The 57,671-nt window shown below is 45.9% G+C and carries 38 protein-coding genes (1 of these 38 only partly in view); 26 read left to right on the top strand and 12 right to left on the bottom strand.

Annotation, left to right across the window (positions count from 1 at the left end):
- Positions 1 to 239: 239 nt before the first annotated feature.
- The 7 genes from BUB19_RS21150 to pxpA form a co-directional block, all read right to left on the bottom strand.
- Complete coding sequence (locus BUB19_RS21150) at positions 240 to 1,643, bottom strand: aldehyde dehydrogenase family protein (RefSeq protein ID WP_073097545.1); 1,404 nt, start codon at positions 1,641 to 1,643, stop codon at positions 240 to 242.
- Positions 1,640 to 3,280, bottom strand: a complete 1,641-nt coding sequence (locus BUB19_RS21145; protein WP_073097544.1) for an acetolactate synthase large subunit — start codon at positions 3,278 to 3,280, stop codon at positions 1,640 to 1,642. Before BUB19_RS21145 ends, BUB19_RS21150 begins: the two co-directional genes overlap by 4 nt.
- A gap of 1,074 nt (positions 3,281 to 4,354) precedes the next feature.
- A complete protein-coding gene (locus tag BUB19_RS21135; RefSeq protein ID WP_084097525.1) occupies positions 4,355 to 6,856 on the bottom strand; it encodes a zinc-dependent metalloprotease in 2,502 nt (833 codons plus the stop codon).
- 290 nt (positions 6,857 to 7,146) lie between these two features.
- Positions 7,147 to 8,313 carry an FAD-dependent oxidoreductase gene (locus tag BUB19_RS21130; protein ID WP_073097541.1) on the bottom strand — a complete coding sequence of 389 codons (1,167 nt, stop codon included), beginning with the start codon at positions 8,311 to 8,313 and terminating at the stop codon, positions 7,147 to 7,149.
- Positions 8,314 to 8,824: 511 nt separating this feature from the next.
- Positions 8,825 to 9,646 carry a 5-oxoprolinase subunit C family protein gene (locus tag BUB19_RS21125; protein WP_178371543.1) on the bottom strand — a complete coding sequence of 274 codons (822 nt, stop codon included), beginning with the start codon at positions 9,644 to 9,646 and terminating at the stop codon, positions 8,825 to 8,827.
- Positions 9,647 to 9,671: 25 nt separating this feature from the next.
- Positions 9,672 to 10,391, bottom strand: coding sequence for a 5-oxoprolinase subunit B family protein (locus BUB19_RS21120; protein ID WP_073097537.1), 720 nt, complete (start codon positions 10,389 to 10,391; stop codon positions 9,672 to 9,674).
- A complete protein-coding gene (gene pxpA, locus BUB19_RS21115) occupies positions 10,388 to 11,122 on the bottom strand; it encodes a 5-oxoprolinase subunit PxpA (RefSeq protein ID WP_073097535.1) in 735 nt (244 codons plus the stop codon). The genes BUB19_RS21120 and pxpA overlap by 4 nt, the downstream gene beginning before the upstream one ends.
- Positions 11,123 to 11,262: 140 nt before the next feature.
- Here pxpA and BUB19_RS21110 point away from each other — a divergent pair, with 140 nt between their 5' ends.
- On the top strand, positions 11,263 to 11,823 hold the full coding sequence (locus BUB19_RS21110; RefSeq protein ID WP_073097533.1) for a DUF4136 domain-containing protein: 561 nt from the start codon (positions 11,263 to 11,265) through the stop codon (positions 11,821 to 11,823).
- A gap of 20 nt (positions 11,824 to 11,843) precedes the next feature.
- Here BUB19_RS21110 and BUB19_RS21105 read toward each other — a convergent pair whose 3' ends face one another.
- Complete coding sequence (locus BUB19_RS21105; RefSeq protein ID WP_073097531.1) at positions 11,844 to 12,431, bottom strand: Maf family nucleotide pyrophosphatase; 588 nt, start codon at positions 12,429 to 12,431, stop codon at positions 11,844 to 11,846.
- A gap of 394 nt (positions 12,432 to 12,825) precedes the next feature.
- Here BUB19_RS21105 and BUB19_RS21100 point away from each other — a divergent pair, with 394 nt between their 5' ends.
- The 12 genes from BUB19_RS21100 to BUB19_RS21040 all read left to right on the top strand — a co-directional run bounded on the left by BUB19_RS21100 (position 12,826) and on the right by BUB19_RS21040 (position 30,297).
- Positions 12,826 to 14,076 (top strand): aminotransferase class I/II-fold pyridoxal phosphate-dependent enzyme, encoded by a 1,251-nt coding sequence (locus BUB19_RS21100; protein ID WP_073097529.1) that lies wholly within the window; start codon positions 12,826 to 12,828, stop codon positions 14,074 to 14,076.
- 96 nt (positions 14,077 to 14,172) lie between these two features.
- Positions 14,173 to 14,346: a histone H1 gene (locus BUB19_RS21095; RefSeq protein WP_174238248.1), complete on the top strand. Its 174-nt coding sequence runs from the start codon at positions 14,173 to 14,175 to the stop codon at positions 14,344 to 14,346.
- 719 nt (positions 14,347 to 15,065) lie between these two features.
- A complete protein-coding gene (locus tag BUB19_RS21090) occupies positions 15,066 to 17,351 on the top strand; it encodes a response regulator (RefSeq protein ID WP_073097526.1) in 2,286 nt (761 codons plus the stop codon).
- Positions 17,352 to 17,808: 457 nt separating this feature from the next.
- Positions 17,809 to 18,840 carry a Gfo/Idh/MocA family protein gene (locus BUB19_RS21085; RefSeq protein ID WP_073097524.1) on the top strand — a complete coding sequence of 344 codons (1,032 nt, stop codon included), beginning with the start codon at positions 17,809 to 17,811 and terminating at the stop codon, positions 18,838 to 18,840.
- Between the two features lie 106 nt (positions 18,841 to 18,946).
- Entirely contained in the window at positions 18,947 to 20,290 is a 1,344-nt protein-coding gene (locus tag BUB19_RS21080) for a Gfo/Idh/MocA family protein (protein WP_084097523.1), read from the top strand.
- 73 nt (positions 20,291 to 20,363) lie between these two features.
- Entirely contained in the window at positions 20,364 to 21,830 is a 1,467-nt protein-coding gene (locus BUB19_RS21075; protein ID WP_073097520.1) for a sodium:solute symporter family protein, read from the top strand.
- A gap of 269 nt (positions 21,831 to 22,099) precedes the next feature.
- Positions 22,100 to 24,739, top strand: a complete 2,640-nt coding sequence (locus BUB19_RS21070; protein WP_073097519.1) for a DUF5686 and carboxypeptidase regulatory-like domain-containing protein — start codon at positions 22,100 to 22,102, stop codon at positions 24,737 to 24,739.
- 701 nt (positions 24,740 to 25,440) lie between these two features.
- Positions 25,441 to 26,190, top strand: a complete 750-nt coding sequence (locus BUB19_RS21065) for an alpha/beta hydrolase (RefSeq protein WP_218588584.1) — start codon at positions 25,441 to 25,443, stop codon at positions 26,188 to 26,190.
- Between the two features lie 811 nt (positions 26,191 to 27,001).
- The gene (locus BUB19_RS21055) at positions 27,002 to 28,183 is read left to right on the top strand and encodes a DUF4221 family protein (RefSeq protein ID WP_073097515.1); all 1,182 of its coding nucleotides are present in this window, start codon (positions 27,002 to 27,004) and stop codon (positions 28,181 to 28,183) included.
- Between the two features lie 255 nt (positions 28,184 to 28,438).
- Complete coding sequence (locus BUB19_RS21050; protein WP_073097513.1) at positions 28,439 to 28,693, top strand: hypothetical protein; 255 nt, start codon at positions 28,439 to 28,441, stop codon at positions 28,691 to 28,693.
- A 72-nt stretch (positions 28,694 to 28,765) separates the two neighbouring features.
- The gene (locus BUB19_RS21045) at positions 28,766 to 29,926 is read left to right on the top strand and encodes a DUF4221 family protein (protein ID WP_073097573.1); all 1,161 of its coding nucleotides are present in this window, start codon (positions 28,766 to 28,768) and stop codon (positions 29,924 to 29,926) included.
- Positions 29,923 to 30,297: a hypothetical protein gene (locus BUB19_RS21040; RefSeq protein ID WP_073097511.1), complete on the top strand. Its 375-nt coding sequence runs from the start codon at positions 29,923 to 29,925 to the stop codon at positions 30,295 to 30,297. The genes BUB19_RS21045 and BUB19_RS21040 overlap by 4 nt, the downstream gene beginning before the upstream one ends.
- A 306-nt stretch (positions 30,298 to 30,603) precedes the next feature.
- Here the strand turns inward: BUB19_RS21040 and BUB19_RS21035 are convergent, their stop codons facing one another.
- Both BUB19_RS21035 and BUB19_RS21030 read right to left on the bottom strand, forming a co-directional pair.
- Positions 30,604 to 30,819, bottom strand: a complete 216-nt coding sequence (locus BUB19_RS21035; protein ID WP_073097509.1) for a hypothetical protein — start codon at positions 30,817 to 30,819, stop codon at positions 30,604 to 30,606.
- A 120-nt stretch (positions 30,820 to 30,939) separates the two neighbouring features.
- Positions 30,940 to 31,776 carry a sugar phosphate isomerase/epimerase family protein gene (locus tag BUB19_RS21030; protein WP_073097508.1) on the bottom strand — a complete coding sequence of 279 codons (837 nt, stop codon included), beginning with the start codon at positions 31,774 to 31,776 and terminating at the stop codon, positions 30,940 to 30,942.
- 125 nt (positions 31,777 to 31,901) lie between these two features.
- Here BUB19_RS21030 and BUB19_RS21025 point away from each other — a divergent pair, with 125 nt between their 5' ends.
- Complete coding sequence (locus BUB19_RS21025) at positions 31,902 to 34,184, top strand: FAD-dependent oxidoreductase (protein ID WP_073097506.1); 2,283 nt, start codon at positions 31,902 to 31,904, stop codon at positions 34,182 to 34,184.
- Positions 34,185 to 35,704: 1,520 nt separating this feature from the next.
- Here BUB19_RS21025 and BUB19_RS21015 read toward each other — a convergent pair.
- Positions 35,705 to 36,718 (bottom strand): LacI family DNA-binding transcriptional regulator, encoded by a 1,014-nt coding sequence (locus tag BUB19_RS21015; protein ID WP_073097501.1) that lies wholly within the window; start codon positions 36,716 to 36,718, stop codon positions 35,705 to 35,707.
- 285 nt (positions 36,719 to 37,003) lie between these two features.
- Here BUB19_RS21015 and BUB19_RS21010 point away from each other — a divergent pair, with 285 nt between their 5' ends.
- From BUB19_RS21010 to BUB19_RS20955, 12 genes are all read left to right on the top strand, one after another.
- Positions 37,004 to 40,054 carry a SusC/RagA family TonB-linked outer membrane protein gene (locus BUB19_RS21010; RefSeq protein ID WP_073097499.1) on the top strand — a complete coding sequence of 1,017 codons (3,051 nt, stop codon included), beginning with the start codon at positions 37,004 to 37,006 and terminating at the stop codon, positions 40,052 to 40,054.
- Positions 40,055 to 40,067: 13 nt separating this feature from the next.
- On the top strand, positions 40,068 to 41,756 hold the full coding sequence (locus BUB19_RS21005; RefSeq protein WP_073097497.1) for a RagB/SusD family nutrient uptake outer membrane protein: 1,689 nt from the start codon (positions 40,068 to 40,070) through the stop codon (positions 41,754 to 41,756).
- 79 nt (positions 41,757 to 41,835) lie between these two features.
- Positions 41,836 to 44,316, top strand: a complete 2,481-nt coding sequence (locus BUB19_RS21000) for a hypothetical protein (RefSeq protein ID WP_073097572.1) — start codon at positions 41,836 to 41,838, stop codon at positions 44,314 to 44,316.
- Between the two features lie 26 nt (positions 44,317 to 44,342).
- Complete coding sequence (locus tag BUB19_RS20995) at positions 44,343 to 45,449, top strand: hypothetical protein (RefSeq protein ID WP_073097495.1); 1,107 nt, start codon at positions 44,343 to 44,345, stop codon at positions 45,447 to 45,449.
- Positions 45,450 to 45,471: 22 nt separating this feature from the next.
- Entirely contained in the window at positions 45,472 to 47,295 is a 1,824-nt protein-coding gene (locus tag BUB19_RS20990) for an FAD-dependent oxidoreductase (protein ID WP_073097493.1), read from the top strand.
- A gap of 4 nt (positions 47,296 to 47,299) precedes the next feature.
- Positions 47,300 to 49,003, top strand: a complete 1,704-nt coding sequence (locus BUB19_RS20985) for a sodium:solute symporter family protein (protein ID WP_073097491.1) — start codon at positions 47,300 to 47,302, stop codon at positions 49,001 to 49,003.
- Positions 48,996 to 51,278 (top strand): FAD-dependent oxidoreductase, encoded by a 2,283-nt coding sequence (locus BUB19_RS20980; protein WP_073097489.1) that lies wholly within the window; start codon positions 48,996 to 48,998, stop codon positions 51,276 to 51,278. Before BUB19_RS20985 ends, BUB19_RS20980 begins: the two co-directional genes overlap by 8 nt.
- An 11-nt stretch (positions 51,279 to 51,289) precedes the next feature.
- On the top strand, positions 51,290 to 53,587 hold the full coding sequence (locus BUB19_RS20975) for a discoidin domain-containing protein (protein ID WP_073097488.1): 2,298 nt from the start codon (positions 51,290 to 51,292) through the stop codon (positions 53,585 to 53,587).
- A 61-nt stretch (positions 53,588 to 53,648) separates the two neighbouring features.
- A complete protein-coding gene (locus tag BUB19_RS20970; RefSeq protein WP_073097486.1) occupies positions 53,649 to 54,257 on the top strand; it encodes a Uma2 family endonuclease in 609 nt (202 codons plus the stop codon).
- Between the two features lie 670 nt (positions 54,258 to 54,927).
- Entirely contained in the window at positions 54,928 to 55,539 is a 612-nt protein-coding gene (locus tag BUB19_RS20965) for a Uma2 family endonuclease (RefSeq protein WP_073097570.1), read from the top strand.
- A gap of 169 nt (positions 55,540 to 55,708) precedes the next feature.
- Positions 55,709 to 55,909 (top strand): hypothetical protein, encoded by a 201-nt coding sequence (locus tag BUB19_RS20960; protein WP_073097484.1) that lies wholly within the window; start codon positions 55,709 to 55,711, stop codon positions 55,907 to 55,909.
- Positions 55,910 to 56,261: 352 nt separating this feature from the next.
- The gene (locus BUB19_RS20955) at positions 56,262 to 57,512 is read left to right on the top strand and encodes an alginate lyase family protein (RefSeq protein WP_084097519.1); all 1,251 of its coding nucleotides are present in this window, start codon (positions 56,262 to 56,264) and stop codon (positions 57,510 to 57,512) included.
- Here the strand turns inward: BUB19_RS20955 and BUB19_RS20950 are convergent, their stop codons facing one another.
- A protein-coding gene (locus BUB19_RS20950) for a phosphoenolpyruvate carboxylase (RefSeq protein ID WP_073097482.1) crosses the window boundary here: on the bottom strand, positions 57,513 to 57,671 show its 3' portion. 2,520 nt of this gene lie beyond the right edge of the window; 159 of the gene's 2,679 nt are visible here — the last part of the coding sequence; the start codon falls outside the window, past its right edge; the stop codon is at positions 57,513 to 57,515.

The following is a 57,671-nucleotide window of genomic DNA, read 5'->3' as shown; positions in this document are numbered from 1 at the left end:
AAAGCCCGGATTGTAAAATTTTATCCATTGGAATGGGCTAAAGCCGCATTCCTATTGATCTGGACTTGGAATAGAATTCAATTGCCCACTGCTTTAGCTGTGGGCGACCTGGTATTTATGGACAATTGGCTTTAGCTAAAAATTTCAGCCCTAACCTCTCCTCTCAAAAATTGCTTTTATCATAAAAAAGGCCCTTCATCCGGTGATGAAAGTTCTTTTTAATCAAATTTGATTTTCAATCAGGGCAACATTTTGCTTCGGAAAACCATCAGCTTTTCCCGGGTCATGTCATGCATGGAGTGGGGGATGCCACCCAGACCTTCGCCGGAAGCATCCCTGCCTCCAAAGGGCATCCAGTCTGCCCTGAAGGCCGTGTGGTCATTTACCATCACAGCGGTGGCATTGAGCTTTTGTACGGTGTCCAGTGCCCGGTCAATGTCTTTGGTAAAAACAGCAGCCTGGAAATGATACTCAAGGCTGTTGGCCAATTCGATAGCCTTTGTCCGGTCTGAATAGGAATAAATACAAACCACCGGTCCGAAAATTTCTTCTTTGGATACCTTTGCTTCATGGGGAGGATTAAACAGAACCGTGGGTTCAAAGCAGGTGTCGCTGATGCGTTTGCCACCACAGAGCAGTTCGGCACCACCATCTACAGCCTCTTTCACCCATTCCTCGACCCGGTCCACCTCACTGGTGCGGATCAGGGGGCCTACTTCTGTATCTTCATCCAGCGGGTCGCCCACTTTTAGTTTTTTGGCGGCACTGGCCATATCCAGGGCCAGTTCCCTGGCGATCTCTTCCTGTGCAAAAACCTTCTGCACCGATACACAGACCTGTCCGGCATGGTAAAAGCCACCCTTTACCAAAAGGGGTAGCATGTCTTCCACATCTGCATCAGGTTCTACGATCACCGGGGCTGCCCCCCCATGTTCCAGGGCACAGCGGGTACCGGGGGCCAGTTTGGACTTCAGATACCAGCCAATCTTACCGGAGCCAATAAACGAAAGGAAATTAACCCTTTTGTCAGTTGCCAGCTTTTCGGTGAGTTCATTGGCGCATAGCACCATTTGCACCCAGCCTTCGGGTACGCCGGCCTCTTTTAAAATATCCACCAGCGCCAGGCAGGAAAGAGGTGTGGTGCTGGCGGGTTTGATGATCACCGGACAGCCGGCCGCAAATGCGGTGATGGTTTGGTGTACGATCAGGTTTAGCGGGTGGTTAAAGGCCGATATCGAGGCCACCACACCGATCGGCTCGCGAATGGTAAAAGCGAGCCGGTTTGAGGTGGCTGCGGTAAGCCCCATGGGCACTTGTTCTCCCCTGAGCCGGGAAATTTCCTCTGTGGCAATTTTTACCCCATTAATGGCGCGCAGTACTTCCACTTTAGAGTCTTTATAGGGTTTGCCGCCTTCTTCTGCTGCGGTTTTGGTAAGCGCTTCGATTTTGCCCTCCATGATTTCCCTGGCCTTCTCCAGGATTTCGATGCGCTTGTGGGCCGGTATCCAGCCAGACTGGTTCAGGAAAAGACCGTGTGCTTTTTGGATGGTTTTTTCTACTTCTGACTCATCCATCAGGGGCAATTCCCGGATCAAATGCTGGTCATAGGGAGAGGTGATTTTTAATTTTTTGGTATCTGTCATAATTTCGCTGTTTTTTCTTTTAACATTACATTTAATATGGGGTGATTGAGGGAATAATCCACCGGCAAATCAATCACATGCACTCCAGGGCTATTTAGGGATGTGTCCAGTATTTCCTGAAGCTGGCTGTCGCTCTCCGGACGGTAGCCATGGGCACCGTAACTGTTGGCATATTGGATAAAATCCGGATTGTTGAAGTCCAGACCGTAGTCTTTGAATCCCATATCTTCCTGCTTCCACTTGATCATCCCATAGGACTTGTCATTAAGGATGATGACCAGCAGATTCAGGCCTAAACGCACCGCCGTTTCCAGTTCCTGCGAATTCATCATAAATCCCCCATCACCGACTACAGCCACCACTTTTCGATCGGGGTGGAGCAGGTTCACTGTCATGGCCGAGGGCAATCCCGCACCCATGGAGGCCAGAGCATTGTCCAGGAGGAGGGTTTTGGGTTGGTAACAGGTATAGTTTCTGGCAAACCAAATCTTGTATACTCCGTTGTCCAGAGTGATCACATCCTTTTCTCCGAGTTTTTTGCGAAGCAGGTTTACCAGGCGCTGGGGTAGGGTGGGGAAGCGCTCGTCTTCAAAATATTTTGACAGGTGGCCTGCCACTTCATTTTTGACTTTTTTATAGTAGGAAAAATCCCAGTTTTGGGTTTTGCTGATTTTTTCTGTCAGCTTTTCTACAGAGTCGGTAATGTCCCCCACCACATTGAGCTGTGGGAAATAGACGGGATCCACCTCTGCCGGAGAGAAGTTGACATGAATGACTTTTTTACCACCATGCTTCATGAAAAAGGGCGGCTTTTCGATCACATCATGTCCTACGTTGATGATCAGGTCTGCAGCATCCAGGGCGGCATGCAAAAAGTCATTGCTTGAAAGTGCGGCAGTACCAAGGTAACGGGGGTGTCGCTCATCAATCACGCCCTTGCCCATCTGAGTGGTAAAGAAATATATGCCGGATTCATCTACAAATTTGGCCAGCGCCTGGCAGGTGATTTTTCTATTGGCTCCCGCACCAATCAGTAGCAGAGGCATTTTGGCCTTCTTGATCATGGATACGGCCTCGTCTATCGCTTTATCGTCTGGTTTCGGAATGATATGGCTGACGACATCAAATACGGTTTCATCTGTTTCTTCCTGGGCGATGTCCTCCGGCAACTCCAAATGTACCGCTCCGGGGCGCTCTTCTGTAGCCAGGCGGAAAGCCTCCCGGATATTCGAAGCAATCACATTGCTGTTGACGATCTGCTTGGTGTATTTGGTGATGGGGCGCATCATGTCGACCACATCGATGATCTGAAACCGGGCCTGCTTGCTTTTTTTTATGGGCTTCTGACCGGTGATCATCATCATGGGCATGGCGCCGAGTTGGGCATAAGCAGCAGGAGTTACCAGGTTGGTGGCTCCCGGACCAAGAGTAGCCAGGCACACGCCTGGTTTTCCGGTAAGTCGACCGTAGGTAGCTGCCATAAAGCCGGCACCTTGCTCGTGGCGGGTGAGGATCAATCTGATGCTTGATTTGCTCAATGACTGCAGGAGATCCAGGTTTTCTTCTCCGGGCACTCCGAAAATATATTCTACCCCTTCTTTTTCCAGGGCTTTGACAAATAAATCTGATGCTTTCATAGATAAAAATTGTAGAGTTTAATTCTGTGCAAATTTGATACTAATCTACCCTTTAAGAATTTAAATACCGAATTTTTTCACCATAAGGCCTGAATGCCTGTGATTTATTCTACATCTACCACCCTGGGTATGTAGGGAAAAATCCCTCATTCTGAGGTCTGACAAGTAGAAAATGTCCCAATTAGGATGACGATTGGTATTTTGCAATAAACGGGGATATAAGGTAATTGTTGGTTTTATCAGGATTAGACCTTAACATCATCTGGTAAACCTCTTATTCTCTGTACTTTTTCTCCCGATCCGCTGCCCTGCTCGGGACAGGCTTTGATGAAAAAGTACCAAAAAATCAAGACAAAAAAATCCTTCCTCCCACAAGCCTCCTGCGCCCTCCCGAAAAAAATCGGGACAGGCTCGGTTTTTTGTCGGGCCAACGCTCTTTGCGTAAAAAAATTTATCTCTTCTTTATTTAACAGATTTTTTAGGGTTTCTTCTTTACCAAAAATAGCTGATTCAATATCTTCACCGGTATGCTAAGCATTCAGAAAATACACCAATCAGGATGATAGTGTTCATTATTTAATACATTGATTTACAGATTTTTAATATACTGCTCATCGGTAGTTCTGCGAAGCAATCTGTATCGGAGCAGGAATATAACGAAAGCGAAGAGGGGACGGTATTAAAGGATTTGCGTACACGTATTTTTCAGACGGCCGCGGGTGCCTGGGTATTTTGGTCAATTCGAATGAAACCAGGTCTGCACCCTCGCAGTGACGATACCTACGGTCTTGGAGACGGTCCCTGAGCGGAGCCGGACGGCGGCAGGCTCAGCCTGAAAAGGGAGCAAGCTGAACTGGCGCGGGAACAGAAGGAAATTGAAGATGGCACCTTTCGATTCCCTTTAGCTAGCTTGGGGTCCTGCTTTTCCATTATCTCTAAAATTCCGGGCAAATGGGATACTGCCTGTTTAAGCCAATAATTTTGGCGTTAATCCAAAAAAAAAGGAGGAGGTAAAATACCCCCTCTTTTCCTTTCCAACTTATTAAAGATTAAAAAATTAACCCTAGTTAATGGTTAGTAGTGTTCTGTTCCACAAATAGGGGATATCCAATTTTCTTCCATCTGGCCTATTGGAGCTCCGTCCGGGGCGGGCAGGGGTTGCAGGAGCATCATCTCCTTATCTGGATTTTCTTTGAAATGGTTGATTTGATCCATGCAATACATGTAGTGCGCTTTTTGAGAAAAGTCAGCAGTATCCTGTGATTTTATCCAATCGTTTAACGCCGAGGCTTTCATCAAAGCAACAGCCCTTACCTGAGCCGCGGTGCCTGAGTTGCTTCCCAACTGCATCAAATGTTGCAGGACTAATTTTTCTACTGATCTCTTTATTTCAGCGGCATATCCGGATTGGGCCGGTGCCATCCAGGTAGCCTCCAATACCAGATCGATCATTTCATCCAGCCCGATTTGTCGGGGATCCATGGCTTTTTGGCTGATCAACCGAGAGGCTCTTTCTGGATGAAAGATGAGGGAAAGGCAATGGTGGGCCGCAATCTCCGCGGGGCTTAAAGGATCAAATACCAGACCGGTGGTTCTGTGGAAAGTTTCTCTTGGATTTGGATTGTAACCAAATGGTCTGGGGGGCAGCTGGTTCAGGATCTGGGTCGGTAGAGCCAGGTTTTCAGCCTGCAGGATTTCTAAAATCTGAGATAAAGCTTTCTCCTGTTCTTCTCTGGAAATGGTTTGGTGAATAGTGGTTTTATCACCTTTTATAGCATACCCATAATTCACTCCGCCCAGCAACTTGGCTGCGGCCTCTACCTGATACCGGTGGTACATGTAAACAGGAACCAGCAATTCTTCCAGTTTGGCAAGGGGAGTTCCGTCGGGAATCTTGTGGGCACCAAAATCATTCAGTACCAGTTTTCTGATAGCCAGTGTTTCCTTTAATTCGGTTACAGGGTCCGATCCATTGTCCCATAAATGGGTTTCGGGATGTGCTGAACCTGCCGGCCTTGCATCCTGGTCAGATAAAAAGTCAAGCCCATTTTCCTTATATTCAGCTATCCACTGGTTGAGCGCAGCTTGCTCCTCCATTCCTTCCGGCAGGGTTGAATAAGCCATTTTGATGGCAGCGATATCCCATTCACCAATTCCTTCCGCATAGGCATCAGACAGGTCTATCGCACCATCTTTTATCCTGACGGACGGATGCGGGTAATCCATGACCGAAGTTCTTCCCTTTGCACTTGCGATATAATTGTGCGGCAAACCAAGGGTGTGCCCGACCTCGTGGGCGGCCAGTTGTCGCATCCTGGCGAGTGCGAGGTCCATGATGGCTTGGTCATCGGGATTTTCGGCATCAAAGTTTCCTGCCAAAGCCTGGGCGATAAGGTAATCCTGCCTGACCCGCAGGGAGCCTAACGTAACTTTTCCCTTGATGATCTCGCCGGTGCGCGGATCGGTCACGCCTCCACCATAAGACCATCCTCTTGTAGAGCGATGTACCCACTGTACCAGGTGGTAGCGCACATCCATAGGGTCAGCATCCTCTGGCAACAATTTGACCTGAAATGCATTGATAAAGCCTGCTTTTTCAAAAGCCTCTGCCCACCAGCGGGTTCCTTCCGTAAGTGCCGTCCTTATAGGTTCGGGGGTTCCGGGATCTATGTAGTAAACGATGGGGTTTTCTACCTCGCTAGGTGCTGTCCCCGGGTTTTTCTTTACCAGCCGGTGCCTGCGGATGACCTGTTTTTCTATCGGTTCACTGATTGGAGTGGAATAGTCGTAGTAGCTGATGCCATTGACACCGGCCCTGGGGTCAAAACTTCTCATTTCAAAACCCGGCTCCGGTAAGCTCACAAACGAATGGTGCAATCTCAGGCTAATGGCCTTGGGTTCCGGCAGGATCTGACGGATGTAAGGGCCTGCCTGATCTCCGGTAAAGGTAATGGTAGCTTCTATCTCGGTATTTTTGGGAAAGCTTTTTGTTCTGGGTAGATAAAGCGCGGATCGGGATAAATCCACCTTGTAGTTGCCCTGTCCGTTTCTTTTGATGGTTTCCACTACGCCCAGAGCGTCCTGAAGGAAAAAATCAGTTGCATCTACAAGTATTTTCTGGTTTCCGCGGCCTGCAATTTTGAACCCCCAGAGAATGGAGGTGGCAAAAGACTCATCTACTGCTGCTTGTTCCGACGGGTTGCTGGACGAAACCCGATAAAGGTAGTTGTTGGCCTGGAGGAGCAATTTGTTGCCCACAGGTATAAAACTGACGATTTTTGCACCCGATATTCTTCCTCTGTCCAGTCCAATATCATTGGAGCCCAGACCAGCGGCCAGCGAGGGATAGTAAAGCGCTTCATTTTCGGTCTCCGGAATGGCCATCCATATTTTCCCACCTGCTTCGTCCCAATACAGGTCAATAAAGCCCTCCATTTTCTCCATTCCACGGGTGAGGGTAGCGATACTGGAGTCCCCATCCGATGTCGAAGAAGTATCCTGCCCCATCAAATCTATGCCATGTGCAAAAAATAGTAGCTTGCATACCAATATCAATCTCAATTTAAGCAAATCCATAAGCTGTTTTGTTCGGTTTCATTTACAAAAATAAAAAGGAATGCTTCAACTATCTATTTTGTAGATAGAAACCCTTGGGGAAAAATGCTGGCACTCTGTTATTGAATTTGCCGGATATTGGCGAAAAAAAATGTCTGGCATGCGCCTTTATACTGTTTACCTTACACCTTATAGCTTGAAAAAGATTTTTTTCTGGTAAATTTTTCATAGATTTGAAATGAATTAGTTGTTAGTGGCTAAGTTCAATCTGAGGAAGCCACCGGGCCCTAACCCGGGGTTTCCTCTTTTTTTTATCCTTTTAGTTTTTCCATCATGTCTTCTACGGTGGTGAGGAATTTGTCCTTAACAGCGGGATCTGGACTGGTGTCCCAATTTCCTTCTATGTGGTTGCCTCCCAGCATGATCCCGTCTCTCCTGGGGATAAAGTACACGCCTGACATGTTTGCCCGGTAGCTGAGCTCTGGTTGGGGGATCAGGAAGCAAAGCTGTCCGGATACCGGCAGCAGATCATCGTCTCCGAATATTTTCTTTGCACCCAGTCCGGTACAATTGACTATACATTTTTCCGGGAGCGCATCTACATCCTCGGGCCTGTGGAATTCATGGATATCTATTTTGCCTCCGGCAAGTAAAAAGTCATCCTTTAGCATCTTCAGGTAGGAGGGGATGTTGAATATGTTGGTAGGACTTTTGGTGACATTTTTAAACCTGAAAGGGTTTTCTCTCCGGGACAAGCTTTCTCCTTTGGGATAAAAATCCATCTCCCTGGTTATCAGCAGGTCCTTAATGGCTGGCTGTCCCGGATTAGGTCTGGAAACACGATCATCAGTGCGAATGCTGTAGTTGTCCATCCAGTCCACTACCTGGTTTAGCCCAAGCAGGCGTTGGTAGGTATGATAGGAATGATAATAGGCCCGTTTGAATTTTTCCTGGAATGCATCCGTGATCTGGTCCGGATCGATGAGTTTGTGTGAGGGCGACCAGGTGCCGGTGGCCATGGCCGAAGTGACATTGGGGTACAGGTCTTTGGTGTAGATCGTCACCTCATATCCTTTTCGCTGCAGAGTCCGCGCGGTAGATAGTCCCAGTACCCCACAACCCATCACGGCAACTTTGCTCAGTCCCGGATCTGCAGGCACCATTTCACAGGCCAACATGGCAGAGCCCCAGGACAATGACCAGCCGCTTCCACCATGCCCATAGTTGTGAATCAATGTTTTATTGCCCAGCTCTTGGATTTCGATCCTGGGTCCACTGCGCCGGAAAGGCCTCAAACCTACTGTTTCCTTGATGACCCGGGATGACGATACTTTTACCCTCGGCAGCCTAACCCGGTTGCCGATATAAAATCCAGCATCTCTTTCCCCTGCAGCGGATATTGTGTGACTTCCCATGCATCCAGCACCCAAAGCTGCTATGCTGACTTTCTTAATAAAGTCCCTTCGTGGATGAATCATTTAAATATGGTTAAAGTGATGATTTACTAGATCAGTCTGGGTTTACTGGAAAGTGTAGTTGTTAGTATGGTTGAAATAATAACCAATATTATCAAATTATTCATTTATTTTCAAAAAATAGGTTCAAAAAATATCTGTTTAAATGGATTTTATTGATTATCAATTATGTCGATGATTTAATTTTACCCAAAACTTTTTTAATAATGCGGAGGGGAATTGGATGGCATCAGGATGTTCGTGATGTTGCTGATATTCATTTGTCCTGAGGGGGAAATGGTCTGGTGTGACTTTTTTGCCGGTTTAATTTAACTCCAACCACTTATTACTGATTGCAGTCAGAAAAAAACGATGCATTTATCCGGAATCAAAGTATAGCATTCGAAGCGCCTATCCCCGGGAATATCCGAGATTGTCCAGGCCCCGGCGACTGATGGGATTGGAAGTCTCTAACCGCGCGCGCAGCTGCCCATAGTTGGATTGTGCGTCAGCGGGCTAACAGGTCGGGATGGGCTCATGGTGTTTCCACAGCAAACCTGATTTTTCCTGCCGGCCTGATCTGCGCCAATTTGGAGATTGAGGCCCGGTCAATCTGGAGAAGCCGGTGGTATCCCCCTGTGACCTGGGCATCCCGCATCAGTACGATCATTTTACCAGAAGGTGTCAATTGTACCGTACCCGGATAAACCGGGGCTGAAATCAATTCTTTGAGATCGTTGTCCACTATTTCCTCCAACTGGATACCCATTCGGCTTTGGCTGTTGGAAAGGGTAAAAGCGTGTTGTTGAATTATCTGCTGTGCCTTTTCGGGGAGCAGCGAAAAAGAGGGTCCGGGGTAGGCCCGCAGGCATTGCTCTTCTGGAAAATTTTGGGGTTTGACTCTGGCCTGATCATCTGGAATGAACCTGCGTCCCGGCATAAAATCCAGTTGATCGTTGTTCGAAAATTTTTCCTCAGGGGTAATTCCCCGGTAAAATGATTGGCTGCCCAGGATTTTCTCCGCTTGAAATGTGCCATTTATTGCCATATAGGCCCACTGTCCGGCGCCAGGAGGGGATAGGGTCAACCGGTCATTTTTGCGCACATTGATCACCTGGTTTGCAGCGAACAGATGCCCCTGACAACGGACTTTACCAACCGCTCCTGTAAAGACCAATTGGGTGGAAGCTGAGAAGATCATTTCCAACCCGCCCATATAAATTTCCAGGCAGGCAGCCTCAGGTTCCCTTCTCATCAGGTGATTGGCCAGTAAAAAGGAGTCAAGGTCCATAGGACCTGACTGGGGTACACCTGATGCGGCAGAGCCGGCCCTGCCTGGATCCTGCAATGTGCTCATGATTCCTGCTTTTTTCAAAAGAATTTTAGCCTTCATATGCTTTGCTTTCCCATTCAAACGATTGCTTTTCCCTGATCCGGCTATACGCGTCCTGACCGATTGCCTCAAATCGAATCCGGTCTCCGGGCCTGAATGGAAGTTTCAGTTTTCCCTCCTGAAAAAATTCTACCGGACTCGCGCCTACCTGATACCATCCGCCGGGACTTGCCATGGGATAGATACCTGTCTGCCCACCACCTATAGCTACGGATCCTTTTTCAATTTTTCTGTCAGGCCGGGATTTCCTGGGGACGTGCAGGTCTTTGTCCAAACCTCCCAGATACATAAATCCCGGCAGGAAACCATAAAAATAGAGCAGATAGGCTGGAGCGGTATGTTTTTTGACAAAAGATGGGTGACTTAGTCCTTTTTTCTTCAAATATGTCTCCAGCTCCGGTACCAGATCCAAATCATAGCAGACTGGTAATCTCCACTCCATAGGTTTTACCAGGTAAGAGCTATTCTGGCGCTTTCGCAACTGCCGCAGCGACTCGACACAGTGTTTGGCCGGCAAGGCTTCGTTCAGTTCTATTCCGAGAATATGGTACCCATGGTGAATCGAGCGGATTTTATCGCTCCAATGATCAACTATCATTTTTTCAAAGGCTAGGATATCGAATAAAATGCCTTCCTCTATTCGATCCGGCCAGTGGACTTCTACGATCTCAGGGCTGAGGGAAAAATACCTGACTGGGTAGTGCGTCATGGCTGTTTCGTGTTTGCGATGAGTTTTGATGAGATCATTTTTGCAATGCTTACAGCCTGGGGATGGTCACCGTGTATACATATGGTGTCTGCACAGATAGCCAATAGCTCTCCGCTATGGGCTTTGACCTTTCCTTCATTCAGGATAAGCGACACCTGTTCGGCTATTTCCGTCAAATCTGTAAGCAGGGCCCCGGGATGCTTTCTGGGCAGTAATGTTGTTGCGGTGGAATACCGGCGGTCCGCAAATACTTCGAAACGCAATCTTAGATTGCGTTGGCTGGCGGCTATGGCCATGCAGGAACCAAAAGGTGCGTAGAGCAATTGATCAGGGTAATAATCTTTGACAAATGCCGCAAGCAGATCTGCCAGTTCCTGATCTTTGAGGCTGTCGAGATACAGTGCACCATGAAACTTGATGTGATGCAAGGGAAGACCTTCTTTTTGCGCCTGGTTTTTTACCTTATCAATTTGTTCTTTCAGGCTTTTTTTAAGGCTTTGGGACTCCATATACAAGGAAACCCTGCCAAAATTGGCCCTATCCGGATAGGAGGGGTGAGCTCCGATGTTAACCAGGTATTTTTTTGCCATTTTGACGGTTTCTGCAATGCAATTGTCATCCCCTGCATGTGCTCCGCAGGCAATATTACAGCTTCCCAGATACGGCATGATTTGACGATCAGTTGGCATGCCCTCGCCAAGATCACAGTTGATATCCAGATTGCTTTTCATACAACAGAAACTTTTTTTGAGCGCCGGCAAACCCTGTTGAGCTGCCGGTTTGTGCTGAATTACATTAACAATTTTTGTGAAAAATCTTACAACATTAGCAATTTCAATTACGTCTTGAAGGTAAAAATTAAGGAGAACTTATGAAATTTTCACGCAATATATTCGCTGTGTTGGTAGTGTTCTGGATGGCCTCCTGCAGCCCTGTGAGGGTCTTTCTGGAAAAAAATGAGGTAGCAGAGGTAGCCGATTACAAAACTTTCTTTGTGATCAACCAATATTATGACAAGGATGCCTTTGAATCACCGGTACTGGAGGATAATCTTCAAAATAGCCTCACTGAGGGAATGAAAAGTTTCGGTTTTGAGCAGGACATGGAAAGGCCAGATTTGATCGTGCGGTACAATACCAATCTGACAGACCGGCAAAAGGAGGTCAATACGGCACCCATGATGAACCCATATTATGGTTTGGGCTGGTATAGCCCCTGGATGATGCCCTGGGGATCCAATATGGGAGGTTTCCGGGTGGAAAATTATGATATGGGTGAGTTGGTGGTGGATTTTATAGACACCCGACAGGATAAAGTAGTGATGCGTATCAGTGCCGTTGGCGAGATCAATAAACCTCAGCAGAAGAGTAAAAACCTTAAAACTTCAGTTGAAAAAATCCTGAAGACCTTTTCTAAGAAGGTGACTTCCTGATGACAAGGCCCCCGGCCTGATCAGTATTCGATGCTGAAATTAGATTTAAGGTGGGCGTAAAGCCGGTGGATGGGCAATCCCATCACTGTATAATAGGAGCCATTGATGCTTTCTATACCAATAAGTCCTATCCAGTCCTGGATACCGTAAGCCCCCGCTTTATCAAACGGTCGGGAAGATTGTATGTAATGGCTTATTTCTGTGCTATCCAGGGCCGAAAAACTGACCTGTGTAGTATCAGAAAACACGGTGGTATGGCTGCCCTCCGTGATGCAGACAGCCGTTACTACTTTGTGGCTTCTACCCTGGATCTGCTCCAGCATTGCCCTGGCTTGTTCCTCATCTGCGGGTTTGTTCAAAATGCATTCATTTACGATTACAGTAGTGTCGGCTGTAATCAGCAGGTCATGTTCATCGAGCAGGACCTGCAGGGCCATGGCCTTTTTTTTCGCCAGAAATCCTGCTACCAGCGATTTATCCAGGTCTTCTGGAAAGGATTCATCCGTATCCAGCGTTTTTATGGAGAAGGGGATTCCCAAATCTTTTAGCAATTGTTGTCTTCTGGGGGATTTGGATCCCAGAATGAGGTTTTTTCCGTAAATTTTCACCGCAGTAGGTTCGTTACTTGGTCTTCGTTTTTATTGTATTCCTGATTGGAATTCCGGACAGGTATCTGGCTGTGCTGCAGGCATCCGGATTTTATCAAAGCTAAAGTGCTTTTACGCCAGGTAAGAAAACCGGTTTTTCTTTTCACCTTAGGGCACAGGTACGCTGATCCTCTTTGCCGCGCGGACCTGTTTTTTCGGCTTAGGCGAGTAGGCGTCTTTCTGTTTCAGGAGGCAGCATAAACAGGAAGCAGTACGAAATAAACAAATATGGATCACATAAGAAAGGTTTTGCCAAAAGTCCGGTTAAATTTGGGAGAACGAGTTAAAAGCATTAGTTTTGAGGGTTTGAATTATCGATCTAAAGCTATTAGTCATACAGTAAAGTTATTGCAAGTTGGATATATTTGAAAAACTGAATACGAACCTTGGTCCTTTGGGAAAGCATTCCGAATTGTCGGAGGGATATTTTATGTTTCCAAAGCTTGAGGGGGAAATTGCCCCTCGGATGAAATTTATGGGCAAAGAGGTACTCACCTGGAGCCTGAACAATTATCTGGGATTGGGAAATCACCCGGAAGTGAGAAAAGCAGATGAAGAAGCTGCCAGAAAATGGGGGGCTGCCTATCCTATGGGTGCCAGGATGATGTCCGGGAATACTGATCTTCATGAAAAGCTGGAAAATGAGCTGGCCGAGTTTGTAGGCAAGGAGAAGGCCTACCTGCTCAACTATGGCTATCAGGGCATCATGAGTGTGATAGATTCTCTGATCGACAGGAAGGACGTGATCGTATATGATGGGGAATGTCATGCCTGTATCATCGATGCGCTGAGAATGCATATGGGAAAACGTTTTGTTTTTCCCCACAATGATATGGAAAGCTTCGGGAAGCAGCTTAAAAGAGCGGAAAAGCTTACCCGCGAAACGGGTGGCGGTATTCTCGTCATCACAGAGGGTGTTTTCGGCATGACCGGAGATATGGGAAACCTGAAGGAAATCGTTGCTTACAAGGAAAAATTCCAATTCAGGCTTCTGGTAGACGATGCACATGGCTTCGGAACCATGGGAGCGACCGGAGCAGGTAGTGGGGAAGCGCAGGGCGTACAGGATCAGGTAGACCTTTATTTCTCTACTTTTGCCAAGTCCATGGCAAGTATTGGCGCATTTATTGCGGGAGATGCCAGGATAGTGCATTATCTGAAATACAACATGCGCTCTCAAATATTTGCCAAAGCGCTGCCGTTAATCATGGTAGAAGGTGGGCTGAAGCGATTGGAAATGCTGAGAAGCAGGCCGGAATTCAGAGAAAACCTATGGAAGGTAGTTAATGCCCTTCAGAATGGGTTGAAAGAAAAGGGATTTAGCATAGGCAAGACCAATTCACCGGTTACACCAGTAGTATTGAACGGTACTGTTGGTGAAGCAGCTACCCTGAGCAAAGATCTAAGGGAACATTACAATATATTCTGTTCGGTGGTGATCTATCCGGTGATTCCGAAAGGCATGATCATTCTCCGATTGATTCCGACAGCGGTACATACGCTGGAAGATGTGCAGGAAACAATTACTGCATTTGAGGCGATAAAAGGAAAATTGAGCAGCGGATACTACAAAACAACCGAATTGGCGACTTCATTTGGAGAATAAATGGAGAAAAAGCGGGCACAACTGTAGATTTATAAACATTTTGCCTATATTGAATAAAAAATTAATCTTATCATCAACCTTAATTAACTTTTAATTATGAACAGATTTAGTGAAATCAAAGATCTTATTATGTCGCTGGAAGCTGATTTTGAAAAATTCTACGACAAGAAAAATCAGGCCGCTGGTACCAGAGTAAGAAAAGGAATGCAGGATTTAAAAAATTTGGCACAGGATATCCGAAAAGAAGTTCAAGACATCAAGAATAGTTAACAGTAAAAAAGAGGCTGTCCGAAAAGTCGGGCAGCCTTTATTTTAGTTGTTTTTCTCCAAAAATGGTATTTTGGAGTTGTACAATAAAGCGACAATAAGGTTAACCGATTCACATTTAATGGATTAGAAAAGCTAGCAATAGAATTTACGCTGATGGCACTAGGGCATAACCTTAGGAAGCTAATGGCAGCAGCGCTCTTTCCAGCTAAAAACTGTTTTCGCAACCCCAAAACCGGCTTACATCGCGGTACTTTTGTGCGAAAATCACGCTTTTAATTTATCAGTGCTAAGAAATATTAGAGATTCCAACTTTTCCGAATTTTCCGGAAAAATAGCCCTATAGATAAGGCTACCCTTTTTCGGACAGCTTTTTTTGCTCCGATTTCAGAAATAAATTCAGGCGGTCGTACATGCAGAGGCAGGCTTTTTGAACTGCCGCATCCAGGCACAAGGATGGTGTTTTAATACCCTAAATATTGGCATTTTTTGATATTGAATCAGACAAAGTACCGGAGGGAAAGTCATGATTTTTTGAATGTAATGCCGTAAAATTCACAAAATAATTTTAGTTAAAAAATCTGGAATAATAGATAAAAATTTAGTAAAAATTACAATATTTACAAGTAGAAGATGCTTTTATCTTTTATAGACAAGAAACTGAATTTCAAAGGATTAAAAATACCATAAGGTTTAATTTGATTTTTTAATAGCGGAAAGAGATGTGGGGAAAAGTAGTAAATGCCTTGTTTAACAAAAGGCTAAAAGAGACCGACGACAGGATTTTCAAAACCAGGCTGACCATCATGTCATGGGCCTATTTGTCTACCGTTTTTTGCTTTATTCAGTGCGTAGCACTGGTCTGGGCTTTTGGAGAAATTCAAGATGATTCTTTCAGATTCATTCCTTTCCTGTTCCTGCATTTGCTATTCCTTTATTTCCTTATTTTCAAAGAGTGGCTCATCCCATTGGCACATGTGAAAATTGGCCTATTACTGGTGCCTATTTTGGTAAACTTATTCATCATGCAGGATAGCATCATTCTGATAGTAGATATCGCTTCCTTTTTTAACATTTTGATTTTTAGCCTGATCATTCTTTCCCCCCGATGGACTGTTTTCTATTTTATCTTAAGTTTTATCCCGGTTGTGTGGGGCTATTTGCATTACGACAGCCAGCAATACCATCAAATTTTTTATGGCTATGAGGGTGGAGACTATGTTTTTGTTTCTGTGCTGGCCTATTTATTGGTAATGGCCTTCATTTCTCTTATTTGGATAAAAAATGCTTTAATTAAATCCATTGAGGTTCTGTCTGAACAGTCCGGTTTATTAAGGAAACAAAGGTCCAACCTGTTGGCCCAGGCCAGGGAATTGGAAAAGACAAACAAAGCCCTGGAAATTCAAAAGCAGGCTGAAAAAAAGGCAAGAGAAAATGCAGAATTGGCCAACAAGGCCAAAAGTACCTTTCTGGCTACGATGAGTCACGAAATCAGGACCCCGATGAATGGTGTACTGGGCATGGCCGGTTTGCTGAAGGAAACAAACCTGGATGATGAGCAACGGGAATTTGCCGACATTATCTGCAGCAGCGGAGAAACCCTATTGAATGTGATCAACGATATACTCGATTTTTCCAGATTGGAGTCCGGCGAAGTTACAATCGATCCACATGATTTCGATTTGCGTATTGTTATAGAAGAGGTATTGGATTTGTTCTCTGGACAGGCATCGAAAAAAGGTATCGACCTCCTTTACCATTTGCCCTCGGGGGTTCCAACACAGCTCTGGGCGGACGGAATGAGACTAAAGCAAATATTGATGAACCTGGTGAGCAATGCGCTAAAATTTACCGCCAGAGGAGAAGTACTGGTTAAAGTGGAATTAATGGTACAGACAGGCAATGCATGGATGCTTAAATTTCTGGTTCAGGATACCGGAATTGGTATTCCGGCCGATAAGCTCTCCAGGTTATTCAAATCCTTTTCGCAAGTTGATTCCTCTACTACAAGGCAATATGGAGGCTCAGGCCTTGGTTTGGCGATTTGTCGCCATCTTGTACATCAAATGGGCGGTGAAATAGGTCTTGAAAGCGAAGCAGGGATGGGTAGTACATTCTATTTTTCACTGCCTGTGAAAGCATCAGAAAAAGACAATGCTATAGCCTGTGTGAAAATCGACCAGAGTAAGCTAATCGGAAGAAAGGTACTCGTAGTGGACGATAATAATACGAACCTGAAAATTCTCAAGCTGCAACTCGAGAACCTGAACATGAAAATATATGCTGCTGCTTCAGCCGATACTGCCCTGGAGGTTTTGGATGCAGAAAATGAAATTCAAATCCTGATCACAGACATGGATATGCCAGAAAAAAATGGTCTGCAGTTGGCGCGGTCCGTTAGGACCGCATATCCGGATATGCCCATTATATTATTGAGTTCGGTAGGTGACCAATCCAAAATGAAACACTCAGGATTATTTTCAGCCGTGTTGAACAAGCCTGTTAAATACCACCAGCTATTGCAGGCCATGCTGGTCGGGCTGAATGGAAAATCAAAGGACGCCATACCGATGCAAAAGGTCAATAATAAGCTGAATGGTGAGTTTTCCAAAAAGAACCCCTTGCGCCTATTGGTAGCCGAGGATACACCCATAAACCAAAAGCTCATCACGATGATATTACAGCGTCTGGGGTATCAGCCTGAAATTGCCGGCAACGGCATACAAACATTGGAAATGGTATCAAAAAACAACTATGATTTGGTGTTGATGGATGTTCAGATGCCGGAAATGGACGGGTTGGAGGCAGCCATTCAGATCAAAGGCGAAATGAAAGCGGATTGTCCCTTAATTATTGCCATGACCGCAGGAGCCCTTCCTGAGGATAGGCAGCGCTGTTTTGAAGCAGGAATGGATGGCTATATCTCCAAGCCGATTGCAATGGATAAACTAATGGAAGTCCTGGAATTTGCTGCGATAAAAGTAAGAGAAAGCGTCCGATTTTCCTGAATCGGGTTCCGATATATTGAGCTTGGTATCTGCTGGCGAGCCGGATCATATGGCATAGCATTTTTTTAGGGCATTTGCAGTTGGTTCTCTCAACCATCAGCCAATTGCAGACAGGGCTGCTGCACCACTCCATTCATCAACGAACTAATTGTTTACCTTTCCGGAAAGTAAAATGGAGAATTGGGCAGGGAAGGCTTTTTAACTTACCATTTAAAGGGAAATAGCCCTAAAAGTCAATGTTTTTTGTAAAGCAATCATAATAAGCCGGTTACGCTACCGGTATTGAAATTGCAAGATATCTTCATCTTTCATTGATACAGTATTATCGACGTTTCATGTAATATTTATCGCTCCTTCTTTGATTTTTTTACTAAATTAGTGAGTGAAATGAGAATAATTCGAAATATTTCACCATTCAACCAGTATTCATTTAGCATGTAGTAATCCGGTATAATCTATGGATAACAGAAGAAAATTTATGGGAAAAGCAGTACTGGCCGGTGTGGGCCTGAGCCTTGCTCCACAAGCAATAAGTTTTGCCGGTTCCCGGCCCAAAGCAGGAAAGCGGGTAGGCATTATCGGTCTGGATACCTCCCACAGTCTGGCCTTCACCAAAGCGTTTAATGCTTCGGATGCAGCAGCAGATTTGGGCGGTTACAAGGTAGTAGCTGCCTATCCCCATGGCAGCAGGGACATCGCTTCCTCTGTTGACCGAATTCCCGGTTACACAGAAGAGATTCAGCCCCTGGGAGTAGAAATTGTTGATTCCATCGCAGCCCTTTTGGACAAGGTGGATGTGGTACTTCTGGAGACTAATGATGGAAGGCTTCACCTGGAGCAGGCCCTGGAGGTATTCAAATCCGGAAAAACTGTTTTTATAGACAAGCCGATTTCGGCCTCGCTGGTAGATGCCATTGCCATTTTTGAGGCAGCAAAAAAATACAATGTACCCGTATTTTCGAGCAGCTCTCTCCGGTACATGGAGAATGCCGTCGCTGTTCGGAATGGCGAGATTGGAAAGGTACTGGGAGCAGAGGCATTTAGTCCGGCAAAATTAGAACCAACTCATCCCGATTTGTTTTGGTACGGGATACATGGTGTGGAAACGTTGTATACGCTAATGGGAACTGGCTGCGAGATAGTGCAGCGTACTTTTACGCCAGGAGCAGATGTAGTCGTGGGCACCTGGGAAGGTGGAAGAATTGGCACCTTTAGAGGCATCCGTTCCGGTAAAAGTGGTTATGGCGGAAGGGCCTTTGGGGAAGAAGGCATTATGGATATGGGTTCTTATGGAGGCTACCGGCCCCTTTTGGTGGAGATTGCCAAATTTTTTGACTCCGGTAAAGCTCCGGTATCGGAGGCAGAAACCATCGAAATCTTTGCCTTTATGCAGGCAGCAGATGAAAGTAAAAAAATAAATGGACAGGCCGTCTCCCTGCAGGCCGTTTTGGATAAGGCAAGACGGGAGGCCGCTGAGATTGAAATATAACAATAAGAAGTAAGATGAAATCAAGCATGACGCAAGCGACCCACGGAGGGATGATTATCATTCATGCGAAGATTCCATGTGGCAACTTAAAGACAATTATAAACACATGAAAAACGATAGAAGAACTTTTGTAAAGAAAGCCCTTGCAGGGGCTACCCTGGCATCCGTAGGAGGCATGCTACCCGGCATGTCTGCCAAAAGCTATGGCAGAATCCTTGGAGCCAATGACCGCATTCTGGCAGCAAGTATGGGCGTGGTGAGCAGAGGACATGCCGTCGGTACCAACTTTGCCAGTCAGGAACAATGTGAGGTGATCTATAGCTGCGACGTAGATCGTCGTGCCGCCGAAAAATTTGCCGGTTCGGTAAATGAGATTCAGGGCAGGGCCCCCAAAATTGAAAAGGATGTCCGCAAGGTATTGGAAGACAAGGAGGTGGATGTATTGATCGTGACGGCTCCGGACCATTGGCATGCCCCGGCCGCGCTGATGGCCCTGAAAGCAGGCAAACATGTGTACCTGGAAAAACCATGCAGTCACAATCCCCATGAGGGAGAGCTCCTGATGGAAGCCCAGAAGAAATACAATAAAGTAGTACAGGTGGGCAACCAGCGCCGCTCCTGGCCAAATGTGATGAAAGGCATTGAGGAACTGCACAATGGGGTGATCGGCAGGCCCTATATGGCCAAAACCTGGTATGCCAATAACAGAGGGCCCATAGGGGAAGGAAAGCAGGTGCCCGTGCCTGAATGGCTGGACTATGAGCTTTGGCAGGGACCGGCCCCAAGGGAGGCCTACCGGGACAATATCCTGCATTACAACTGGCACTGGTTCTGGAACTGGGGCACCGGTGAAGCCCTGAACAATGGCACCCATATGGTGGACCTGGCCCGCTGGGGACTGCAGGTCGATTACCCGACTCGTGTCAATTCCTCCGGTGGCAGGTATCGCTACAATGACGACTGGGAGACGCCGGATACGCAAATCATCAACATGGAATTTGACAACAATTCCGTCATCACCTGGGAAGGCAGGAGCTGTAACGGCAAGCATATTGAAGGCGGTAGCGTAGGCACCTTATTTTACGGAGAAGAGGGTAGCCTGCTGATAGAAGGAGGCAATTCCTACAAGATATTCAACCTGAAAAATGAATTGGTGAAGGACGTGAAAAACGATCAGGAAATTGATCCCACCAACCGTACGAATCCTGCCCAGGCCCTCGATGCCATGCACATCCAAAACTTTTTTGATGGCATTTCTAATGGCACAGAAGTCCGTTCAGAGATCGTCGGTGCCCACAAGAGTACCCTGTTGGTGCAATTGGGCAATATTTCCCAACGGGTAGGAAGGACCCTTGATGTAGATCCGAAAACCGGGAAAATACAATACGATCCCACTGCCATGGAACTTTGGAAACGGGAGTATGCTCCCGGCTGGGAACCAAGTGTATAAATTTTCATCTATTTCAAAAAGGCCAAACAGCCCTGGTTTGGCCTTTTCCTTTTTATCACCTTAATCATCTGTTATGGAGTTGAGTACCGTTGACCTGATTGTGATTGGTCTGTTTTTTTTACTGATGCTGCTGATCGGCGTCTGGTCTTATTTCAGAAATACCGATTCCGAGGACTACTTTGTGGCTGGCGGTAAGCTGCCCTGGTGGCTCTCCGGCATCAGTCACCATGTATCGGGTTACAGCGGGGCTGTTTTTGTCGCATACGCCGGCCTGGCTTATACGCATGGTTTTTCGGTCTACATCTGGTGGGCGCTCACCATTGGTCTGACGGTGATGGTTTCGGCAAAAGTGTTTCCGGTGTTCTGGGTAAGGCTGAGGAAGCGATTTAGAATTCAATCGCCCCTGGAATTTCTGGAAACCCGGTACAACCTGGCTACCCAGCAATTGATGGCCTGGAGTGGGGTCATTTTGAAATTGTTTGACATTGGCGCCAAATGGGCTGCTATTGCCATACTATTGAATGTATTTACAGGGATTTCCCTAACATGGGGGATTTTGATTTCCGGGGGAATTTCCCTGCTTTACATCACTTTTGGAGGCTTGTGGGCCGTGATCATCACCGATTTTGCCCAATTTATCGTGCAGATCATTGCCGGACTGGTGATGTTTGTGGTGGTCGTGCAGAAGCTGGGCGGTTTGGAATCCGTTTTCACGGTTTGGGATCAGTTGCCTGAAGGCAATTCACAGGCTTTCAACGATCCCTACACCCTAGGTTTTGCCCTGGCCTTTTTGTTTATCAATTTCCTTTCCTACAATGGGGGGCAATGGAACCTGGCTACGCGCTATATTTCCGCTCCTACTGAGCGGCAGGCATCAAAAGCCGCCTGGCTGTCCGGAGCTTTGTACCTGGTTTGGCCATTGATTTTGTTTTTTCCCATGTGGGCCGCACCGGTGCTCCTGCCTGATATGGAAGACCCAACCCAGTCTTATGGCATCCTGACCATGGAGCTGTTGCCTGTAGGCCTGATAGGTTTGGTGATCGCCTCTTTGTTTGCCAATACCATGTCCATGACTTCCTCCGATATCAATACCATTTCGGCCGTGATTTCCCGGGATATTTTACCTGCTGTCAACAAGAAATTCCGGAAGGAAGCTACTTCCCTTACCACTGCAAGGTTTACTACTTTCCTGTTTACCCTGGGAACCATTGTTATTGCCCTGCAGTTCGAGCGTTTTGGCGGGGTATTGGGACTGATCATCAGTTGGTTTGGTGCCCTGGTAGGGCCTATTGCCATACCCATGCTCTTTGGATTGATCCCCTGGTTCAAGTCCTGCGGGCCAAGGGCAGCCATTGGATCCATTTTGGTGGGGTTGCTGGCTTTTGTAATCACCAAAAATGTGGAACTGAACAGCCTGGCCCTGGAAGTAAGCCTGCCGGTACTGTCATCGGCATTCACCTATATATTGGTAGGCTTTCTGGAAAGGGATACCGTACCCGATAAAGTCAAACAAATGCTGTCGGATATAGCGCAGGAGTAGGTTTAGGCGTCCAAACCGTCCTTAACAAGGTGCACCACAGATTTCTCAGATGAACACAGATAAAAAAATCATTTATTAAGCGAGGTATGCTACGTTATCCAGGGGCTGTAATTGCATACCACACCCAGAGAGGCTTTGGGGATTACAATTCCCCTTTATCTGAGCCACGGAATTACAAATTCCGAGGAGCGGAGTTAAAAAATGTCAAAACTATTTTTTAATTAGTTGATTAAGGTATTTTTAGGCAAAATTACCTCTATTTTTACGGTATGATTGATTTTTCCAGGGAATTAAAGGTGTTGCCTTGCTTAGTGCTTTTTCAAGCTTTTATTTTCAGTGGATCATCGCAGGGGATCAGAGGTTTGGTCACTTCTGAAGAAGGGGAACCCCTGGCTTATGCTACTGTTTTTGCACGGAACCTGAATGATGGCATCCCCACCAATCAAGAAGGGCGGTTTGAATGGAAACTACCCCCTGGAAACTATGATATCATCGTTCAACACCTCGGCTACCAGTCTTCATTACAAACAGTGGAAGTTAAGGACAGTTGGGTAGAGCTGGATGTACGTCTGGAAATGCAAACGTTTGCTTTGCAGGAAGTAGAGGTACAGGGGGATCAGGAAGATCCGGCACTTACCGTCATGCGCAAAGCCATAGCAAAAGCAAAATTTCACCGACTGCAGGTTCAGGAATACAGCATGATGGTGTACATCAAAGGCACCGGAGAACTGACCAATGCCCCCTTTTTTTTAAAAAAGAAACTGAAAGAGGAGGGTGTTGGACTCAATGAAGCCTATACTTCGGAATCGGTTTCTAAAATTCACTTTAAGCAGCCAGATGAAATTACGGAGACGGTCATCAGTATACGGTCCACTGGTGAAGACAACCAAACTTCACCTGCTCCCTATATCGGGGCCAGTTTCTACGATGAGCAGATCAATGGTCTGGTTTCTCCCCTGTCCAGGTCAGCCTTTGTTTATTACCGGTTCCGATTAGCAGGAAATTTTTTTGATAACGGGGTTTTGGTAAATAAAATCCGAGTTATTCCCCGGTCAAAAGGAGAAAAGGTATTTGATGGGTATATCTATATCGTTGAGGATTTATGGGCCATTCATAGCCTGAATTTGAAAACCTCCCTTATGGGTTTTGATATTGGGGTAACACAGCAATATGCTCCGGTAGAAGAAAATATTTGGATGCCCCTGACCCATACCTACACGTTCGGGGGAACGTTTTTTGGTTTTGCCGGGGAGTACCAGTACCTGGCATCAACCAGGGACTACCAAATCACACTGAATCCTGATCTTCTGGTGGATACCAAGATTCTGGATGAAAAGGTAGAGGAGATTCCCGATCACCTTCCGGAACTTACAAAAAACGCAGATCCCATCGAACAGTTGGCAGCCGCTGATCAGATGAGTAGAAAGGATTTCAGAAAAATGGTCAATGCCTATGAAAAGGAATCGCTAAAGGAAAGAGAGCAGGCGGAAGTTATATCCGAAAGGAACTATACCGTAGATTCCATGGCCAGAAAAAGAGATCTTGTCTATTGGGTTAGCATCCGGCCGGTCCAACTGACTGCCAAAGAGATACAGGGCTATCGCAGGGATGATAGTTTGGCTGTGGTAGCGGCTGCCCGGGAAAGTGATGTAGACTCAATCGCCCAGAAAGCTAAAAGAAAATTCCAGCCATTTGATTTTCTAACGGGTGGAGATTACAGTTTTGGGAACGGCAGGTCTGCAGGTTTTCATTCCAATTGGACCAACATGTCATTCAATACAGTAGAAGGGTTTAAAATCGGATTTTCGGGATACTATCGGGTCGAAAAAAACACAAAAATGGCAGATAGTGTAACCAACCACCTGCGGTCCTGGAATTTCAGACCAGCATTCAGGTATGGTTTTGCCAGTAGAAAGCCGTACGGAATGCTGCACCTAAGGCGCTCGGTGACTAAAGGACGGCCGGGCTATTCATGGGGTATAGAAGGAGGGAAATACATTTACCAATTCAATGGGGAGATCCCTATCAATGAGCAGGTTAATGCCCTTTATTCCTTATTTTTCAGGCAAAATTACATGAAACTGTATGAGAAAACCTTTACCAGATTATACCTGGCGCACAGAATTACGGATGCCTTCACCTACAGGGTGAATTTCCGATTCGAGGATCGGGTGCATCTGAAGAACAATTCCGATTATAGTTTTTACAATAAGCCGGAACGAATGTATGGTTCCAATCGACCATTCAACCCGGAAGCAGTGAATGAGGCCTTTACAAATAATGAAGCCGTATTGGTAAGCGGCTCCATTGAGTGGAGACCTGGATTGAAATACAGGATAAGAAACGGAAGAAAATTCCCGTTAATGGAGACTGCGCCCTTGGTGAAATTTAACTATAACAAAAATTTCTCCGGAGCTGGTAAATTCGATCACCTGGAAGTAGGGGTGGAGCATGCACTTAATTTTGGCGTAAGTGGCAAATTGGATGTAAACGTGCAAACGGGTACTTTCCTGAACAGCTCCCAGGTCTATTTTATGGATTTCAAACATTTTGGAGGTAACCGGACTATCTTTAGTAATATGGGGGCGGCCAGCAATTTCCGATTTTTGGATTATTACCAATATAGCACAGCAGGTCCTTATTTCAGTAGCATCCTGCATTATCAATTCAGGAAATTTCTTTTTACCCAATTGCCGGTGCTCAGGTTTTCAGGCATCCGGGAAAATCTATTTTTTAATTATTTAAAAACCGAAAACGCTCCCCACTATTGGGAGCTGGGTTATTCATTGGACAACCTGTATCGGATTTTCAGGGTAGAGATTGGCGCAGGCTTTGAAAACGGCAATTACAAAAGAGGGGGGATTCGCTTTGGTATCGCTACTTTCATTCAGGTGAATGTAGGGGAATGAGGTTTGTTTGCGAGTAAATATCCACCTGGGAAAAATATTCAAAATAGGAGCTGCCAGGGTAAGTCTAAATCATTCCATTAACCTTCGTATTATTTTATTGCCCCGGGTTCTAAGAAGTCGGGTAAAAACGGTAAGAAGCCAACAGGTGTGATGCTGGTATTTTCTGATCGTATACCGATGACGGGTTTGGTCGTCACTGCGAGGGTGCAGACGGGAATAAAAAGGAATCGAAAATAGCCATGCACCCGCGGCAGTCTGAAGGGGTATGTAGGCGAGCTTTCGATACTATGCCCAATTCCCGATGGATTAATGTTGCCGCTCCGAATCAGATCGCTTTTTAGGCTGAGTCTGCCGAAGCCCGCTGTGCGATGACGGTAGGTTTACCGATGACGTATTATATAATATGTTGAATTCTTAATAGATATAAATAAATACCGTCATCCCGATTTCTTCGTTTTTTTAAAATCTTAGGTTCCGTAATAACAATATTCAATCCCAAAAATGGACAAATGACAGGAAATGGCTACTCGCTTTATATGATTATAAATTTTCTCATCGATAATCGAAGTTCTCCAGGGCAGCATTTTAAATCAGGCCTTTCCGGCCTTCAAAGGTTATTGTTAATTTGGGAACTTGATTGATGCTGTTTTATGAAAAGTAGGTTTATGATCCCGATGATGTTATTTTCAATAATCATTTTGATGGCATACGGGTTGTTATATGCTTTTCAGGAGAAGTTGCTATTCTTCCCTGAAAAACTGAAAAGCAATTTCCTCTTTCAATTTGACCAGAAATTTGAAGAAATGAACATCCGGATGAGCGATGGCATTACCTTAAATGGATTGCTATTCAAAACCGATCATCCCAAAGGCCTTATTTTTTACCTGCATGGAAATGCCGGATCATTAAGAACCTGGGCTGGGGTAGCTGAGGTTTTTACCGATTTGGGCTATGACGTTTTTATCCTGGATTACAGAGGCTATGGAAAAAGTGAAGGGGTGATTCAAGATGAGGAACAATTGTATGGGGACGTTCAAAGGGCCTACGATGTGTTGAAAAACAGGTATCCCGAGCAGCAGATCATCGTTTTGGGGTATTCTATGGGCACAGGTCCGGCTTCAAAACTGGCATCCGTCAATCAACCCAAACTGTTGATTTTGCAGGCTCCCTATTACAGCTTAAGCGATCTGGTGAAGCATTATTTCCCGATTTTTCCTTCCTTTTTGCACAAATACCCTTTTGAAAATTTCCGGCATATCCAAAAATGCAACATGCCGGTAGTGATTTTTCATGGTGATCAGGATGAAGTCATTTATCCGGGGTCTTCCATTAAATTAAAAGCACATTTTAAAGAGCAGGACAGCCTGATCATGCTTAGCAGTCAGCAGCACAATGGAATGACGTTTAACCTTGAATATCAGTTGAAAATAAAGGAAATATTGAATCGATGACCCGCAAACGAACACCTTATTGGTTATAATTTGCCCACAAATATTATCAACCACTAGGTTTGGAAGGCTTTGTAATCAATAAAACCTTGGGTTATTTACCAGCATCTCCTAGTTTTGATAAAATGCATAGGAACGAAAGAAGCGCGGGGGCCGGCACAAAACCGGGGGTGCGGTAGGGATGCGGGGCGAAGGATTTTTGTGCCTTGATCTTTTGGTACTTTTGGATCTAAGCCAAAAGTACGGAAGGATTCTGCGGTTTGATTCAGGTATTGACGGTTGTCCTGCAATACGTTTTAACCGGTGAGCAACGATTCGAGAATAGAGTAGTTTCACTGGTATCCAGTTGGAAAGCTAACCTGGCGATAAAGAGCAAGATCCGGAAACAGTTGGCCGTGAATATTTGGTGTCCGCCAGTAAATAGCCTACTTTTTCAACCCAGTGTTGGGAGAAGTATACCCTTTCATTTTGTTATTTCGGGAGATATAAACAGATAAACCCTACCAAATAGCCATTTTTAATGAGATACTGTGTTCGTTTTAAACATTGATTTTATTTACGGTAGTTCTTTGGTTTCCGGCATTACAAATGCCTTGTTTGCGTAGCTCATCCGATACCTGGGATGTTGTTGCAAACTCACCCAGAGAGGGTTTTGGGGATTACAAATCCCCCATATCTGAACCACGGAATTACAAATTCCGAGGAGCGGAAATTGGAATTTTTCCAATCCACCCAATATTTCTAATAAATTAGTTTTATTTTAACTAAAAATGAATTAGGTTTAAAATCTAACTTTAAAATTGTTACCTGGTCAATGGAATACTTCGAAAATAAATATATATTCCCTATACTTTTTGGTATGCTTTTGATGGCAATGGGAAATTCCTGTTCCACCGATAATTCCCTGGATCCCGAAGCCCGGACATATACTGAGACAATGACCCTAATTCCCTCAGATACCCTGAGAATCCCCATTGGTTACAGGTCAAATGTGTACAGCAAATACGTTAAAAAGGTGGAGATAAATGGAGGTGCATATTTGGGAGTTGTGAACGAAAATACCAATGAACTGGAATTTTATGCACTTTCTGAGAAGGATAATGATTTTAAAGTGCAATTTAAAGTGGAAGGTCCTAACGGAGTAGGACAAATCAGAGGATTTGAATTCATGTCAGATTCCACTTTACTTATTGGGAGTACTTACAGGATTCGGTTATATGTAACAGATTTGGAGGGGAATCTTCTGGAAACCTTACGAACTGATATAGTAGAACGAAAAGGTAATCCCTCAATCCAACTGTACTATACCCAACAGCCCTTGATGTTTGACAATGCCAGGGCTGATGCTTTTGTATATGCCAGAGGTTCTTCGGATTATAGTGAGCCAGGCAAGTGGTCAGGCACAATGTTTTTAAAGATTCCAGATAACAATGATGAGTCTGCAGAACATGTGTTTGAGCTTCCTTCCCATCTATACGAATACGTGCATGGTGCTTATTTCAGTCACAGTTCACACGTGATGGTAAATGATCGTTACATTGTTTTTGGAATTGCCTTTTACAACAACTTATTGATTTATGATTTGGACGATAATGTCCTTTCGGAGAAAGAAGCCGGAAGTAAGTATTTTGGAGATGCATTATCATGGGATAACCCAACCATGGATGGCCACGAGGAGTTTTATGTCACTTCCAATTCATACAGAGAGTTAGCCTATGACGAGGAAAACCAACTCCTTTATCGGCTGGCATATCAAGGAGTAGATTATATCGGGCCGGATGGACAACGGCGCAACTGGGACAATAAACCCCCATCTGTAATTATTATCAATAGCGACTTTGAGAAGGTAGGAGAGGTAGACCTCCCAGTCAATACCATCTATACCCGCATGTACTTTACCCATGACGGTAAGCTGTACCTTTCCCTAAACCATCCCGATAACAATCCCTCAGAAGACCAGATGGTGTTTGTAGGGTTTAAACCGGAGGAGTTATGAAAATAATGATTTTATATACGGTTGATCTTTGGTATCCGGCATTATAAATGCCTCGTTTACGAAACCAATCAGATACCTGGGATGTAGTTGCAAACTACACCCATAAATAAATAAGATGAATAAAGGCCATTTAAAGATAATGTCCGGTTTTGTCTATAAATGTCCGAAACTGTCTTTTTTTGACCTATTTTTTACGGAATAATAGCTATACTTTTAAATATCATAAATTTTATAACATTTTAAACAGGTATTATTATGAAAAATGTAGTAAAAACAAGCAAATGGCTGCGATGGACTGCCGCCGGAGCGTTCGGGCTGATGCTTACGTTGAATGTAATGGTTGGTTTGGATTTTGAGAAGGGAAATGTATTGCCCTCCCTTACCTTATCAAATTTGAGCAACACCGCCAATGCCCAAAGTGAAACCGGGCATGCTTACAATGATTTTGATGGATATGATTGCTGTAAGGGCGCAGGTAATTGTTATATATCAGATCCTAAGATTTGTTAAATATTTATAGTGTATTTGTACCATCTCCCGTGAACATGTTAATCCATGTTCACGGGATTAAGATTTATTTTAATGATCAGAAGAAATTTATTTTATTTGACTTGGTTTTTTTTTCTAATTTCTTGCAAAGACCACCGTAACCTAGACCAAAATGCTCGGGAATTTAGCCCAAAATTGACATTGATTGCTAATGATACACTAACTTTCTCTGTTGGATCACAGTTTAATGTCCACACTAGATACGTAAGAAAATGTCTAATTAAAAATAAGCCTTATTTAGGGGCGGTCAATGAGATTAGTAATGACTTGGAATTTTTCGCACTTTCAGAAGAAGGAGAAAACTTTAAGGTTAATTTTCAATTGGATGGTCCAAATGGAGTTGGCAAGCTAAAAGCTTTTGAAATAATTTCAGATAGCACACTACTTATAGCCAGTACCTATAGAATTAGGCTTTATGTAACTGATTTTGACGGGAATCTATTAAGGACTATCAAAACAAATGAAATTGAGAGGAAAGGAAAACCATTTGTTCAGACTTATTACACCCATCAGCCACTTATACATGATAAAAGGTCAGATAGTTTTTATGTTTATACTGGTGTTGATACTGATTTTCGAGGTCCAGGAATTTGGTCGGGAACGATGTTTCTGAAAATGCCAAATGAAATTGATAGTCCACCGAAGCATGTATTTGAACTTTCTTCCTATTTTAACGATTTTGTTTATGGTGCATTTTTTAGTCACAATTCACATGTGTTAATGGAAAATCGTTACCTAGTCATGAGTATTCCATTTTACAACAATATTTTAATTTATAATTTGGAAAGAGAGGAGGTCAAAGAAATGGAAGCCGGAAGCAAGCACTTTGGCGATGCTCTACCTTGGGATAGCCCAAGTTTTGGAAGAGATGAGGAATTTTACGTTAGTTCAAATTCTTATCGTGAGGTCGCCTATGATGATGATAACAAATTGCTTTACCGCATGGCGTATCGAGCTGTTGAATATGTTGGCCCCGATGGAGATCGGCGTAACTGGGACAACAAATTACCTTCGGTAATAATTATAAATAAAGACTTTGAGAAAGTGGGTGAGATTGATTTGCCAGAAAATACTGTTTATACCCGTACATATTTTACACACAACGGCAAGCTTTACCTCTCCCTTAACCATCCAGATAACAACCCCTCAGAAGACCAGATGGTGTTTGTAGGGTTTAAACCGGAGGAGTTATGAAAACTCAAAGAAATTTTGTTTTATACGCTATATGTTTTTTTGTTATCGTTTCATCCTGTCAAAAAAAGGATGGCGATAGCGAAATATTTTCCAAATTGGAATCATTACTTCCGGATAGGGATTTAGGCGAGGTTGGTGCAGTGATAATTGTTCCTTTGGAAAATGCCTGTTCTTCTTGCTCCATATCAGCCTTACAGCAGCTTTCTCGAATAGAAAAAAGACATAAATCCAGAGTTCAGTTAGTCCTTACGGCAAAGTCCTTTAAACTAATTGATCAAGTCGCAACTGATTTAGACCTGTCAGGCTTTTTTCTCCATAGGGATGGGAATTATTCGTTTTGGAAACATCAAATGGTAAACTCCGGTCATTAATTTCCACAAAGTGAGAGATTTGCTGAAAACCAGATGTAATGCCAATTCGGCACCCTTTAATTCGCCGTGGTTAAGACTTCATAGCTCATCAAGGAACTCCTGGGCGGATTATAGGAAAGCATTTTCAGAGCCCTTTTTTCATCCCGTTCAAAAACTTCCTTTAAGGTAGCAAAGTTTTATTTTTTCCCGGAACCGACCTGCTGCTCCCCAGCTAATGTTATGGTGTCGTGTCTCTCATACTTTTGAAATAAATTCAGACCATGAAACTATTTGGGTTTGGTTTAATTTATATCTAAAATAACCCTTTTATTTTTCATAACGGGCTTTGCGAACTGCCTCAACCTCTAATGTGATTTCTTCCAGACTGGGAACTTTATCTGCTTTACTTCGGAATTTTTTAAGTAATTCAAAAAAATCTGTAGTTGGTTTTTCTTTCCTGATCCTTATCAACTCTAGATTTGCCAAATCTTTTAAAAGAGCTTTAGCCTTGGGGTTCAATATGTCGATTCTTATAGTTTCCATTTTCTTTGACTTTCTTAAATATACGAATTTTTTGATTTGTGTTCACCTTGGACAAGCGCCATAACTTCCAGATAATACCGTGACCAGTAATCCGTACAAGTCCAAATCCTACTTTCAAACCTAAAACTGTGCCGCTACCCGCTTGAAATAATCTATACTTTCCTTGACTTCCGGCAGGTTGTTTTCCCAGTTGTGCTCGTATTCGGCAGAAAAGACGCCTTCAAACCCTTGCCGGTTCAATTCGTGCAGGACCCCGGCCACATTGCAGTTGCCCGTGCCCCAGGGGATATCGTGCGCATCCCGGACGCCGGCTTTGTTCAGGTCTTTCATGTGCAGGCTGATGATACGGCCCTCCAGTTTGCGCAGGCTTGCTACCGGGTCCAGGCCGGAGCGTACCCAGTGGCCAATATCCGCACAAACCCCCATCAGTTCCGATCGACCTTCCAGAAAGCGTAAGGGTACTTCCGGATGCCAGTACATGGAGGGCAGGGGATGGTTGTGCAGGGCGATCTTGATTTGATGTTCCACTGCCAGCTTCTCAATCAGATCGAATTGATTGGGTCGAGGCTCTGTGGTCAGTATGCCAATGCCCATTTCTTTGGCAAAGGCGAACAAGTCCGGCCATTCCTCATCACTGGGACTGGCTACCCCATAGGCCACGGCTTCGATATCGTATTGTTGCAATAAGGATTTGATTTTATCTTTATCTGCCTGCGATGCCGCAAAATGGGTGGTGGCATCACCTGTTTTTGTAATTTTTTGGCCGGGATACAGCTCCACATAGCGTACACCGATGCTGTTCAGCATTTCCAGCGTTTCTTCCAGGGAAAAGAGGCGAAAGGTATAGGCCTGACTTCCCAGTTTCCATCCGGAGGGAATTTCATTCTGCGCCTGGGCAAAAAAGGTAAAGATGGCAGTCAATGCCAGTAGGAGGGAGCGGAGGATTAAGGTTTTCATAGTATCCAGGTTTTTGGGAAATAACTTTTTGTTAAAACTACTTATTTTTATCGAATTCTAAAATTTGAATTGAATCGGGTTATGTACCTTGCAAAAAAGTCGTATCGCCCATAAAATCTTATCTTATGCTTGTTGAAGGCCCTTATTCCGGGAATAGATCCCTAAATTCCAAAACCCTTACCGCCGACCTTATTGTGGTAGGCGGCGGGATGGCCGGTATTTGTGCCGCCATCACGGCTGCGAGGCAGGGCTTGGAAGTCATCCTGGTACAGGACCGCCCGGTGCTGGGTGGAAACGCCTCCTCTGAAATCCGGCTTTGGATACTGGGAGCCACTTCCAGCATGGGAAATAACAACCGCTGGGCCAGGGAGGGGGGTATCATCGATGAGATTCTTCTGGAAAACCAATACCGGAATCCAGAAGGAAATGCCCTGATCCTGGATACCATCCTGCTGGAAAAAGTAACCCAGGAAACCAACATTACCCTTTTGCTGAATACGGCAGTTCACAGGTGTGAAAAATCAGGAGCCAACCGGATTGCTGCTGCGTTGGCTTTTTGCAGCCAAAACAGTACGGAGTACCGGTTGGAGGCACCCTTGTTCGTGGATGCTTCGGGAGATGGCATCCTCGGATTTTTGTCCGGTGCGGCCTTTCGCATTGGAGCGGAATCCAGGGAGGAATTTGACGAAGCTTTTGCGCCGGAAAAGGCCTATGGGGAGCTGTTGGGCCATTCCCTGTATTTCCACAGCAAGGACACGGGTAAGCCGGTACAATTTATTCCTCCTGCCTTTGCAAACACCGACCTGTCCAGCCTTCCCCGCTTTCATACCTTTAACCTGCACGACAGGGGTTGCCGCTTGTGGTGGGTGGAATACGGCGGTCGATTGGACACCATACACGCTACCGAAACCATCAAATGGGAGCTTTGGAAGATCATCTATGGGATCTGGGACCATATCAAAAATTCCGGCGAATACCCTGAGATGGAAACGCATACGCTGGAATGGGTGGGCATGATCCCCGGTAAGCGCGAGAGCCGGCGCTTTGAGGGGGATTACATGCTTTCCCAGCGGGATGTAGTGGAGCAGCGTACCCATCCGGATCGCGTTTCCTACGGGGGCTGGGCCCTGGACCTGCATCCGGCAGATGGCATCTACGGAGAGCTACCCGGCTGTACCCAATGGCATGCCAAAGGGGTGTACGGCATTCCCTTTCGCTGTTTGTACAGCAAAAACATTGAAAACCTGTTTCTGGCAGGCAGGATCATCAGTGCCAGCCATGTGGCCTTTGGTTCCTCCCGGGTGATGGCCACCTGTGCCCACAATGCCCAGGCCGTCGGAATGGCTGCCGCCCTCTGCAAAGAACGGCAGCTTTTGCCCCGGGATCTTATGGAAAAAGAGTTGATGGATAATTTGCAGCAGCGCCTGATGGACATGGGCCAATACCTGCCTGGCATGCATTTGCGGGATACCGATAACCTGGCCAAAAGGGCCTCCTTATCGGTTTCTTCTACTTTTAGTTTGCAGAAGTTACCGGCAGATGCCGGATGGAAAGACCTGGATAGTAGCATGGCCCAAATGCTTCCATTGGAAAAGGGCAGGATTCCGGTTTTTACCTTTGTAGTGAAGGCAAAAAAAGAAAGCAGGCTGGTGCTCCGCTTATTGTGCAGTAGCCTGCCGGGTAACTTTACCCCGGACAGACAATTGGCGGAAAAGGAGTTTGCAGTTTCCAAAGGGGTACAGGAACTGGCAGTGGATTTTGGTTTACTTTTAGATGAGAGAGCCTACTATTTTTTAGCCTTTGAAGCAAATCCCACTATTCAGGTAGCCATCAGCCAACTAAGGCTAACCGGCTTGCTGACGGTATTCAACCGGGTCAATCTGGACGTAGCCAAAGGCAGCCGGCAGGAACCGCCGGAAGGCCTGGGAGTGGATGCCTTTGACTTTTGGTTGCCCGAAAGGCGGCCGGGTGGGCATAACCTGGCCCTGCGATGCACACCGGCAGTAAACCTGTATCGCCCGGATTACCTGCTGAATGGGCTTTTCAGACCAACCACCCAAACCAATGCCTGGGTAGCAGACCCAAAGGACCCCGAGCCGATCCTTACTTTTTCCTGGCCGACACAGCAGAAAATCAGAAAAATCCTGCTTTGGTTTGATACCGACTTTGATCATCCCCTGGAGTCAACGCTGAGGGGCCATGATGAAAGGGTGATGCCTTTTTGTGTGCGGGAATTTCAGCTCTTTGATGAAATAGGGACGCTTCTTTACCAGGAAGCAGGCAATCACCAAAGCAGGTATGAAATTGTGTTTGATTCGGCAGTAAGGATAAAAAAGCTGGTCCTTCAACTCAAGCATCCGGGTAGGAACATACCTGCGGGATTGCTAGGAGTAGGGGTTTATTCCTGAAGGAAGTATGAACTGAGTTCAATCATTAAATTGAATGGATTATATGTGCTATTTTTTTTCGAAACAAATAAGCATTTCCATGAAGCTAAGCATCTAAGAATCAACCTGAATCTGATCTTCTGCGACTCCCCGTTTAAAAATTGTGCCAGGTGGATTTTAGCTTGCGCCAGCGTTAATGAGCTGGACGGGCAGTTTTTGAGGGAACAGGAATAGGAAAAGCCGGGACTCGTATCTTTTTCTTCTCAAGCCCGATAAAATGCCGTCCGGATTTTGTATAACCCTATAGTTTTTACGTTCATCCATTTTGGCTAAAGCCGGGAGTTGATTTTTGTTCGCTAGGAATGGGCTATTTCCTATTGAGGAGTAATCATTTGGAACCTGGAGTTTTATTTTCAATTGCCCACCGCTTTAGCTGTGTGGGCATGTTGGATTTTTACGGCAAATTGGCTTTAGCCAAACCATTTATCCATAAACCTATCGAATCCACATTTTGCATTTTTATGTATTTTGGCTAAAGCCGGGGTTTACGGGTTTCAATTTCATGGAATGGGCTATTTCCTATTGAGGATTAATGATTTGGAACCTGGAGTTTTATTATCAATTGCCCACTGCTTTAGCTGTGGGCATGTTGGGTTTTTAAGGCAAATTGGCTTTAGCCAAATCATTTATCCATAAACCTATCGAATCCACATTTTGGTATTTCATGTATTTTGGCTAAAGCCGGGAGTTGATTTTTGTTCGCTAGGAATGGGCTATTTCCTATTGAGGATTAATGATTTGGAACCTGGAGTTTTATTTTCAATTGCCCACCGCTTTAGCTGTGTGGGCATGTTGGATTTTTACGGCAAATTGGCTTTAGCCAAACCATTTATCCATATCCATTCAAATCCATATTTCGCTATACTATTCATTTTGGCTAAAGCCTGGGTACAAGAAATTCAAATTCATAGAATGGGCTAATGCCACATTCCTATTGAGGAGTAATCATCTGGAACCTGGAGTTTTGTTATCAATTGCCCACTGCTTTAGCTGTGGGCATGTTGGGTTTTTAAGGCAAATTGGCTTTAGCCAAACCTTTTATTCATAACCATTCAAATCCATATTTCGCTATTCTATTCATTTTGGCTAAAGCCTGGGTAGAAGGAATTCAAATTCATAGAATGGGCTATTTCCTATTGACTAAGGTTAGGTCTACGATCTACGGGATGCTATATTCTGGAAAGGGCTGATCTCTGTCGGAGAGGGCAGTAATGATTTTTCGATCATTTTTTGCAATTAGGATTTCTTTTCCTCAATTGCCTGATAGCTGTAGGCCATAAAGGTATTGCAGCCCCATTGGCTTTAGCCAAAAAACTTTATCCGTCAATTTACGATTAATACAACACCAGAAATGGCTTCAATTCAGCATCAAATAATCATTTCAGGAATTCCCTCCGCCGCGGAGAGCAACGGGGATTTTAACGGGACCACCAACCAAAAATGCAATAAATACGCTAAGGGTTTACTCAAGAAATAAAAAATCAGGTACTTTCACGGACGATCAATCTGGACTGGATGACTTCGTGCCGCGCTTCGTGAACCTCCCCTGAGAGAGCGATCTCTTCCAGCAATACTCTTGCCGCCATTTCGCCCATTTCAAAAGAAGGTTGTGCCATGGTGGTGATGGGGGGACTGATAAAGCGGCTCGTTTCATCATTGCCGAAACCGGCGATAGACAGCTGCTCGGGAACCCTGATCCCCAACTGGTGGGCCGTATGCATGGCACCAATAGCGAGTATATCGGCAAAGCAAATGATCCCATCCGGTCGCTCAGGATGGTTCCACAATTGCTTCATAGCTGCTCCGGCCAGATCAAAGGTGAAATCTTCCAGATTGATAACCAAATGCGGCTGTTCCGCTATCCCGGCAGCTTGCAAGGCATTCCGAAAACCTTCCTGCCTGTCCTGGCAGACACCCAGTGCAAGCGGGCCTCCGATGTAGGCAATATTTCTTCTGCCTTTTCCAATGAGGTGATTCGTCAATACAAAAGCCCCGTTTTGATCGTCTGTTTTGATTTTTGAGGTTCCCAGATCGGCGCATGCCCTTTCATACAGTACCACCGGCACCCCACGGTCCAGCACGTGCTGGACATGATCAAAGGTCCAGGTCTCTTTCGAAAAAGCGATGATGATGCCATCTACCTTACTGTTGGCCAGGGTTTCTACGATTTCCACTTCTTTTTGATAAGATTCGCCCGATTGGAAAATCATCACCTTATAGTCTTCCTTATAAGCGAGATTCTCGATTCCGGCGATGGAATTGGACCAGAAGTACCGGTTGATAGTGGGGACTACCACTCCAATAATCTTGGTTTTTTTACTACTCAGGCTACTGGCCAGCAAGTTGGGATGGTAGTCCAATAGTCTGGCCATCTCCAAAACCGCTTCTTTGGTTTCTTTTTTGATCTCGGTGGATCCACGCAGGGCTCTGGACACGGTGGCAATAGATACCTGTAACTTCTCCGCAATATCTTTAATGGTGGCTGGTTTTTTCATAGGAATAGATTTTTTAGCCGGTCTGACGTCAGGGGTGTTGGCGCCGAAGATAGGTGAATTCCATCGTGTTGGTGATGAAAGGCCGGAATTTGCAAATTACTAAAAAAAGCCCTGATTATTTGAATTTTTGTTAAATGTAAACGTTTTCGATAACGTTTACAGTATAAAAAATTTTTAAATGTTAATTAAAAGCTTTTTTATAGTGTCGAACCATGCTAATTTAGAATATTATTTCATAAAACTATTTATTTATTAATAAAATTATAAAACCAAAATTAACCCAAAATGAAAACAAGATTACTGCTATGGCTTTGGATTCTTTTTATTGGAGGAACCGGCCTGACAATGGGACAATCGGTCCAGGTGAGTGGTACTGTTTTGGATGAATCCGAACAGCCGCTTCCTGGAGCGAGTATATTGGTCAAGGGTACCAGTACAGGTACAGTGACCGATATTGATGGCAACTACCAGATCAGCGTGCCTTCTGCAGAGGCTACGCTGGTATTTTCCTTCCTGGGGTACATCACCCGGGAGGAAGCCGTAAACAACAGACAGGTAATTGACGTGACCCTCGAGCCGGACATGTCTGAATTGGGTGAAGTAGTCGTGGTGGGCTATGGTACCCAGAAGAAAAGTGATCTCACAGGTGCCGTAGCCACCATCGGCGGGCGAGATCTGGCAGAAAGGCGTACTCCGAATGTGTCTCAGGCACTTCAGGGACAGGTATCCGGAGTGATGGTCACACGAAACAACAATGCACCAGGTTCATCTGCCAATATCCGCATACGGGGTGTGACCACCATTGGGGACAGCAATCCGCTGATCATTATGGACGGTGTGCCGGTGAACAGCATCGACCATATCAACCCAAATGACATTGAAAATATATCCGTTCTGAAAGATGCGGCTTCCGCCTCAATTTATGGTTCCCGCGCAGCGGCAGGAGTTATTTTGGTAACTACCAAAAGAGCTAAAAAAGGAGAGTTGAGCCTGAACTATAATTTTGAATACGGTACGGAGGTACCCACCAGAATTCCGGAATATGTGGACGTGATCCGGTATATGGAAATCGTCAATGAATTGCGCTGGAATGACAATGGAAATGATGGCAATGAATATCCTTTGTATCCTCAGGAAATGGTAGAAAATTACATGGAATTGAACGCTTCCAATCCTGATCTATACCCCAATACCGACTGGGTAGGCCTGATTCTGAAAAGCAATGCACCGAGACAGCGTCATGCGCTGGATATCTCGGGTGGGAGTGAAGCCATCCGGACCAAAGCCTCTATTGTTTATGATAAATTCGATGCTTTGTACGAAGGCAGGACGTTTGAGCGGGTTACTGCCCGGGTAAATACTGATGGCAACATTACGAAGAGATTAGGCTTTACCGCCGATATTTTTCTGAGGAGGGAAATCCTGGATCAGCCCAGTATCGATCCCATCTATTACATGAATATCTCCGCTCCTGTATACGCTGCTGAGTGGCAGGATGGCAGAGTAGCTGAGGGCAAAACCGGTGCGAATATTTATGGGCAGTTAAAGTATGGCGGATTCAGAAAGAACTGGGAAAACCAGGTTGGTGGTCGGTTGGGTCTTAATTATGAAGTGGTGGACGGTCTGAAGATTTCTGCCATCGCCTCTCCCAATTTTGGCTTCAACAAGGGAAAGAATTTTCAGAAAAGGGTGACCTATACGGCCTGGGATGATCCCTCTGCAACTCTGGGAACACTACAGTGGGCCAATTCTACGAACCTGAGCGAGTCACGTAACGACAATTATAACCTCACCACCCAGCTATTGCTCAATTACGATAAGGTAATTGGCAAACACAATCTCAGTCTAATGGCAGGGAACGAAAGTTTTCAGGCCTTTTATGAAAATCTCGGAGCCTCCAGAGATCAGTTTTTACTGGACAACTACCCCTACCTGAACCTCGGGCCCCTGGAATTCAGAGGCAACAGTGGTAGTGCATTTGAGAACGCCTATAATTCCTGGTTTGGCAGGGTTTCTTATAATTATGAGGAAAAATACTTTGTGCAGGCTAATATACGGTATGATGCTTCTTCCCGCTTTGCCCGGGACTACCGCTGGGGATCATTTCCTTCCTTCTCTGCAGGCTGGGTGTTGTCAAAGGAAAATTTCTTACAGGGTCTGAGCGGAATTTCTTTTCTCAAACTCAGGGGATCCTATGGTACTCTGGGGAATGAACGAATAGGAAATTATCCCTATCAATCTACCATTGGCTTCAGCAATGTACTTTTCCATCAGGGTTCCAATGTGGTGTCCTCCCAATCGGCTGCCCAATGGCAATATGCCATCCCGGATATCTCCTGGGAGAAAACCTCCTCCTACAATATCGGAATTGATGCCAATTTCCTCAACTACAGGCTGAATTTTTCCGGCGAATATTACAAAAAAACTACCCGGGACATGTTGTTGCCTCTGGAGATCCCGGATTATATAGGTTTTGATAATCCGGACCAGAATACGGGTGAGATGTACACCGAAGGCTGGGAAATGGATCTTGGCTGGGCAGATGACATCAACGAGCTGAGTTACTCGATAAGTTTCAATCTTTCTGACTTCAGATCAGTAATGGGTGACCTGGGAGGAATACAGTTTTTGGGAAACCAGGTCCGGATGGAAGGGTCAGAGTTTGACGAATGGTACGGATATGTATCGGACGGACTCTACCAAAGTCAGGAGGAGGTCAATAATTCTGCTGTGATGAATGCAAATGTTCGGCCAGGGGACGTAAGGTACGTGGATATCAGCGGACCAAATGGAGAACCTGACGGACGTATTTCTCCGGAATACGACCGGGTTTTGCTGGGCGGAAGTATGCCCAGATTCCTGTATGGGGGTAACATTCGCCTGGATTACAAAAACTTCGATTTTGGTATCGTGGTGCAGGGGGTCGGCAGGCAAAACGCCAGGCTATCCGGTCTGATGGTACAACCCATTATGGAAAATTGGGGTCATGTGCCCAAAATTCTCGATGGTGAATTCTGGAGTACCTACAATACAGAACAGGAGAATAGGGAGGTCAGCTATCCCAGACTGTCCAGAAACAGTGAGGGCAACAACTTTGCCATGTCAGATTTCTGGTTGATCAATGGTGCCTATTTCAGGCTGAAAAATATCTCTCTGGGATATACTTTGCCAAGGCCTGTGGTAGAGCGATTGGGGATGCAAAACATTCGGGTCTATACCAATGCCTCTGATGTATGGACGGTCAATAATTATCCTCCGGGCTGGGATCCGGAAGTATCTGCGAGTGGTTACCCGATCACCACTTCTTTCCTAATGGGCGTTTCTGTACAATTTTAAATTTGAGTGAGTCATGAAATTGAAATCTATCATATACAGCGGATTATTAATTGGAGCGGTATCCTGTGCTGATCTGGATCTGAACCCGCTATCAGAAGGATCAAGCGAAGCCTGGTACTCCAATGAGACAGAAGTAGAAATGTCGGTCAATGACCTTTTCAGAAGTGTATTCTGGCCCGGATTCAGCGATTCCTGGACGGATGATTTTACCAACAGGGAGGCTTTGACACCCATTACGAATGCCACCATAAATGGCGAATGGGGCACGGTAAACAATATCTGGAGCAACACCTACAAAGTCATTGCCAGGTCCAATACCATACTCCTGAACCTGGATAAAATCCAAAACACCGTTCCGGAACAAACCATAAACAAGTTTGCCGGCAATGCCCATTTTGTCAGAGCAGCCAAGTATGGAGAGCTGGTCTTTCTGTACGGAGATGTAGTGTACTCAACTTCGATTCTCGATCTTGAGGAAGCCTTTACCCTTAGCCGAACCGACAAAAATACCGTAAAGCAAGCTGTTTACGAGGATTTTGACCAGGCTGCGGCACTCTTGCCGGAAAGCTACGGGTCTTCAGAAAATAAAATGGCTACCAAAGGAGCTGCCTACGCATACAAGGCAAGGTTTGCCCTGCAGATGGGCGACCTGGAAATAGCCAGAGATGCCGCTAAAGCTTGTATGGATCTGGGCATTTATGAACTTTACCCTGATTATTCGGAATTGTTCCTGACCGGCACAAGAAATCCTTCTGAAGTCATCTTTGCCATGCCCAGATCCAGATCGCTGAACGTCACCTGGGGCGTACGCGATTACCTGCCCAGAAACAGAGGAGGCTGGGGTGGTGCCCAGGCGCCTTCCTGGGATTTGTTCCACGCTTATTTGTGTACAGACGGTTTGCCTATAGATGAATCACCCCTTTATGATCCCCAAAATCCCTTTGAAAACCGGGATCCCAGGTGCGCGGCCACCATCGTTCCCTTTGGTTCCCGACACCTGGGATTTACCTACCAGCCGCATCCGGATTCCACCATGGTGATGAATTTTAATACAGGCACCATGCAGACAAACAACGATACCCGGTCGGTTGCTCAGTTTGCCTCTTTCAATGGACTGCTCAGAAAAAAGGGAGTAGACGAAGAATGGCTACCAAATTTTCAGGCCGAAAACGATGAGATATTGATGCGCTATGCGGACGTATTGCTTATGTATGCGGAGGCTAAAATCGAATTGGGGGAAATCGAACCAGCTGTTCACGAAGCCATGAATGCCGTGCGGGCAAGAGCCTATGGGGTGGATCCTTCGGAAACAGCTGCCTATCCCGCCATTACGACGACCGATCAGGCGGCCCTGCGGACTTTGCTGAGAACCGAGCGGAGAATGGAGTTTGGATTTGAAGGAATTCGATACAGCGACATCATCCGATGGGAAATTGCAGAGAAAGTATTGAACAGGGATATCTACGGTATGCTGGACGTTGATGAACTAAGGGAAAAAGTAGTAGATCAGGATTTGTGGTTCTTTCCTATGACGCCCGAAATTGATGAAGATGGAGTGGCGGATCTGTCGCCCATGTATGAAGCGGGATTGGTAAAAAGACTCGCCATCAGGAGGTTTGAAGCCCCGAAGCAATACCTCTGGCCCATCCCATCCAAGGAAATACTGATCAATGCCAATCTGGATCAAAATCCGGGGTATTGAGTGATTCAAAATTGCTACATTTGGGAAGACAGGTGCTCTTTGTCTTCCCATAATTTTGTTCAAACCCAAAAAGAAAAACATGTATCGTTTGAAAAATTGGTCGTTTTATCTTCTTCTGACTCTCCTGGCTTGTAACAAGAATTCACCTGAAGTCGTAGAGAGACCTGCCTATCCCCATATCAGCGGAATCTATCCCCACCTGGCCTACTACAACGAAGAGGGTGAATGTGGTACCGGTGCTGTGGTGCCATGGGCAGGCAAGCTTTGGGTGGTGACCTATGGTCCTCATTTCCCCTTTGGCTCCTCCGATAAACTCTATGAGATCAATCCTGATCTGAGTTTTACCACCCGGGAGGAGAGTATCGGAGGCACGCCAGCTAACCGTATGATTCACAGGGAAAGTGAACAGCTGTTTATCGGGCCATATGCCATAGACAATACCGGCGAGGTCCGCACCATTTCATATGAAACCATGCCCGGCAGGCATACGGGAAACGCCCGGCACCTGACCGATCCGGCCAATAAGATCTACTACGGGACCATGGAAGAGGGATTTTACGAGGTAAATGTGCATAACCTGGAAACCAATACCCTGTATGTAGATGGAAATGTCACCAGAAAGGAGGGCGAAATGGCTCAGGAAGCCGAATTGCTTCTGGGGGCACATGGAAAAGGATTGTACTCCGGACAAGGGGTTATGGTTTATTCCAACAACGGTGAAACCGGTCAGGAAGCCCTTAAGGATTTTTCTATTGAAGCAGGCGCGCTGTATGAATGGGACGGGACAGACTGGCATTTGGTGCGGAGAAACCAGTTTGTGGAAGTAACAGGCCCCGGAGGTATTCATGGCAATCCAAATCCCGAAACCGATCCCATCTGGGCTACCGGCTGGGACCACAAATCAGTGATCCTCGGAGTACGTGACGCAGAGGAAGGCTGGGACTTTTACCGCTTACCCAAAGCAAGCCACAGCTATGACGGAGCCCATGGCTGGAACACCGAATGGCCCCGGATCCGGGACGTGGGGACTGAGGAAGAGCCGGATTACCTGATGACCATGCACGGCATGTTCTGGAAATTTCCCGGATCCTTTCAGAAGGGTCAGACTGGCGGGATCCGGCCCCGGTCTGCTTACCTGAAAGTCATCGGTGATTTTACCCGCTGGCAGAATGGATTGGTTTTTGGCTGTGATGATTCTGCCCAACGGGAATTTCTCAATAAGCGAAGCGCCAAAGGAAATATCGAAGGCCCCGGACAATCGAACTCTAATTTGTGGTTTACCGATATGGATATGCCGGACAAACTGGGTCCTGCCACCGCCAATGGTGCCCTTTGGCTGGAGGAAGAAGTTGCAGCCAATGAACCCTCAGAACCCATGTTGTTTTCCGGTTGGAAGGAGAAAAACGTATGGCTGCAAAACCAGGGAGACCGTGCGGTTAATTTTAGTCTGGAAATCGACAGAAATGGTACCGGAGACTGGGAAGAGCTGCAGGTAGTTTCCCTGGATGGGGCTGAAAGTAGCTGGCTTTCCTTCGATCAGGACACTAAAGGGGAATGGATCAGGGTAACAACTGATGGGGCAACAAGGGCCTCTGTCCATTTTTCTTTTTCCAATCCGGAACAGCGAACTGCTTATCAAAAGGATATATTTGAGGGTATTATCCCCATTCAGAAAGATGGATATACCGGCGGTTTGTTATATGGATTGGGCGACAACCGAAGGAAACTGGGCATTGCCGCCAAACGTTACCAGGGAGAAAGTGTTGAAAATGCCGGTTATTATGAAATGGATGAAAAGCTGCAGCTGGTTAAAGTTGAGGACTCTGAAACTGAGTCTTTTATCAACGAAGGATTTGCCATTCCGGAAAAGGTGTTTGAGGTAGATGAAGCCTCCGTATTGATACAGGATGACCAGGGCAGAAGGTGGAGGCTTCCCAAAGGTGATCCTGCTTTTACGGCCCCCTCTATGGCTGGAAAACTCAGGATTGCCAGGGAAGTGGCTACGGAAAGAGACCTTTTCAACTGCCACGGCACTTTCTACGAATTACCGGCTGAAAATGCCGACGGATTTGCCAAGATAAGGCCTGTAGCTTCCCATAAGCTGCGCATCAATGATTACGCTTCCTACAGAGGGATGTTGCTCCTGAGCGGAGTGGACCCACAGGCTGCGGATGGAAATGAACACATCATCGTGTCTGAAGATGGAGAACTTGCGGTCTGGGCCGGGGTGATCGATGACCTGTGGAAACTGGGTAAGCCAGTGGGCAAGGGTGGACCCTGGGCAAATACTGTTGTGGAAGCCGGCGTACCTTCTGATCCGTATTTGTTCGCTTTTTATGACCAGAGGAAATTGGAACTTCAGCATGATTCGAGCAAGGAAGTCACGTTTACCATCCAGTTTGAGCCCGTAGGCCATGGTCCCTGGATGGATTGGAAAGAGATTACCGTCGCCCCTGGTCAAACCCATCTGGAGTCCTTTCCGGACGAAATCGAGGCCAGGTGGGTTCGCCTGGTAGCAAACGATAGGTGTAGCGCTACAGCTACATTTACCTATGAATAAATACTTTGGGGTGTTAACGAATGTGTATGTTTGAACCTGGTTTAAAAATATTGACCTATAGTCTAATCCTGTTGACCGGCCTGCATGTGGGCTTAAAGGGTCCCGGCCAGGAACAGGAGGCAAACAGGCGTTTGATAGAAACGGTCGAGACCGATTCGATCCGCTATGAGCTATTTGTGTTGGAAGATGCTGAAGGCAGGGACATGCAATACATGGCGGAAATTTTTACCCCGGTATGTCATACCAATAAATGCTATCCGGTATACATCAATTTCTACTGGGACCTGCTGGGCAATTACCGGCATTTTGAAATGCCCGAGGGAGAAATCCTGACCAAACTGGACCACATTCCTTTTGAGGATTCGGATTATGAAAAATTGCAGGCCATACTGAGCAACGAACGGTCTATACTGGGAAATTACTCGATTTCAGACCTGGTGGTAAGCACCAGCACTGCTGAATCCAACGGAGTAGATGCGGTGACAGGTGCCACCTCCAAGACCATCCAAAGCGAGGTAATATCCGGTGCGGTGTACTCTTGCTATACCCTCTGGCATCTGGCCCATGGTACCCTCTCAGCAGCAACCAAAGCACATACCGTAGCCAATCATTCCGATGACACGCTGATCAGGTTTTTGGAGAGTGGTCACCATCCCTACCAATACTGGGCTTTTGAGCAGATCAGGGATAGGGATGCCGAAGATGATCCCCGATTTGCCGGGCCATTGTTGGAAATCATCAGAGGAAAAAACATTTTCCTGGCGGCTCACCTCCTGGAAGAGTTACCTGATGAGATGTTTCAATCAGGGGACCGGCAGGTCTGGCTTTGGGAAACTTTTGAGCGATCGCCGTTCCGGCTACAGATGCGGATCTTGCAGAAAATGAGCCAGCTTGATCTGCACCCGGACAGCCAATCCCGGCTTTTAATCCAGTTGGAGGCAAGTAATCCCGCTCAGAGCAGGAAAATCCTGGAGGTATTGGGAACTCAGGTTAACCTGGGTAAGGAGCAGCAGTATATGGTATTGGACTACCTGGAAAAAGGCCTTTGGAAACAGGAACTGCTTGCCCTGCTTGAAATCCAGAACAAGCCCGATAAAGAAATAATCAGTGCTTTGAAAAAAATTAACAATTGATTCCATAAAAATAACTGAAAACATGAAACGAATTTTCTTATCCTTATGCCTTTTGGCAGGAATGGTGCTGGTAGGCTTCGCCCAGAAACGGGTGTTGGTCGAGGCAGAATCTTTTGACCACACCGGGGGCTGGGTGATTGACCAACAATCCTTCGATGTACTCTATTCTTCTTACCTGATGGCTCACGGCATGGGCAATCGGGTAGAGGATGCAAGGACTACCGTTGAATTTTCCGATGGAGGCAGGTACCACTTGTGGGTAAGGACAAAAGATTGGGCGCCATTTCCTACGGGCCCGGGGGCGTTTAAAATTCATGTCAACGGCAATCCACTGGAGGTGGTATTTGGTCAGAGTGGAGACGCCGAATGGGACTGGTATTATGCCGGAGAAGTAGATATGAAGGCAGGCGAAAATGAATTGCTGGCTGAAGACCTTTCGGGGTTTAACGGCCGTTTTGATGCTTTGTATTTTTCTACCGATAAGGATGATGCTCCGGTAAACGACAATGAAGCCCTGTTGAAGGTCAGGAAGGAACTGCTGGGTTTGACAGATGGCCCCGAAGAGGTTGGTAATTTTGATCTCGTCGTGGTGGGCGGAGGAATGGCCGGTACCTGTGCGGCCATATCCGGAGCCCGTATGGGATTGAAAGTAGCTTTGATCCAAAACCGGCCGGTATTGGGTGGAAACAACAGTTCTGAGATACGGGTACATCTTATGGGCCGTGTAGACCAGAACCATTATCCCAAACTGGGCCGGATTGTGCGGGAATTGGACAATGGAGATCCCGGAAATGGAAATCCGGATGCAGCCCGCTACGGAGATGAGCGAAAACTACAAATTGTACGCGCCGAACCCAACATTTCCCTGCATCTGAACACACACGTGTATGATGTGGAAATGGACGGCAATTCCATCAAAGCAGTCATTGGCCGAGATATCGCTACCAATCAGGAGTACCGTTTTGAAGGGCAGTATTTTTCAGATTGTACCGGTGATGGCACCCTGGGCTACCTGGCCGGAGCGGAATACCGGATGGGAAGGGAAAGCCGCTCAGAAACGGGCGAATCACTGGCTCCCGAAAATCCGGATGATTTTACGCTCGGGACTTCCAATCTATGGGCCTCCCTGGAGCGGGACCAGCCATCCGGTTTTCCTGAAACGCCCTGGGCCATCCAGTTTTCAGACGAATACCACATTGATGATTACAAAGCAGATTGGCAATGGGAAACCGGCTTTGGTAATTTCAATACCATTTATGAAGCGGAACAGATCCGCGACCATAACCTGAGGGCCATATTTGGCAACTGGTCCTACCTGAAAAACGAAAAGGCTGAAAAATACAGCCACCATGAGTTGGCATGGGTGGCTTATATTGGCGGAAAACGGGAATCCAGGAGGCTAATGGGAGACCATGTGCTCACCCAAATGGACATCCAGGATGGGGTCATGTATCCGGATGGCGCGGTGACCGCCACCTGGACCATAGACCTGCACTTTCCAGATGCCAAAAATTCCCGGTATTTTGAAGGAGAGGAGTTTTTTGCGGGCACAAAACACATCAAAGTGCAGCCTTACACCATCCCTTACCGTTGCCTGTATTCCAGAAATATCGATAACCTGTATATGGCGGGAAGGAATATCAGCACCACACATGTAGCTTTTGGCAGTACGCGGGTGATGCGAACCTGTGGCATGATGGGAGAAGCGGTTGGTTATGCGGCATTTGTCGCCAAAAAGAACAATGCCAGCCCAAGGGAGGTATACAACCTGCATCTCAATGAATTTATGGGAATTATTGAATCTCCTGTAAATATTTACAACCTTCCCACCCTCCCACAAAATTGATTGCATGCAGCTCCTGGATTTCCTGACCATCATTATTTTTTCACTGATTATCCTGGTTGCAGGCTTATCTTTTGGCAAGCAGGGGGGAGACATGAAATCCTTCTTTTCCGCTGGTGGGGCAGTGCCCTGGTCCATCAGCGGACTTTCTTTATTCATGAGCTTTTTTTCTGCCGGTACCTTTGTGGTCTGGGGCTCTATCGCCTATGAATGGGGACTGGTGGCCATCACCATTCAGATGGCCATGTGCATCAGTGGCTTTCTGATAGGCGCCTATCTGGCAGGAAGGTGGAAACAGACTGGAGCGCTTACCGTTGCTTCCTACCTTACCCAGAGATTTGGAAAAACGACCCAGCAGTATTATACCTTTATCTTTCTACTACTTTCGCTTGGATACACGGGTGCTTTTTTATACCCGGTGGCGAAAATATTGAATGTGGTCACAGGTTTCGATATCTACTATTCGATTTTACTTCTGGGAGCGATGATCATGATCTACACGGCAGTAGGCGGATTATGGGCAGTAGTGATAACCGATGTCCTGCAATTTGTGATCCTTACCGCAGCCGTGCTGATTGTATTACCGCTTTCCCTGGATAAGGTAGGCGGACTGCACCAGTTTATCCAGGATGCGCCCGACACCTTTTTTCATGTCTTCAACGGAGAATATACACCATGGTTTATTCTGGCCTTTATTGGCTACAATACCATTTTTATCGGCGGCAATTGGGCTTATGTGCAAAGGTATACCTCCGTCAAAGATACCTTATCAGCTAAGAAAGTAGGCTTCCTGTTTGGGATCCTCTACCTGATCAGTCCACTGATCTGGATGCTGCCCCCCATGATATACCGGGTGGTCAATCCGGAATTGGTTGGTCTGGAAACAGAAGGGGCTTACCTCCGGATGTGCATGGACGTGTTGCCTGTGGGCATGCTGGGACTTATGCTGGGCGGAATGATCTTTGCCACAGCCAGCTCGGTCAATACTTCCCTGAATCTGGCGGCGGCGGTGCTGACCAACGATATCTACCAGGCCATTTTCCCGGATTCCGGCCAGGTAGTGCTCATGCGGGTTGCCAGGACCGCAACTCTTCTTTTTGGCCTGGGTACCATAGGGGTTGCTTTTATGGTGCCTCTGGCCGGCGGTATTGTGGAAGTGGTTTTGAGTATCGGAGCGGTGACTGGCGGAGCTTTGTACGGACCGGCGATCTGGGGGCTTTTTTCGAGACGCCAGACCGGGCGCTCGATTCTTGTGGTGACCGGAATAAGCCTGCTCGTCAATCTGTATTTTAAATTTCTGTCTCCCTTATTGTTTTCGATCAGCCTTGACAGGGCCACAGAAATGTTACTGGGTGTATTTCTCCCACTGGCCCTGCTGGGAGCCTATGAAATCTACGCGCTTAAACGCAACAGGGAAAGCAATCAGTACCAATCCTACGTCAACAGAAAGAAACCAACGGCAAAGGAACTGGCGGCAACGCTTACATCAGGAGAAAAACAAAATAATTTTGGAATCAAAGTGCTGGGTTGGGCCTTTGTCGCTATTGGTGCCTTACTCTTTGTTCTGGGGATTGGCGCCTCAGCAGGGGACCGTTACATGTTTGCCATGGGAGCATGCATCCTGATGATGGGCGGAACGATGATATACTTGTCCCGCAGGAGATCAGCCGGATATACTATCAACAAAACTGAACAAAATATTCATGATTAAAGAGGGATTTCAGCAAGCAAAAAGAAGTTTGAAATGTGAGGATTGCGAGGCCGATCTGGTGATCGTCGGAGGCGGAATGGCAGGTACTTGTTGTGCCATTACGGCGGCAAGACAGGGTTTGGAGGTAGTTTTGGTGCAGGACAGGCCGGTTTTGGGTGGCAACGGATCTTCAGAAATCAGGTTGTGGATTCTTGGTGCGACTTCTCACATGGGCAACAACAACCGCTGGTCACGGGAGGGAGGAGTGATAGACGAAATCCTGATCGAAAACCTGTACCGCAATCCAGAAGGAAACCCACTGATTCTGGACACCATCCTGATCGAAAAAGTCAGTCAGGAACCCAATATCAGACTGCTGCTCAATACCAGTATGTACGACCTGGAAAAAGGTGAGGAAGATGAGATCAGCAAAGTGCATGCCTTCTGCAGTCAGAATGCTACCCGCTACCGTATAAAGGCCCCGCTTTTTGCAGACGCCTCCGGCGATGGTATCATGGCTTTTTTGGCAGGTGCGGCTTTTCGGATTGGTGCAGAAACAGCAGATGAATTTGACGAAAAATTTGCCCCTGACAAAAAAACCTACGGAGAACTCCTCGGGCACTCGCTTTATTTTTACAGCAAGGATACCGGTAAGCCGGTGCGTTTTGTGGCGCCTACGTATGCCAATAAAGAGTTAGCCAGTTTGCCCAGGTTCAAATCCTTTAACCTGAAAGATCATGGTTGCAGGCTTTGGTGGGTGGAATACGGAGGAAGGAAAGATACCATTCACGAATCCGAAACCATCAAATGGGAACTCTGGCGGGTTATCTATGGGATCTGGGATCACCTGAAAAACTCCGGCGATTTTCCCGAGATGGCTACCCATACACTGGAATGGGTGGGTACGATCCCCGGAAAAAGAGAGAGCAGACGTTTTGAGGGAGAATTTATGCTGTCCCAAAAGGACCTGGTACAGCAAAGAACTTTTCCCGATGCCGTATCCGTTGGTGGCTGGGCTCTGGACCTGCATCCCGCAGATGGGGTATATGGAGATTTGCCCGGTTGTACCCAGTGGCACACCAAGGGCGTCTACCAGATTCCCCTGCGATGCATGTACAGCAAAAATATCAAAAACCTTTTCCTCGCTGGAAGGATTATCAGCGCAACCCACGTGGCGTTTGGGTCAACCAGAGTGATGGCCACCTGTGCGCACAATGCGCAGGCAGTAGCGATGGCAGCCATGCTTTGCAAGGAGCACAGTCTGCTTCCCGCAGCGCTCAATCATCCGGCTTATCTGCCTGAATTACAAAAGCGGTTGCTCAGATCGGGGCAATATATTCCCGGGTTTCGCCTGGAAGACGAGCAGGACCTCGCTGGCCAAGCAAGCATTTCCGTATCCTCGACAATGGCATTACACGGGTTGCCTGCAAACGGCCCGTGGAAAAATCTCAGCTTTGCCACAGCACAGCTCCTGCCGCTGAAAATCGGCCAGGTACCAGCGATTACATTCCAATTGAAGACAGAAGAACCAGCACATATAAAGGTAGTTTTACTAAAAAGCGGGAAAAAAGGGAATTTTACTCCGGAGCTGATATTGGCGGAAAAGGAGTTTGATTTGGCTTTAGGTGAACAATCATTATTAGTTGATTTTAAATATATTATAGAAGAAACAGAATATTATTTTGTAGCCTTCTATGCCAATGAAAAGGTCCAAATCAGGTCTTCGAAAAGCCGGATGACAGGCCTTTTGACCGTGTTTCAAAAATTCAACAAAGCTGTAGCGACGAGTAGCCGGCAAGAGGCGCCGGAGGGTATTGGCATGGATTCATTCGATTTTTGGCTTCCAGAGAGAAGACCTGAAGGCCAAAACCTGGCTTTTGAGCTTGATCAGCCCCTGAATTTGTATGAGAAGGCTTTCCTGCTCAATGGGATATTCCGGCCGTACATCACTACAAATGCCTGGGCGGCGGATCAACATGATACTGAACCGTTCATCGAATTAAAATGGGATAAAACCCAAAAAATCAGAAAGATATATTTGTTTTTTGATACAGATTCTGATCATGCACTGGAGTCCACCCTCATGGGGCATCCTGAATCCGAAATACCTTTTTGTGTCAAATATTTTAAAATTTGCGACGACAGCGGAAATTGCCTTGAGGAGGTTACCGATAATCACCAGACACGCTATCAGCTAAATTTATCGAAACCTGTTGCCACTAAATCTTTAAAAATTATTTTACAACATCCCTCCACTTCAGTTCCGGCGGCTTTGTTTGGCGTACTTTGTTATTAATCCGATTGACCATGAAAAAAAAATTCCGCTCTATACATCTCTTGCTTTTCTTTACATTCACAGCCTGGTTACCTGTTGCCGGGCAGAACAATTTGAGTCTTTCCGGTTCGGCTACCGGCAGTTCTGAAGAAGTGCCAGGTTCGGCAAGCCTTGCCATTGACAATGACGCGGAAAGCTACTGGAGTAGCAGCCCCGGGGATAAGCGAGCCTGGTTGCTCGTCCGACTTCCGGGAGCCACTGAGGTGGTCGGCGCTTCAATAAACTTTTCCCCCGACTCGGAGCCCAATAGACAATTTGTATTGCAATATTTATTGAATGGAGAATGGCGTACTTTTTATAGGGAAGAAGAAAATGCCTCGCGGCAGGTAGAAATTTCCTTGGACAAACCGTTGATCGTAGATCGCGTCCGCCTGGCTGCGGCTGACCAGCAAGCCATGCAGATAGGGGAATTCATTTTGATTGGTCAGCAATATAAAGATACCAGTTCTGCAGAGACGCCCCCAATACTGGTCAACCAAAGTGGGTACAACCTTTACCGGCCCAAAAGATTTACTGCCCCCGGAATAAAAGAGGGGACCAGATTTGAAATCGTGAATACCAGCACAGGGAGCATTGAATTTTCCGATACTGTTAAGATGGAAAAGGGGGACTTTTCATCCTTCAACCCGCTGGGTACGGATTCTTTTCAAATCCGGATCGGAGAGAAGACTTCCTTTGCTTTCCGGATAGGACCTAATTGGCTTGAGCGGATTACCTACCGGAATATGGTGGACTTTATGCTGGAAGCGAGGCACTATGTAGGTAATGTCAGCGAAATCAGGCCTATCAGTTTTGCCTGGAGGGATGGAGATTTTTTCAATTGGTCCATGCAAAGCCTGGTCGCCATGTACCTGAGTAATCCTCATGCCTATGAGCGGATGGAAGTAAAGGGAAAGTATGTTCCCAATGAGTCTTTCGCTGAATCCTATCGGGGCTTGTGGGGGGAATTGGCGCCCTTTAAAGAAAATACGCCGGACATCATTCAATTGATGCATTGGGATGCTGACGTCAAGGTCAGTCAAAAGCTGGATCATGAAATGCAGAAGGCAGAACTGGCGCACTTCCTTTATGCCTGGCCTTACCTGAAAAAATGGCTGCCCCAACAGAATTTTGATAAGGTCTACCAATATGCCGTCTCGGTTTGGGAGAAGGCTGCGGTCTCCGAACACTCCCTTTCGCAGTACGACAAGAGTCCGGAGCATAATTTGTTGGGCCTTAAAACCCAACTGGGAACTACCAAAGGGGAAATGCCTCCGGGCTTCTCGGTCATTCCTAACCTGATGATGTATGAAGTCAGTAAGCGTGAAAACGATCCCCAGGCAGGAAAGTATTTTGATGCTGCCTACCGGCAGATGGACTGGATGATCCAAAATCTGGATTGGGAGGACCCCATGACCACCAAAGGCCAAAGGATGTCAGAACACATGACCATGCGGGCTTTTGCTTTTTTTTACAAAGAATATCCGGAAAGCTCCCCTGCAGGTTTAAAGGCAAAGGTGGCGGACTGGGCAAGGATTGCCTTGTCCCGATCTGAGAATATGTGGGATTTCAGAAAATATGATCAGGAAGAATGGACACCTCCGGGCTGGAATGAAACGGGCAATATTCTGGGATTTCCGGCGGCTGCATTTGCCGCAATGAGCCTCCTTGAAGATAAGGAGCTGGTCGATGGATTGGAAATCCTGGCCTGGTCCCATTTTGAAAATGCCTTTGGGCGAAATCCTACCGGAAGACATTTTTCGTTCAAGGGTCCGGAGGAGATCGAAGGGGTGGATCTGGGTTGGTACAGCAGACATAAAGGGGGAATTGGCTTGCTGGAGGAGGTTACCTTTGTATTCGATGGATCTCCGAAATCTTTTCACTACCCCAATTACCCCGAAGCAGGGGATGTGGGCTGGACCGAAGGTTGGGTCCAGTTCAATACGGCCTTCAATATCAGTATGGCCTATCTGGCCAATTATTATACCCAACTGGAATGCAGCCAGGATGAATCAGGAAATCTTTTGATCCGGTTAGAAGCACCCTTAAATTTCTATCCGGATCAGAAAGAGCAGGCTGAGGTTTGGCTCAGCAATAATGCCGGTAAAAGCATTCCTGTCATATTGAATGAAATATCTCCTTTTTCCCTCTCCCTGGAGCGACGGATAGAAAAACAGGATTCCGAAATTCGTACCGAAGCTCATTTACTTTCATTGGAGGATAATGACCGGCTCAAAATAAATTATGGTTATGGCTTTTTCGAAAAAAGTATAGTGATACCTGTGAAATAAAACCTTTTCGGGGATGGTCAGGAAGTTTTCGGAGAAAAGGCTTTTTTCGTAAATTGTTGACATGGATCATAAGGACACTAAAGATCAAACAAAAGAGCCATTTACCGAATATGGCAGGTATTCCTATGCCGACTACCTGACCTGGCAGATGGATAAAATGGTGGAGTTGATTCAAGGAAAAGTATTCAAACCGGCTGCCGCGCCAGGAAGAAAGCACCAGGAAGTATCCTTGAAAATATCTTCCCAGCTGTATTTTTTGTTAAAAAATAGGACCTGTAAAGTATTTGAGGCCCCATTTGATGTTCGGCTGCCTGTTCATTCAAAAAAAAATGAAGATATCTTCACGGTAGTACAACCCGATATTTGCGTGGTATGTGACCGAAGCAAACTGGATGAGGCCGGATGTATTGGTGCTCCTGATCTGATAGTGGAAATTCTTTCCCCGGGTAACAACCGGAAAGAAATCCATACTAAATTCAGTGTGTATGAGGAATCAGGAGTTAGGGAATACTGGGTTATTCATCCCTCAGAGCAGACATTGCTGGTTTATACCCTCAGGCAAGGGAAATATGTTCCTTCAAGGCTGTTTACCGTGGGAGATATTGTCTCTTCCGAATGCATAGCAGGTTTTCACTTGGATGTAAAGGATCTTTTCGAGGATTTGGATTAGGGATCTGGTATTCCCAATATAAGTTCGATTTTAAAAGTTGGCAATTTGGTTTGTTTGATAGCTTTTGTCCTTGATTCTGGGCCTTTTTGGAAAAAATATTCATCCCTCTCCGGGGTTAATGGAAGGAATACGCTCATATACCCCGGGTTTCGCACGGGGTTATTATAGTTGAAGCCCTTCAGGCTTTGTAGTTAATTAAGAGCTTTTCTTGGAGAAGTGATAGCGGAATTCACTTCATTTGATAGGACTGAAAAAAGTTAATTTCTTTAAATGCCGTTCCGGACTATTGATATTTTTCTCTGTAAAAACAGGCCTTAAGGGCCTGAACAGCAATAACCGTGGGTGCAGCCCACGGAAAGGACTAACAACAACGAACCTTAAACCCCGGAAGAGGTTGAACCTTTTTACGGAGAATAGTTTGAACTTGAGATCCGAATAGAACACATTGAATTCAGCGGAACAATGAGGACTGAAGCACCCTTTCCGGATAAGCTTGAACCTTTTTACGGAAAATAGATCGAAATTGATATCCGAATAAAACACATTGAATTCAGCGAAACGATGAGGACTGAAGCACCCTTTCCGGATAAGCTTAATTTGTGTCCATTAGTTCCCCCAGCTGGTATTGAATGGGTTATTTTTATCAGGTATTTTTTTGTATTTTGGTGAAATGGAGGAGGAAGAACCCAAAAATAAACTCAAAAAGCCATTTACCGAGTATGGAAGGTATTCCTATGCCGATTACCTGAGCTGGCAGATGGATGAAATGGTGGAGTTGATCAAGGGCAAAGTATTCCGGTCTGCCGCAGCTGCGCCCAGAAGAATTCACCAGGAGATTTCAGGAAAGGTGTTTAACAAGTTGTTCAATTTTTTGGAGAAACATCCTTGTAAAGTTTATGAAGCACCATTCGACGTCAGGCTTCCGGTAAAGTCAAAGAAAAATGAAGATATTGATACAGTTGTCCAACCGGATATTTGTGTTATTTGTGATACAAGAAAATTAGATGATTTAGGTTGCATCGGAGCTCCGGACCTGATAGTGGAGATCTTATCTCCCGGAAGCAATAAAAAAGAATTGAAGTACAAATATGAAGTCTATGAGGAAAGTGGTGTATTGGAATATTGGATCATACACCCTGATGAGCAGACAGTCATGGCCTATACCCTGAAGGAAGGTAAATACATTCCTTCCAGACTAATGACATCAGGGGATGTCGTTCGCTCTGTGAGTATTTCGGGATTTCAACTGGATTTGAAATATGTATTTAAGGATCTGGATTAGTTTTTTGCAGATTTTGTTGTCAGGTTTTTTTTAACACAGGCATTGTTGATTATTTAGGATGCTTTCAAATTCTTTGCAATCAAATAGTACCAATAACGATGGATTTTTTTTAAATTGATACCTAAATATTTTCTGCTCATTTACATGATTCACCTTTTAACCAAATACTATGAAAACTGCAGGTATTATTTTATTGATTTTAGGAGTTATTGGCACCATCGTGTTTGGCCTCCAGGCCATGCAGGATTCAGAAAGTTTCAGCTTATTGGGGCTTGATATAGCAGTAAGTTCAGCCAATTGGACGCCGGTGATTATCAGTGTCATCCTTCTTGTGATCGGCTTGGTTTTGAGCAGCAGGGGAAAAAAATAAAAAAGAGAACCCCCTGGTAGCGAATGGGATGGGGGGGTGATGTATATTTTGCCTGGCATTAGTGCCTCACAGACCCCCATGTCCGGTTATCTCCACCGATATCCCCTCGTTTTCTGATAGAACCAATAAGGCTATTTGAAACGCTATACAATGTTATTACCCATGGGAAGGGATCGTTACCAGACCTGACAGATAGGAACCAGAAGGTTCGTAATTTCGATCCGGAATGACATATGTTGTGAAAACACCAAATCATTTTAGCGTGAAACAGATCGTGAAGAGTGCCTGACCCAGTGGGATGACGATACTGTAGGGGAGATCTCACCGGAAATCAAGAAAAAACCACTTACACATGCAATTTCAAAACAAGTTTTTAGGTCTGCTCATCGGAAAACTGATCATTTTTCTGCTGGCTCCAATGGTCGTTTTTCCGCAAGCGGCCGAAATGGCCGACCGTAATTTTATCCTACTGGACGGAGAAATCATGCGAAAAGCCAGAAATAAGCTGGTGTTTGGAGCTCAGAAGGAGGTAGCACCGGAAATGCAGGTACTTCTCCGACAAGCTGATCAGAAGCTCGAAGAAGGCCCATTTTCAGTTACCCACAAAATACAATTGCCACCCAGCGGGGACATCCATGATTATACCAGCATGGGACCTTACTGGTGGCCTGACCCGGAAAAGGATGATGGGCTTCCCTACATTCGCAGAGATGGAGAAATCAATCCGGAATATTACGATTATAAGGACAAAGAGGAACTCGGAAAACTGATGGATGCCCTGAGGACTTTAAGTCAAGCTTATTATTTTTCAGCAGAAGAAGCCTACGCCGAACACGCCATCGAGTTGCTCCGTGCCTGGTTTTTAGATTCCGGGACCAAAATGAACCCTAACCTGAACTATGCGCAGCGAATACCGGGAAGGACGGAAGGCAGGGGCATAGGGATCATCGATACCCGCTCCTTTTCGGAGTTGCCGGATATGCTTTACCTGCTTTCGGGTTCAGCACATTGGAATGCAGCAATTGAAAATGGAATGGAGAAATGGATTGCCCAATACCTGGATTGGCTAATCAATAGTGAACATGGAAAGGATGAAGCGGTACACGGGAATAACCATACCACCTGGTATTTCGCCCAGGCGATTCCACTGGCCCTTTATGTAGACCTGCAGGCAACAGCGGACAGCCTGGCCCGGGCTGGGCTTCCTTTGATACTGGACGAAATGATCGAGGCGGACGGATCTCAACCCAAAGAATTGGCCCGTACCCGTTCCTGGGATTACAGTGCCATGAACTTGTTGGGTATCATGAGCTACGCCAAAGCAAGCCTCCATACCGGTTTGAATCTTTGGAACTATGAAAATCCCAAGGGAGGGAGTATCCGTAGGGCACTGGATTTTATGGTTCCCTATCTTGATTCCGAAAAGACCTGGCCCCATCAACAGATCCATAAGAAGAATGATGCCCGCCTGGCATTGCCACTAGCTATTGCATCCAGGGTATACCAGTACAAACCCTACAAGCGCCTTGCGGAGCAGATAAGCGATGGGGAGGCTGATTTTCTGTATTGGAATCTTCTGGAATATAAGGATTTGCGTGAATGATCAACCGGTATGTTTTAATCCACTGGCCAAAGCAGTAGTGATTTTGAGCAGGCGGGTCAGCAAGGGGGACTCCATGTCTTTGGACGTTCTCCAGTTGCGTAGATTCTTCAACTGCAACTGGTGCAAGCCATGGAGTGCATTCCTGCGCCGTGCGATCCC

It is taken from the genome of Cyclobacterium lianum, from assembly GCF_900143075.1.
Taxonomy (GTDB): domain Bacteria; phylum Bacteroidota; class Bacteroidia; order Cytophagales; family Cyclobacteriaceae; genus Cyclobacterium; species Cyclobacterium lianum.
This window is presented reverse-complemented; position numbering and strand designations above follow the sequence as displayed.

Bases quoted from the DNA above. Each gene is read 5' to 3' on its own strand.
- BUB19_RS21085 (WP_073097524.1), top strand. From the start codon at position 17,809: ATGGATAACAGAAGAAAATTTATGGGAAAAGCAGTACTGGCCGGTGTG.
- pxpA (WP_073097535.1), bottom strand. From the start codon at position 11,122: ATGAAAAGCAATCTGGATATCAACTGTGATCTTGGCGAGGGCATGCCA.
- BUB19_RS21010 (WP_073097499.1), top strand. From the start codon at position 37,004: ATGAAAACAAGATTACTGCTATGGCTTTGGATTCTTTTTATTGGAGGA.
- BUB19_RS20965 (WP_073097570.1), top strand. From the start codon at position 54,928: ATGGAGGAGGAAGAACCCAAAAATAAACTCAAAAAGCCATTTACCGAG.
- BUB19_RS21005 (WP_073097497.1), top strand. From the start codon at position 40,068: ATGAAATTGAAATCTATCATATACAGCGGATTATTAATTGGAGCGGTA.
- BUB19_RS21000 (WP_073097572.1), top strand. From the start codon at position 41,836: ATGTATCGTTTGAAAAATTGGTCGTTTTATCTTCTTCTGACTCTCCTG.
- BUB19_RS21090 (WP_073097526.1), top strand. From the start codon at position 15,066: ATGTGGGGAAAAGTAGTAAATGCCTTGTTTAACAAAAGGCTAAAAGAG.
- BUB19_RS21030 (WP_073097508.1), bottom strand. From the start codon at position 31,776: ATGAAAACCTTAATCCTCCGCTCCCTCCTACTGGCATTGACTGCCATC.
- BUB19_RS21075 (WP_073097520.1), top strand. From the start codon at position 20,364: ATGGAGTTGAGTACCGTTGACCTGATTGTGATTGGTCTGTTTTTTTTA.
- BUB19_RS20995 (WP_073097495.1), top strand. From the start codon at position 44,343: ATGTTTGAACCTGGTTTAAAAATATTGACCTATAGTCTAATCCTGTTG.
- BUB19_RS21055 (WP_073097515.1), top strand. From the start codon at position 27,002: ATGGAATACTTCGAAAATAAATATATATTCCCTATACTTTTTGGTATG.
- BUB19_RS21025 (WP_073097506.1), top strand. From the start codon at position 31,902: ATGCTTGTTGAAGGCCCTTATTCCGGGAATAGATCCCTAAATTCCAAA.
- BUB19_RS21095 (WP_174238248.1), top strand. From the start codon at position 14,173: ATGAACAGATTTAGTGAAATCAAAGATCTTATTATGTCGCTGGAAGCT.
- BUB19_RS21145 (WP_073097544.1), bottom strand. From the start codon at position 3,280: ATGAAAGCATCAGATTTATTTGTCAAAGCCCTGGAAAAAGAAGGGGTA.
- BUB19_RS21110 (WP_073097533.1), top strand. From the start codon at position 11,263: ATGAAATTTTCACGCAATATATTCGCTGTGTTGGTAGTGTTCTGGATG.
- BUB19_RS20980 (WP_073097489.1), top strand. From the start codon at position 48,996: ATGATTAAAGAGGGATTTCAGCAAGCAAAAAGAAGTTTGAAATGTGAG.
- BUB19_RS21035 (WP_073097509.1), bottom strand. From the start codon at position 30,819: ATGGAAACTATAAGAATCGACATATTGAACCCCAAGGCTAAAGCTCTT.
- BUB19_RS21120 (WP_073097537.1), bottom strand. From the start codon at position 10,391: ATGACGCACTACCCAGTCAGGTATTTTTCCCTCAGCCCTGAGATCGTA.
- BUB19_RS21050 (WP_073097513.1), top strand. From the start codon at position 28,439: ATGAAAAATGTAGTAAAAACAAGCAAATGGCTGCGATGGACTGCCGCC.
- BUB19_RS21070 (WP_073097519.1), top strand. From the start codon at position 22,100: ATGATTGATTTTTCCAGGGAATTAAAGGTGTTGCCTTGCTTAGTGCTT.
- BUB19_RS21015 (WP_073097501.1), bottom strand. From the start codon at position 36,718: ATGAAAAAACCAGCCACCATTAAAGATATTGCGGAGAAGTTACAGGTA.
- BUB19_RS21135 (WP_084097525.1), bottom strand. From the start codon at position 6,856: ATGGATTTGCTTAAATTGAGATTGATATTGGTATGCAAGCTACTATTT.
- BUB19_RS21045 (WP_073097573.1), top strand. From the start codon at position 28,766: ATGATCAGAAGAAATTTATTTTATTTGACTTGGTTTTTTTTTCTAATT.
- BUB19_RS21065 (WP_218588584.1), top strand. From the start codon at position 25,441: ATGGCATACGGGTTGTTATATGCTTTTCAGGAGAAGTTGCTATTCTTC.
- BUB19_RS20960 (WP_073097484.1), top strand. From the start codon at position 55,709: ATGAAAACTGCAGGTATTATTTTATTGATTTTAGGAGTTATTGGCACC.
- BUB19_RS21125 (WP_178371543.1), bottom strand. From the start codon at position 9,646: ATGAGCACATTGCAGGATCCAGGCAGGGCCGGCTCTGCCGCATCAGGT.
- BUB19_RS20990 (WP_073097493.1), top strand. From the start codon at position 45,472: ATGAAACGAATTTTCTTATCCTTATGCCTTTTGGCAGGAATGGTGCTG.
- BUB19_RS20975 (WP_073097488.1), top strand. From the start codon at position 51,290: ATGAAAAAAAAATTCCGCTCTATACATCTCTTGCTTTTCTTTACATTC.
- BUB19_RS20955 (WP_084097519.1), top strand. From the start codon at position 56,262: ATGCAATTTCAAAACAAGTTTTTAGGTCTGCTCATCGGAAAACTGATC.
- BUB19_RS20970 (WP_073097486.1), top strand. From the start codon at position 53,649: ATGGATCATAAGGACACTAAAGATCAAACAAAAGAGCCATTTACCGAA.
- BUB19_RS21150 (WP_073097545.1), bottom strand. From the start codon at position 1,643: ATGACAGATACCAAAAAATTAAAAATCACCTCTCCCTATGACCAGCAT.
- BUB19_RS20985 (WP_073097491.1), top strand. From the start codon at position 47,300: ATGCAGCTCCTGGATTTCCTGACCATCATTATTTTTTCACTGATTATC.
- BUB19_RS21130 (WP_073097541.1), bottom strand. From the start codon at position 8,313: ATGATTCATCCACGAAGGGACTTTATTAAGAAAGTCAGCATAGCAGCT.
- BUB19_RS21040 (WP_073097511.1), top strand. From the start codon at position 29,923: ATGAAAACTCAAAGAAATTTTGTTTTATACGCTATATGTTTTTTTGTT.
- BUB19_RS21080 (WP_084097523.1), top strand. From the start codon at position 18,947: ATGAAAAACGATAGAAGAACTTTTGTAAAGAAAGCCCTTGCAGGGGCT.